This is a genomic window from Duganella radicis (genome assembly GCF_009720825.1).
Taxonomy (GTDB): domain Bacteria; phylum Pseudomonadota; class Gammaproteobacteria; order Burkholderiales; family Burkholderiaceae_D; genus Rugamonas; species Rugamonas radicis.
Genome location: NZ_WNKY01000009.1, coordinates 115,344 through 169,639 on the forward strand (window position 1 = coordinate 115,344; position 54,296 = coordinate 169,639).

The 54,296-nt window shown below is 63.9% G+C and carries 54 protein-coding genes and 1 pseudogene (1 of these 55 only partly in view); 32 read left to right on the forward strand and 23 right to left on the reverse strand.

Features of this window, described 5'->3' with window-relative positions:
* Positions 1–903, reverse strand: partial view of a glutamine--tRNA ligase/YqeY domain fusion protein gene (locus tag GM676_RS11065; protein ID WP_155463610.1) — the 5' portion only. The gene continues 867 nt to the left of window position 1, outside the view; the window shows 903 of its 1,770 coding nt (coding positions 1–903); its start codon is at positions 901–903; its stop codon lies beyond the left edge, outside the window.
* Positions 904–1,035: 132 nt separating this feature from the next.
* Here GM676_RS11065 and GM676_RS11070 point away from each other — a divergent pair, with 132 nt between their 5' ends.
* The 4 genes from GM676_RS11070 to GM676_RS11085 are packed head-to-tail and all read left to right on the forward strand — an operon-like array spanning position 1,036 to position 3,513.
* Positions 1,036–1,329, forward strand: a complete 294-nt coding sequence (locus GM676_RS11070) for a DnaJ domain-containing protein (protein WP_155463611.1) — start codon at positions 1,036–1,038, stop codon at positions 1,327–1,329.
* A gap of 23 nt (positions 1,330–1,352) precedes the next feature.
* Positions 1,353–1,853, forward strand: coding sequence for a hypothetical protein (locus GM676_RS11075; RefSeq protein ID WP_155463612.1), 501 nt, complete (start codon positions 1,353–1,355; stop codon positions 1,851–1,853).
* Positions 1,854–1,855: 2 nt separating this feature from the next.
* Complete coding sequence (locus GM676_RS11080) at positions 1,856–2,626, forward strand: hypothetical protein (protein WP_155463613.1); 771 nt, start codon at positions 1,856–1,858, stop codon at positions 2,624–2,626.
* A 14-nt stretch (positions 2,627–2,640) separates the two neighbouring features.
* Positions 2,641–3,513, forward strand: coding sequence for a hypothetical protein (locus GM676_RS11085; protein ID WP_155463614.1), 873 nt, complete (start codon positions 2,641–2,643; stop codon positions 3,511–3,513).
* Positions 3,514–3,515: 2 nt separating this feature from the next.
* Here the strand turns inward: GM676_RS11085 and GM676_RS11090 are convergent, their stop codons facing one another.
* The gene (locus GM676_RS11090; protein WP_155463615.1) at positions 3,516–4,409 is read right to left on the reverse strand and encodes a LysR substrate-binding domain-containing protein; all 894 of its coding nucleotides are present in this window, start codon (positions 4,407–4,409) and stop codon (positions 3,516–3,518) included.
* A 99-nt stretch (positions 4,410–4,508) separates the two neighbouring features.
* On the opposite strand from GM676_RS11090, the gene GM676_RS32165 reads away from it, so the two are divergent.
* Complete coding sequence (locus tag GM676_RS32165) at positions 4,509–5,723, forward strand: MFS transporter (RefSeq protein ID WP_155463616.1); 1,215 nt, start codon at positions 4,509–4,511, stop codon at positions 5,721–5,723.
* A gap of 37 nt (positions 5,724–5,760) precedes the next feature.
* On the opposite strand, the pseudogene GM676_RS11100 reads toward GM676_RS32165, so the two are convergent.
* Both GM676_RS11100 and GM676_RS11105 read right to left on the reverse strand, forming a co-directional pair.
* Positions 5,761–8,148: pseudogene (locus GM676_RS11100) on the reverse strand (putative bifunctional diguanylate cyclase/phosphodiesterase); the annotation flags it as partial.
* A gap of 111 nt (positions 8,149–8,259) precedes the next feature.
* Positions 8,260–9,318 carry an NAD(P)-dependent alcohol dehydrogenase gene (locus GM676_RS11105; RefSeq protein WP_155463618.1) on the reverse strand — a complete coding sequence of 353 codons (1,059 nt, stop codon included), beginning with the start codon at positions 9,316–9,318 and terminating at the stop codon, positions 8,260–8,262.
* A 104-nt stretch (positions 9,319–9,422) separates the two neighbouring features.
* Here GM676_RS11105 and GM676_RS11110 point away from each other — a divergent pair, with 104 nt between their 5' ends.
* The 4 genes from GM676_RS11110 to GM676_RS31555 all read left to right on the forward strand — a co-directional run bounded on the left by GM676_RS11110 (position 9,423) and on the right by GM676_RS31555 (position 11,147).
* Positions 9,423–10,307 carry a LysR family transcriptional regulator gene (locus GM676_RS11110; RefSeq protein WP_155463619.1) on the forward strand — a complete coding sequence of 295 codons (885 nt, stop codon included), beginning with the start codon at positions 9,423–9,425 and terminating at the stop codon, positions 10,305–10,307.
* Positions 10,308–10,386: 79 nt separating this feature from the next.
* Positions 10,387–10,716: a hypothetical protein gene (locus GM676_RS11115; protein ID WP_155463620.1), complete on the forward strand. Its 330-nt coding sequence runs from the start codon at positions 10,387–10,389 to the stop codon at positions 10,714–10,716.
* A 15-nt stretch (positions 10,717–10,731) separates the two neighbouring features.
* Positions 10,732–10,983: a hypothetical protein gene (locus GM676_RS11120; protein WP_155463621.1), complete on the forward strand. Its 252-nt coding sequence runs from the start codon at positions 10,732–10,734 to the stop codon at positions 10,981–10,983.
* Positions 10,980–11,147 carry a hypothetical protein gene (locus tag GM676_RS31555; protein WP_170304277.1) on the forward strand — a complete coding sequence of 56 codons (168 nt, stop codon included), beginning with the start codon at positions 10,980–10,982 and terminating at the stop codon, positions 11,145–11,147. The genes GM676_RS11120 and GM676_RS31555 overlap by 4 nt, the downstream gene beginning before the upstream one ends.
* 3 nt (positions 11,148–11,150) lie before the next feature.
* On the opposite strand, the gene GM676_RS11125 is transcribed toward GM676_RS31555, so the two are convergent.
* Both GM676_RS11125 and GM676_RS11130 read right to left on the reverse strand, forming a co-directional pair.
* Positions 11,151–12,380, reverse strand: a complete 1,230-nt coding sequence (locus GM676_RS11125) for a CaiB/BaiF CoA transferase family protein (RefSeq protein ID WP_155463622.1) — start codon at positions 12,378–12,380, stop codon at positions 11,151–11,153.
* A 45-nt stretch (positions 12,381–12,425) separates the two neighbouring features.
* The gene (locus GM676_RS11130; protein WP_170304278.1) at positions 12,426–13,139 is read right to left on the reverse strand and encodes a M48 family metalloprotease; all 714 of its coding nucleotides are present in this window, start codon (positions 13,137–13,139) and stop codon (positions 12,426–12,428) included.
* On the opposite strand from GM676_RS11130, the gene ugpQ reads away from it, so the two are divergent.
* From ugpQ to GM676_RS11175, 9 genes are all read left to right on the forward strand, one after another.
* Positions 13,138–13,887 carry a glycerophosphodiester phosphodiesterase gene (gene ugpQ, locus GM676_RS11135; protein ID WP_155463624.1) on the forward strand — a complete coding sequence of 250 codons (750 nt, stop codon included), beginning with the start codon at positions 13,138–13,140 and terminating at the stop codon, positions 13,885–13,887. The two genes, GM676_RS11130 and ugpQ, sit on opposite strands and share 2 nt — an antisense overlap.
* An 80-nt stretch (positions 13,888–13,967) precedes the next feature.
* On the forward strand, positions 13,968–14,600 hold the full coding sequence (locus tag GM676_RS11140; RefSeq protein WP_155463625.1) for a helix-turn-helix transcriptional regulator: 633 nt from the start codon (positions 13,968–13,970) through the stop codon (positions 14,598–14,600).
* Between the two features lie 82 nt (positions 14,601–14,682).
* Positions 14,683–15,108 carry a hypothetical protein gene (locus GM676_RS11145; RefSeq protein ID WP_155463626.1) on the forward strand — a complete coding sequence of 142 codons (426 nt, stop codon included), beginning with the start codon at positions 14,683–14,685 and terminating at the stop codon, positions 15,106–15,108.
* Between the two features lie 79 nt (positions 15,109–15,187).
* Positions 15,188–17,797, forward strand: coding sequence for an alanine--tRNA ligase (alaS, locus tag GM676_RS11150; protein WP_155463627.1), 2,610 nt, complete (start codon positions 15,188–15,190; stop codon positions 17,795–17,797).
* Positions 17,798–18,011: 214 nt separating this feature from the next.
* Positions 18,012–18,269: a sulfurtransferase TusA family protein gene (locus GM676_RS11155; protein WP_155463666.1), complete on the forward strand. Its 258-nt coding sequence runs from the start codon at positions 18,012–18,014 to the stop codon at positions 18,267–18,269.
* A gap of 175 nt (positions 18,270–18,444) precedes the next feature.
* Positions 18,445–19,194 (forward strand): electron transfer flavoprotein subunit beta/FixA family protein, encoded by a 750-nt coding sequence (locus GM676_RS11160; RefSeq protein ID WP_155463628.1) that lies wholly within the window; start codon positions 18,445–18,447, stop codon positions 19,192–19,194.
* 12 nt (positions 19,195–19,206) lie between these two features.
* A complete protein-coding gene (locus GM676_RS11165) occupies positions 19,207–20,139 on the forward strand; it encodes an electron transfer flavoprotein subunit alpha/FixB family protein (protein ID WP_155463629.1) in 933 nt (310 codons plus the stop codon).
* Between the two features lie 76 nt (positions 20,140–20,215).
* On the forward strand, positions 20,216–22,006 hold the full coding sequence (locus tag GM676_RS11170) for an acyl-CoA dehydrogenase (protein ID WP_155463630.1): 1,791 nt from the start codon (positions 20,216–20,218) through the stop codon (positions 22,004–22,006).
* Positions 22,007–22,106: 100 nt separating this feature from the next.
* Complete coding sequence (locus tag GM676_RS11175; RefSeq protein WP_155463631.1) at positions 22,107–22,850, forward strand: metallophosphoesterase family protein; 744 nt, start codon at positions 22,107–22,109, stop codon at positions 22,848–22,850.
* Here GM676_RS11175 and GM676_RS11180 read toward each other — a convergent pair.
* From GM676_RS11180 to GM676_RS11190, 3 genes are read right to left on the reverse strand one after another with little or no spacing between them, the layout of a single operon-like run.
* Entirely contained in the window at positions 22,831–23,796 is a 966-nt protein-coding gene (locus tag GM676_RS11180; protein WP_155463632.1) for a proline dehydrogenase family protein, read from the reverse strand. The two genes, GM676_RS11175 and GM676_RS11180, sit on opposite strands and share 20 nt — an antisense overlap.
* Positions 23,793–24,383 (reverse strand): outer membrane lipoprotein, encoded by a 591-nt coding sequence (locus GM676_RS11185; RefSeq protein ID WP_155463633.1) that lies wholly within the window; start codon positions 24,381–24,383, stop codon positions 23,793–23,795. Before GM676_RS11185 ends, GM676_RS11180 begins: the two co-directional genes overlap by 4 nt.
* 22 nt (positions 24,384–24,405) lie before the next feature.
* Positions 24,406–24,834, reverse strand: coding sequence for an NINE protein (locus GM676_RS11190; protein WP_155463634.1), 429 nt, complete (start codon positions 24,832–24,834; stop codon positions 24,406–24,408).
* Between the two features lie 219 nt (positions 24,835–25,053).
* Between GM676_RS11190 and rpsP the strand changes: the two genes are divergently transcribed.
* From rpsP to GM676_RS11230, 8 genes are all read left to right on the forward strand, one after another.
* Entirely contained in the window at positions 25,054–25,302 is a 249-nt protein-coding gene (gene rpsP, locus GM676_RS11195) for a 30S ribosomal protein S16 (RefSeq protein ID WP_155463635.1), read from the forward strand.
* A gap of 14 nt (positions 25,303–25,316) precedes the next feature.
* Positions 25,317–25,856, forward strand: coding sequence for a ribosome maturation factor RimM (gene rimM / locus GM676_RS11200; protein WP_155463636.1), 540 nt, complete (start codon positions 25,317–25,319; stop codon positions 25,854–25,856).
* 26 nt (positions 25,857–25,882) lie between these two features.
* Positions 25,883–26,629: a tRNA (guanosine(37)-N1)-methyltransferase TrmD gene (gene trmD / locus GM676_RS11205; protein ID WP_155463637.1), complete on the forward strand. Its 747-nt coding sequence runs from the start codon at positions 25,883–25,885 to the stop codon at positions 26,627–26,629.
* Between the two features lie 77 nt (positions 26,630–26,706).
* Entirely contained in the window at positions 26,707–27,090 is a 384-nt protein-coding gene (gene rplS, locus GM676_RS11210; RefSeq protein ID WP_155463638.1) for a 50S ribosomal protein L19, read from the forward strand.
* Between the two features lie 80 nt (positions 27,091–27,170).
* Positions 27,171–27,842, forward strand: a complete 672-nt coding sequence (locus tag GM676_RS11215) for a CoA pyrophosphatase (RefSeq protein WP_155463639.1) — start codon at positions 27,171–27,173, stop codon at positions 27,840–27,842.
* 61 nt (positions 27,843–27,903) lie between these two features.
* Entirely contained in the window at positions 27,904–28,869 is a 966-nt protein-coding gene (locus GM676_RS11220) for a CobD/CbiB family protein (RefSeq protein ID WP_155463640.1), read from the forward strand.
* Positions 28,870–29,035: 166 nt separating this feature from the next.
* The gene (locus tag GM676_RS11225; protein WP_155463641.1) at positions 29,036–29,365 is read left to right on the forward strand and encodes a DUF3579 domain-containing protein; all 330 of its coding nucleotides are present in this window, start codon (positions 29,036–29,038) and stop codon (positions 29,363–29,365) included.
* Positions 29,366–29,439: 74 nt separating this feature from the next.
* Complete coding sequence (locus GM676_RS11230) at positions 29,440–32,208, forward strand: M16 family metallopeptidase (protein ID WP_155463642.1); 2,769 nt, start codon at positions 29,440–29,442, stop codon at positions 32,206–32,208.
* On the opposite strand, the gene GM676_RS11235 is transcribed toward GM676_RS11230, so the two are convergent.
* Both GM676_RS11235 and GM676_RS11240 read right to left on the reverse strand, forming a co-directional pair.
* Complete coding sequence (locus GM676_RS11235; RefSeq protein ID WP_155463643.1) at positions 32,205–33,125, reverse strand: glycosyl hydrolase; 921 nt, start codon at positions 33,123–33,125, stop codon at positions 32,205–32,207. The genes GM676_RS11230 and GM676_RS11235 overlap by 4 nt on opposite strands.
* Positions 33,126–33,220: 95 nt before the next feature.
* The gene (locus GM676_RS11240) at positions 33,221–33,958 is read right to left on the reverse strand and encodes a GntR family transcriptional regulator (RefSeq protein WP_155463644.1); all 738 of its coding nucleotides are present in this window, start codon (positions 33,956–33,958) and stop codon (positions 33,221–33,223) included.
* Positions 33,959–34,297: 339 nt separating this feature from the next.
* Here GM676_RS11240 and GM676_RS11245 point away from each other — a divergent pair, with 339 nt between their 5' ends.
* The 3 genes from GM676_RS11245 (at position 34,298) to GM676_RS11255 (ending at position 39,102) form a co-directional block, all read left to right on the forward strand.
* Positions 34,298–36,985 (forward strand): TonB-dependent receptor, encoded by a 2,688-nt coding sequence (locus GM676_RS11245; RefSeq protein ID WP_155463645.1) that lies wholly within the window; start codon positions 34,298–34,300, stop codon positions 36,983–36,985.
* 75 nt (positions 36,986–37,060) lie between these two features.
* On the forward strand, positions 37,061–38,014 hold the full coding sequence (locus GM676_RS11250; RefSeq protein ID WP_155463646.1) for a glycoside hydrolase family 18 protein: 954 nt from the start codon (positions 37,061–37,063) through the stop codon (positions 38,012–38,014).
* Positions 38,011–39,102 (forward strand): acyltransferase family protein, encoded by a 1,092-nt coding sequence (locus GM676_RS11255; protein ID WP_371866194.1) that lies wholly within the window; start codon positions 38,011–38,013, stop codon positions 39,100–39,102. The genes GM676_RS11250 and GM676_RS11255 overlap by 4 nt, the downstream gene beginning before the upstream one ends.
* 32 nt (positions 39,103–39,134) lie before the next feature.
* Here the strand turns inward: GM676_RS11255 and GM676_RS11260 are convergent, their stop codons facing one another.
* The 12 genes from GM676_RS11260 to GM676_RS11315 form a co-directional block, all read right to left on the reverse strand.
* Positions 39,135–40,439 carry a tetratricopeptide repeat protein gene (locus GM676_RS11260; RefSeq protein WP_155463648.1) on the reverse strand — a complete coding sequence of 435 codons (1,305 nt, stop codon included), beginning with the start codon at positions 40,437–40,439 and terminating at the stop codon, positions 39,135–39,137.
* Between the two features lie 74 nt (positions 40,440–40,513).
* Positions 40,514–41,611 carry an ABC transporter ATP-binding protein gene (locus GM676_RS11265; protein ID WP_155463649.1) on the reverse strand — a complete coding sequence of 366 codons (1,098 nt, stop codon included), beginning with the start codon at positions 41,609–41,611 and terminating at the stop codon, positions 40,514–40,516.
* 3 nt (positions 41,612–41,614) lie between these two features.
* Positions 41,615–42,916 (reverse strand): MFS transporter, encoded by a 1,302-nt coding sequence (locus GM676_RS11270; RefSeq protein WP_155463650.1) that lies wholly within the window; start codon positions 42,914–42,916, stop codon positions 41,615–41,617.
* 22 nt (positions 42,917–42,938) lie between these two features.
* On the reverse strand, positions 42,939–44,468 hold the full coding sequence (gene nagZ / locus GM676_RS11275) for a beta-N-acetylhexosaminidase (protein ID WP_155463651.1): 1,530 nt from the start codon (positions 44,466–44,468) through the stop codon (positions 42,939–42,941).
* On the reverse strand, positions 44,465–45,268 hold the full coding sequence (locus GM676_RS11280) for a carbohydrate ABC transporter permease (protein ID WP_155463652.1): 804 nt from the start codon (positions 45,266–45,268) through the stop codon (positions 44,465–44,467). The genes nagZ and GM676_RS11280 overlap by 4 nt, the downstream gene beginning before the upstream one ends.
* Entirely contained in the window at positions 45,265–46,203 is a 939-nt protein-coding gene (locus tag GM676_RS11285; RefSeq protein WP_229262632.1) for a carbohydrate ABC transporter permease, read from the reverse strand. Before GM676_RS11285 ends, GM676_RS11280 begins: the two co-directional genes overlap by 4 nt.
* The gene (locus tag GM676_RS11290) at positions 46,203–47,456 is read right to left on the reverse strand and encodes an ABC transporter substrate-binding protein (RefSeq protein ID WP_229262633.1); all 1,254 of its coding nucleotides are present in this window, start codon (positions 47,454–47,456) and stop codon (positions 46,203–46,205) included. Before GM676_RS11290 ends, GM676_RS11285 begins: the two co-directional genes overlap by 1 nt.
* A gap of 1 nt (position 47,457) precedes the next feature.
* On the reverse strand, positions 47,458–48,471 hold the full coding sequence (locus GM676_RS11295) for an SIS domain-containing protein (RefSeq protein WP_155463669.1): 1,014 nt from the start codon (positions 48,469–48,471) through the stop codon (positions 47,458–47,460).
* 5 nt (positions 48,472–48,476) lie between these two features.
* On the reverse strand, positions 48,477–49,574 hold the full coding sequence (nagA, locus tag GM676_RS11300; protein ID WP_155463653.1) for an N-acetylglucosamine-6-phosphate deacetylase: 1,098 nt from the start codon (positions 49,572–49,574) through the stop codon (positions 48,477–48,479).
* Positions 49,571–50,248, reverse strand: a complete 678-nt coding sequence (locus tag GM676_RS11305; protein WP_155463670.1) for a GntR family transcriptional regulator — start codon at positions 50,246–50,248, stop codon at positions 49,571–49,573. The genes nagA and GM676_RS11305 overlap by 4 nt, the downstream gene beginning before the upstream one ends.
* 61 nt (positions 50,249–50,309) lie before the next feature.
* Entirely contained in the window at positions 50,310–51,179 is an 870-nt protein-coding gene (locus tag GM676_RS11310; RefSeq protein WP_155463654.1) for a glucosamine kinase nucleotide-binding domain-containing protein, read from the reverse strand.
* 211 nt (positions 51,180–51,390) lie between these two features.
* Positions 51,391–52,482 carry a GIN domain-containing protein gene (locus GM676_RS11315; RefSeq protein WP_155463655.1) on the reverse strand — a complete coding sequence of 364 codons (1,092 nt, stop codon included), beginning with the start codon at positions 52,480–52,482 and terminating at the stop codon, positions 51,391–51,393.
* A 186-nt stretch (positions 52,483–52,668) separates the two neighbouring features.
* On the opposite strand from GM676_RS11315, the gene GM676_RS11320 reads away from it, so the two are divergent.
* From GM676_RS11320 to GM676_RS11330, 3 genes are all read left to right on the forward strand, one after another.
* Positions 52,669–52,854, forward strand: coding sequence for a hypothetical protein (locus tag GM676_RS11320; protein WP_092278329.1), 186 nt, complete (start codon positions 52,669–52,671; stop codon positions 52,852–52,854).
* Positions 52,854–53,357: a hypothetical protein gene (locus GM676_RS11325; protein WP_155463656.1), complete on the forward strand. Its 504-nt coding sequence runs from the start codon at positions 52,854–52,856 to the stop codon at positions 53,355–53,357. Before GM676_RS11320 ends, GM676_RS11325 begins: the two co-directional genes overlap by 1 nt.
* Positions 53,358–53,382: 25 nt before the next feature.
* The coding region (locus GM676_RS11330) for an ExeA family protein (RefSeq protein ID WP_155463657.1) at positions 53,383–54,296 on the forward strand (914 nt) is incomplete at its 3' end.

Genomic DNA, 54,296 nt, shown 5'->3' on the forward strand with positions numbered 1-54,296 from the left:
CAGCTTGCGCTTGGAGGTCACCACGTAGGTCAGGTTCAGGCGCGAGAATTCGTACTGGCGCGGCACCGGCAACTGGAAGAAGCCGCCTTTCGACAGGGTTTCCAGCAGCCAGTCGTAGAACGGGCGGTGGTCCTGGAATTCCAGCGTGCAGATCGAGTGGGTGATGTTTTCCAGCGCGTCCGAAATCGGGTGCGTGTAGTCGTACATCGGGTAGATGCACCAGGCGTCGCCGGTGCGCACGTGGTGCGCGTGGCGGATGCGGTAGATGGCCGGGTCGCGCATATTCATGTTCGGCGACGACATGGCGTCTTCGCTGATCCTGGCGCGCAGGATGTGTTCGCCGTCGGCGTATTTGCCGGCCTTCATGTCGCGGAAGATTTGCAGCGATTCGGCGGCCGGACGGTTGCGGAACGGCGAGTTGGTGCCCGGCGTGCTGAAGTTGCCGCGGTTGGCCGCCATGTCTTCGGCCGACTGGCTGTCGACGTAGGCATGGCCTTGCCCGATCAGCCATTCGGCCATCTGGTACAGCTGCTCGAAGTAGTCCGAGGCATAGTGCAGGTGGTGCTCGACCGAGCCGTCTTTCTGTGGGTAGTCGTAGTCAAAGCCCAGCCATTTCACGCTGTCGATGATGGTGTCGACGTATTCCTGCTCTTCCTTGGCCGGGTTGGTGTCGTCGAAACGCAGGTTGCAGCGGCCTTGATAATCGCGCGCCAGCCCAAAATTCAGGCAGATGGACTTGGCGTGGCCGACGTGCAGGTAGCCGTTCGGCTCGGGCGGGAAGCGGGTGATGACGCTGGGCATGCCGTCGCGGACGTGGGTACCGGCCGCGAGATCGTGTTCGACGATGGCGCGCAGGAAATTGGATGGGAGTGCTGGCGCTGGGCTGTTTTTATCGTTGCTCATCTGAAAGTTGGCTGTGCAAAAGTTCTCTATTGCTGCATTTTACCGTATTGCCAGTGGGGATATGGCGGCACGGTATAATGATCGATTCATTTGCGTTTTATTTGCACCGCACCACGACCCGGAGTTTCCAAAATGGAAAATTATTACAACACACTGGGTATTGCGCCTAACGCCACGGAAGATGAGATCAAAAAGGTCTATCGTTCGCTGGCCATGCGGTTCCACCCGGACCGCAATCCCGAACCCGGCGCCGACGCGCGCTTCAAGGCGGTGACCAAGGCCTACGAGATCCTGTCGGACCCGGTCAAGCGCGAGGAATACAACCAGAGCCTCAACCACCGCATCATCATCGATGCCGAAGCCGAGGCTTACCAGCTGTGGCGTTCGCTGTTCGCGCTGCACGGCACCACGCTGCCGGCGGCCTGACACCTGTTATAAGAAAGTAAGCAATGAGAAAAGTACACCCGGAGTTCGCCTATCAGTCGCGCGAACTGGAAGGCCAGATCGAGGGCATCCTCGGCGATCCGCCGGATCGCAAGAACTACCAGCGCATGGTTGACGCGCTGGTGGGCGAATACGCCGACGGCGGCGGCATCGAGGACGTGAACATGCTGGCCTTCGCGCTGGTCGACCACATCGAGTTCAACAATCCGAAAGGCCTGCTGGCCGAAGCGGAAGATTACGAGTTCGGCGACGCCGCGCGCGTGTTCGCCATGGCCTCGTGCAAGGGCGAGGAAGCGTCGCGCATGTACCAGGCGATTGCCGAGAGCATGCCGGACCTGGCGCGCCAGGCCATCATTACCGCCTTCCTGCACAAGCATCCGCGCAAGTGGGATGATGACGATCAGTCGCTGGAGCAGCTGTCGGCCAACGACGATGGCGACGATATCGAGGATGAAGACGCGGCCAGCGACGACTTCGCGCAAATGTTCGATCAGGATGGAGATTAAGCATGTCGGAAAAATCTAATCTGCCGGCGCTGAGCAAGCAAGTGACGGAACTGGTGCTGGCCGGCTCGTTGAGCCACGCCGAGGAAGCCTTCGCCGAAGCGGCCGACCAGTTCGGCGATCTGGCGGTGGTGGAAGTGCTGAACAACATCCCGCCGCAAGTGACCGCGCTGCACATGGCCGGTTTCGACGGCGGCAAGATGTCGCTGACCACCTTGCTGGTGCCGCCCAAGGCATGGGCCGACAGCCTGGCCTTCATCGCCGCCACCTGGCCGGACGACCAGATCGAGGACGATCCCGAGCGCATCGCCGAATCGCTGTTCGCCCACGTGCACGGCGTGGCGTTCGCCACCGACGACGAAGAGCGCCGCAACGAACTGCTGGCGGCCGCCTCGGCCACCGACCACGGCTCGACCATCTTCGCCATCCTGTTCTCGCTGGCGCCGAAGGAGATTCTGGAGGTGGCCGGCGAAGTGATTTCCAAAGGCCCGTACCTGACCGGCCAGACCTCGTCCGACAGCGACATCGTGCCGGTGGCGATCGCGCTGGCGCAGGCCTCGGAAGACGGCTGGGACCGCGCGCTGTTCGAGCTGTTCCCGGAATTCCGCCACAGCGCCGATCTCGCCGATGCCGAGTACGAGGACGATCCGGACGCCGAGCCGACCATCCTGCAACGCTCGACCAAGGAGTTGCTGTACCGTCTGCGCAAGCAAGTCCCGTCCACGCGCGCCGCGAAGACCTCGCGCCGCTCGGTCGGCACCAACATCTTCTCGTGATGGGTGGCCGATAGATGCTGCCAGCAATCGTAGTAGAAACCCTGCCGCGCCTGACCCGCGCGATCCAGCAGTTCGCCCGGCACCCGGACGATGACGCCGCCTACACGCTGGCCGATGAACTGACCGGCATCACCGCCATGGTGGCCGAGAAGTTCACCAACGACCGCACCGCCGAAGGCATCCAGAAGGCCTTGCAGCTGACGGTCGGCTGCGTGTCGCTGGGGCTGGAACACGCGTTGCCGGACGAGGACGACCTGGCCGCGCTCGACCTGCTGATCGACGAGGGCGCGGAGCACGCGTTCCAGATCGGCTTCCGCATGATCAAGGAACTGTCGGGCATGCCGGAAGACGCGCTGGTCGGCGAGTACGACAACGATCCGGTGTACGCGGCGCGCCGCCTGCGCGACAAGTTCATCGACATTTGCCAGACCGATCCGAACCAGAACTGGGACGGCCCGGCGCGCTATGCGGTGCAGTTCAAGCAGCGCAGGGAAGTGCAGGCGGTGGTGCGGCTGGCCAACTGGCTGCGCCGCCACAACACCGAAGGCCCGGTCAGCGACGCCGATCTGAATGCGGAAGGCGTGATCGCGCTGGCCATCATCTTTGCGGTGGAGGGCGGCGGCATGATCGTGGCGCGTACCGGCCAGAAGGAGTTCGAGCGCTTTGTGAAAGCGGTGCGCAAGAACAAGCCGGATTACGAGGCGGGCTGGGCGGAACTGGTGGCCAAGGTGCCGGCGCAGCATCATCCGGTGCTGCTGGATCGCATCGCCAGCTACCGCCAGACCTGCACCGTGCTGCAAAACATCAAGGGCCGCACGGCCATGAAGACCTTGTTCGCGGAACTGGAGAATTACGCCGGTTCCGAGCTGGACGCGGACTACTCCTGATGTCAGGCTGAGGCGGCCTCCGTTGCCACCGCAACGAAGGCCGCCACCAAAGGCGATATGGCGTCCTTGCGTTTCGCCAGATACAGCGCGGTGGTGGCCGTGGCGTCCGCCATCGGCCGGTAGCACACCTCGCGCATGCGGATGATGTCGAAGGAACTGGGCAGCACCGACACGCCGCAGCCGGCCGCCACCAGGCCGATGATGGTGGAGGCTTCCCCGGCCTCCATCGCGATGGTCGGCTTGAAGCCGGCTTCCCGGCACAGCCGGTTGATCTGCGGGTGGATGCCGGTGCCCGCGCTTTCCGGATACATCACCAGCGGCTCGCCCTTCAAATCCTGCACCGCGATGCTGCGCTTGCGCGCCAGCGGGTGCGCCACCGGCAGCACCATCACCAGCGGATCGCGCCGCAAGATCGTCAACGCCACCGATTCCGGCAGCGTGAGCTCGGGCGGCCGCACCAGACCCAGATCCAGTTCGCGCGCCGCCAGCGCCTCGATCTGGCCCACGGTCGACATTTCCTGCAAAGTCAGCTGCACGCCCGGATAGCGCTGGCGGTAGCGGTTGATCACCGTCGCGAACAGCGGCGTCAACGGCGTGGAAAAGGTGAAGCCCACGCGCAGCTCGCCGGCCTCGCCGCGTTCCGCACGGCGCGCCGTCCGCATGGCTTGCTCGGACAAGGCCAGCACCCGCCGCGCGTCGTCGAGGAACAGCTTGCCCGCCTCCGTCAGCCGCACCCAGCGCTTGCTGCGCTCCAGCAGCTGGGCGCCCACTTCCGCTTCCAGTTGCTGAATCTGATGGCTCAAAGGCGGCTGGCCGATGTGCAGCCGTTCGGCCGCGCGGGTAAAGCTTAACTCCTCGGCAACGGCGACGAAGTAGCGCAGATGGCGTAATTCCATTATCTTTTAAAAGTATGACTGACGGTTTAAATATATATTGGACAGCTTATTGTGGCAATCCTAAGATGAACTCATCGTACCTCGCAGGAAACCGCCACCATGTTAGTCGCCGCCGCACCCCGCATCGCCCTCGGCAGTCCGGAATTCAAGCGCAGCAACCGCGCCATGTTCTTTGGCGGCTTTTCCGCCTTCGCGCTGCTGTACTGCGTGCAGCCGTTGATGCCGCTGCTATCGCATGAATTCACCCTGAGCGCGGCGCAGAGCAGCATGGTGCTGTCGATTTCCACCGGCGCACTGGCCTTGTCGTTGCTGGCCTCCAGCGCCGTCTCCGAGCGGCTGGGCCGCAAGCCTTTGATGGTGGCGGCGATGGCGATTGCCGCCGTCATGACGCTGCTGTGCGCCTTCGCCCACAACTACCCGCAACTGCTGGCCATGCGCGCCTTGCTGGGCGTGGCGCTGGGCGGCATGCCGGCCATCGCCATGGCCTACCTGGGCGAGGAAATCGAACCGCGATCGCTGGGCCTGTCGATGGGCTTGTACATCAGCGGCAGCGCCTTTGGCGGCATGGCGGGGCGCGTGATCACTTCGGTGCTGAGCGACCATTTCTCGTGGCGGCTGGCGCTGGCCATGGTCGGCGTGGCGGGGATCGGGGCGGCCATCGAGTTCTGGCGCAGCCTGCCGGAATCGCGCCACTTCGCGCCGGCCCATGGCGGCTGGCGCGCGCTGCCGGCCGGCTTCAGGCTGCATCTGTCGGACGCCGGCCTGCCCTGGTTGTTCGTGCTGGCCTTCCTGCTGATGGGCGCGTTTGTCAGCCTGTACAACTACATCGCTTACCGCCTGCTGGGCGGGCCGTTCAGCCTGAGCCAGAGCGTGGTGGGCGCGGTGTCCTTCTTCTACCTGCTGGGCATCTACAGCTCGGTATGGGCCGGCAAGCTGGCCGACCGCTACGGCCGCCGCAACGTGCTGTGGCTGATGGCGCTGATCATGCTCGGCGGCCTGCTGCTGACCTTGTCGAACTGGCTGCCGTTGATCCTGGCCGGCGTAGCGGTGTTCACCTACGGCTTCTTCGCCACCCACTCGGTGGCCAGCAGCTGGGTGGGGCGGCGCGCGCTGAGCAACAAGGCCCTGGCCTCGGCCCTGTACCTGTTCTTCTACTACCTCGGTTCCAGCGTGATCGGCTCGGCCACCGGCATCATGTGGGGCCGTGCCGCCTGGCCGGGCGTGGTGGCGGTGCTGGCGTGTGCGCTGGGGCTGGCGCTGCTGGTCGCGCTGCGCCTGCGGACGCTGGCGCCGCTGGGGCAGGCCGAGAAATAAACGCCGCAAACGCCTCCGCCGTCAGCGGCCGGCTGTAGTAATAGCCCTGCATTTCGTCGCACTGGTGCAGGCGCAGGTAATGCAGTTCCTCGCCAGTCTCCACGCCTTCCGCGATCACTTTGAAGCCCAGGATGTGGCCCAACGCGATCACCGAGCGCACGATGGCCGCCACCTTGGGCTCGGTCAGCATCTCGCGCGTGAAGGATTGGTCGATCTTGAGATAGTCGACCGGGAACTGCTTGAGGTAGGCCAGGCTGGAGTAGCCGGTGCCGAAGTCGTCGATCGATAGCGCCACGCCCAGTTGCTTGAGGCTTTCGATCACCGTCACCACTTCCTCGACGTTGTGCATCATCAGGCTTTCGGTCAGCTCCAGTTCCAGATACCGCGCATCCAGTCCGCTGTCCTCCAGCGCGGCGCGCACCTCGCTCAGCAGCACACGGTCGCGGAACTGGCGCGCCGACAGATTGACCGCCACCCGCAGCGGCGGCAGGCCGGCCTGCTGCCAGGCCTTGTTCTGCGCGCAGGCGGTGCGCAGCACCCAGCGGCCGATGGCGACAATCAGGCCGGTTTCCTCGGCCACGCCGATGAAGCGCGCCGGCGACACCGCGCCCAGCCCCGGATGCTGCCAGCGGATCAGCGCCTCCATGCCGGTGACGGCGCCGCTGTGCAGGTCCACCTTGGGCTGGTACACCAGGCTTAACTGATCGCGCGCCAGCGCGTGCCGCAATTCCGATTCGATCAGCGCGCGCTCGGCCACGCGCGCGTGCATGTTCTCCTCGAAGAACTGCACCTGGTTGCGCCCGGCTTCCTTGGCGCGGTACATGGCGATGTCCGCGTGCCGCAGCAACTGCTCCGGATCGACGCCGTCGGCCGGGAACACGCTGATGCCGATGCTGCAGGTAACGGTCAGCACCTGCTGTTCCACCGCCACCGGCGCCGCCACCGCCTCCTGCACCAGCTGCAAGATACTGGCCATGGGCCGCTGATTGGCGATCGGCAGCAGCAGCACGAATTCATCGCCGCCCAGCCGCGCCACGGTGTCGCCATCGTTGGCGCAGGCGCGCAGGCGGTTGGCGATGGCGCACAGCAGCTGGTCGCCCAGCTGGTGGCCGAGGTGGTCGTTGATGAGCTTGAAGTTATCGAGGTCGATATACACCAGCCACAGGCTGTGCTTGAAGCGCTGCGAAAAGGTGACCGCCTGCGCCATGCGGTCCTTGAGCAGCACACGGTTGGGCAGGCCGGTCAGGGCGTCATGATTGGCCTGGTGTTCCAGCTGTTCCTGGTATTCCATGATGGCGGTCATGTCGGTCAGCACGCAGACATGGTGGCCGATGGCGTTGTCGCCGGCCAGCACCGGCGCCACGTGCAACTGGGTCCACAGCAGCGCGCCGTCGCGATGGCGCGGGCGCAGCATCAGCGTTTCCTCGTGGTGCGACTGCATCGCCGCTTGCAGCGCCTGATACTGCTCGTCGTGCGGCGGCAGGTCCAGCAGGGTTTCCAGCCGCCGTCCCAGCACGCTCTTGGGCGTATGGTCGAACAGGCGGACGAAGGCCGGATTGGCGTATTCGATCAGCTCGCCCTCGGAGGTGTGGGTGGTGATGGCGATGGCGTTGATGCTGGCCTCCAGCGCGCGGCTGCGCAGTTGCAGCGCCAGTTTCAGCTGCTCGCGTTCGGTGATGTCGTGGGCGAACACCAGCCGCGCCGGGCGGCCGGACAAGGTCACCGAGTGCGACGACACGTCCACCTGCATGCGGCTGCCGTCGCGCCGCATATGAGTCCAGATGCCGGATTGCTCGGCGCCCTTGGCCGGCGCCGCCGCCAGATTGCGCGTCAGGCGCTCCTGCTGTTCCGGCGGGCGGATGTCGCGGATGGTCATTTGCAGGAATTCCGCTTCGGTGTGGCCGTACTGCGCCACGGCCGCCGCGTTCACCACCAGGAAGCGCAGCGTCTCCAGGTCGTACACCCACATCGGATGCGGGTGGGCTTCGAACAGGTACTTGAAGCGCAGGCGCGACTCGTAGACATCGTAGTCGTCCAGCGGATAGCCCAGGCACAGGAAGGTGTGGTCGCGCCACTCGATGGTCTGGGTGACCGGATGGCTGCCGCCGTCCTGCGCCACCAGCTCCACCTCGCCGCGCCAGTAACCGCGCATGCGGGCGGCGGGCAGGGCTTCGTTTTGCAGCATCGGCAACACCCAGGCCGCATACAGCTTGCTGGCCGGCGTGTGTGGCGCAAGCGGCCCCAGCACAGCGGCGGTGTGCTGGTTAAACGCCGTCAATTTGCCCGCCTCATCGATGGCGAAGGCGAAATAGGGACTGCTCCCGAACAGCTGGTCAAAGGCCGGGCCGGATTGCCTGCTGCTGCCGCGCTGGGGACGTCGGCGCGCGGGAGCACGGCTGTATGCTGGCTGCGGGAGAGTGTCCATCTGGTGTCGCCCGGGTAAAGATGATGTCGCTTGATACTAGCCAAGATGGTAAAAACTTGTCGCACGGCTAGCCCGTGCGCGCGCCCCCCGGGCGGGACGCGCCGTTGCGGCTCAGGACGGTTCTTTCAGCGTGGCCATGTCGATCACGAAGCGGTACTTGACGTCGTTCTTGACGAGGCGCTCGTAAGCCTGGTTGATGTCCTGAATGGCAATCATTTCCACGTCGCTGACGATGTTGTGCTCGGCACAGAAGTCCATCATCTCTTGCGTTTCCTTCAGTCCGCCGATGGCCGAGCCCGCCACAGACTTGCGGCCGAGGATGAGGTTGACGCCGGCCGGCGGCGGATCGAGCTCGGTCAGCACGCCCACCATGGCCATGGTGCGGTCGCGGCGCAGCAGTGTCAGATAGGGATTGATATCGTGCGGCACCGGGATGGTGTTGAGCAGGAAATCGAAGCTGTTGGCGTGGGCCCGCATGGCGGCCGGATCGGTGGACAGCAGCACGTCATCGGCGCCGAGGCGCTGGGCGTCCTTGCCCTTGTCCGGCGAGGTGGTGATCATCACCACTTTGGCGCCCATGGCCTTGGCGAACTTCACGCCCATGTGGCCGAGGCCGCCGAGGCCGATCACGCCCACCTTCTGGCCCGGGCCGACCTGCCAGTGGCGCAGCGGCGAGTAGGTGGTGATGCCGGCGCACAGCAGCGGCGCCACGGCTTTCAGATCCAGCTGGTCGGATACCTTGACCACGAAATGCTCGTCGACCACGATCAGGTCGGAGTAGCCGCCGTAGGTGGGGGCGCCGCTGTCGCGTTCGCGGCCGTTGTAGGTGACGGTCATGCCATTCTCGCAGTACTGTTCGAGATCTTCCTCGCAGGCCGGGCAGTGGCGGCAGGAATCGACCAGGCAGCCGACGCCGGCCAGGTCGCCGACCTTGAACTTGTGCACGCCGCTGCCGACCTGCGTCACGCGGCCGATGATTTCGTGGCCCGGCACCATGGGGTAGATCGAGCCGCCCCAGTCGTCGCGCGCCTGGTGCAGGTCGGAGTGGCAGACCCCGGAGTAGAGGATTTCAATCACCACGTCGCTGGCCTTCGGCGCGCGGCGCTCGAAACTGAACGGGACGAGGTGGGAATGTTTGTCGTGGGCGGCATAGCCGTGCGCCTGGAACATGGAGAACTCCTTCGATTGTTATCAGTTGTTGCACTATAATTGTTGGCCTATGCAGCAAACAAGCGCGTTCATCTGCATGGTTTAAACAGGGAATTTGCACAATCATGCAACTCGATAATCTCTCGCACCTGGCGGTGTTCGCCGCGGTGGCGCGGCATGGCAGCTTCCGCAAGGCGGCGGCGGAACTGGCCTTGTCGGCGTCGGCGGTCAGCTATGCGGTGCGCACGCTGGAGGACCGGCTGGGTGTGGGCCTGTTCAACCGCACCACGCGCAGCGTGGCCCTGACCGAGGCCGGCAAGCACTTGCTGGAGCGCCTGCAACCGGCGCTGGGCGGCGTCAATCTGGCGCTGGAGGAGATGAATATGTTCCGCGCCTCGCCGGCCGGCACCTTGCGCATCAACAGCTCGCGCGATGCGGCGGTGATGGTGATCGGGCCGTTGATCCGGCGCTATCTGGATGCGTATCCGGACATCTCGCTGGATATCGTCAGCGATGACGGTTTGATCGATATTGTCGAACGCGGTTTTGATCTCGGCATCCGCTACGAGGAGCATGTGCCGGAGGACATGATCGCGGTGCCGGTGTGGCCGGCGCAGCGTTTTGTGGTGGTCGGTTCGCCCGAGTATTTCGAGCGGCATGGCGTGCCCCGGCATCCGGACGATCTGGCGCGCCACAACTGTGTGCGCTACCGCTTCCCGCGCGGGAATTACTACAAATGGGAGCTGGGCAAGGGCGACATCAAGCTGGAGGTGGGCGTGCCGGGACGGCTGTCGGTGGGCGATTCGCAACTGGCCTTGCGGGCGGCGCTGGATGGCGTGGCGATCACGTTTTTGCCGGAGTTCCGTCTGCTGCCGTTCATCGCCTCGGGCCAGCTGGTGTGCGTGCTGGAGGACTGGTGTCCGCCGACCACCGGGCTGATGATGTACTACCCGCGCCAGCGGCGCATGTCATCGGCCTTGCGCGCCTTCATCGACATGGCGCGCGCTTGATCTGCGTCAGTGCCGGGCCCGATTGCTGCAACTGCTGAGGCGCCTGGCGGTCGAATCCAGATTCATGGAGGAGGCCATCATGTTGCATACCAACGAAATCCAGCATCGCTTTTATTTTGTCGAACGCGCGGTAAGGCTGGCGGCGCAGGCCGCCTCCGCCGAACCGGCCTTGCCGCGCGAGTTGCGCGACTGTCTTGAACGCCTGGACAAGCACGCCGACGCCGCGCGCGAGATCCTGCCCACCAATGACGAACTGCGCATCCGCAAACTGGTGCGCGACATGGAAGTGCTGGCGGACCGCGCCAAGCGCATCTGCAACTACATCCCCACACTTTCCGGTCAGATCAAAGGCGCCGTCACGCACCTGCACAGCCAGATGCAGGAACTAAAGCGCGACATGAGTGTCTGACGGAGGCAGAAGATCATGGACCACAAAAAGAGCATGCGGAATCAATTGATCCGTTTGGCGTATAGCCTTGTTTTCTTTATCGCCTTTACCGCCGTTGCTGTTCTGGCGGATCTATTGTCGGAAGGAATTCGGCAATTAGGTGTTGCTGACTTTACTTATTATTTGGTCGCGTTGACCGCGCGCTTGATGCTTGTCGTCGACGTGCTTCTATTTTGTTATGCCGCGCTGTTTTCAGCTTGGGATTTTCTGAAAGGACAAACGGAATGAATGACGATCCACGTGGTAAGGAAGAAAATTACGCAAAGCGTATGTTTAAGGAAAGCTTGCGCTTTTATTTTGCCCCTCTCATTGGCGCGGTCCGAGGCGCGGTCCGCGCTGTGAAAGCTGAAATGAGGCGCGCCGACCGCGAGCGCGAGCGGCTGCGACGTTGATCGCTACAAAACGCCCTTCGCGCGCAGGGCGGCGATGTCTTCGTCGCTGCGGCCCAGCAGCTCGCGCAGCACGGAGTCGGTGTGCTGGCCCAGCAGTGGCGGGGCGACGGCGTGGTCGGTCGGCGTGGCCGACATGCGCATCGGGCTGCGCACCAGTTTGGTGGTGCCGGCGGTCGGATGCGGCACGTCCATCACGATGCCGCGCGCTTGCACTTGCGGGTTCCGGTACACCTCGTCGAGGTTGTTGATCGGGCCGCAGGGGACGCCGACTTCCTCCAGCCTGCCGATCCAGAAATCGCGCGGCTGTTGCAGCACCATCCCGGCCAGGATGGGCACCAGTTCGTCGCGGTTCTTCACGCGCAGCGGGTTGGTGGCGTAGCGTTCATGGAAGGCGAGGTCGGCGCGGCCGCCGGCCTCGACAAATTTCTGGTACTGCCCGTCGTTGCCGGTGGCGACGATGATGTAGCCGTCCGAACACTGGAAGGTTTGATACGGCACGATGTTCGGATGCGCGTTGCCCCAGCGCTTGGGCGGCTTGCCGCTGTTCAGATAGTTGCTGCCGGCGTTGGCCAGCATGGCCACCTGCACATCCAGCAAGGCCATGTCGATGTACTGGCCTTCGCCGCTGCGGTCGCGGTGCGTCAGCGCGGCCAGGATGGCGATGGTGGCGTACATGCCGGTCATCAGGTCGGTCAGCGCCACGCCGGCTTTTTGCGGACCGCCGCCCGGCAAATCGTCGCGCTCGCCGGTCACCGACATCAGGCCACCCATGCCCTGGATCAGGAAGTCATAGCCGGCGCGGTGCGCGTACGGGCCGTCCTGGCCGAAGCCGGTCACCGAGCAGTAGACCAGGTCCGGCTTGATGGCTTTCAATGACTCATAGTCGAGGCCGTAGCGCTTGAGCTGGCCGACCTTGTAATTCTCCAGCACCACATCGCTTTGCGCCGCCAGCTCGCGCAGCAGTTGCTGGCCTTCGGCACTGGCGATGTCCACCGTGACGGAGCGTTTGCCGCGATTGGCGGACAGGTAGTAGGCCGCTTCGGTGGTGTCCCTGCCATCGGCGTCGCGCGCATACGGCGGCCCCCAGGCGCGCGTATCGTCGCCGTTGCCGGGACGTTCGATCTTGATCACGTCGGCGCCGAGATCGGCCAGATTCTGCGAGCACCACGGTCCCGCCAGTACGCGGCTCAGGTCGAGCACGCGGATATGGCCCAGCGCTTTTTGAGCTGTCATGAGGTTTACCTTTTGAGTAATTCAGGCCGCTAGTGTGGCGGGGCGTCATTTTTTTTGCAAGTCGGCCGCCACCGCCTGCGCGGCCCGCCAGCGCAGCGCCGGCGAGGGATAATCGGCCTTGCTCAGGCGCGGCCAGTCGCTGGCGCGCATCATCTTGCGGAAATAGCCGGCCAGGCGCTCGGCCGGCCAGCCGGCGCGCCACGCCAGCCGCAGGCCCTCGCGGTCGGCCTCCTCTTCCTGCGCGTAGTTGAGCGCGGCCAGCTTGCCCATCAAGCCGCGGTCGTGGTCGACCGCGTGTTCCAGCTCGATGAAGGGGCGCTGCTCCCACGCCGGTTCCAGCCGCAGCGCCGCCTCGTACTCTTTCAGGTTGTGATGCAAGGCCGCGTGCTCGATCTCGTGCGCCAGCAGCATCGCCAGTTCCGCGTCGTTCAGTCCGAGACGGTCGACATAGGGTTTGCTGACCAGGATTTTGCCGCCCGCCATGCAGTCGGCGCTTTGCTCGCTGTCGTCGGTGGTGTGGATTTCCCATGCCCAGTTCGCCGTCTCGGGATAGTCGCGCCGCGCCTGCGCGATCAGCACCCCGGCGATGGTGCGCACGCGGGCGGTGAATTGCGCGTCGCGGTCGATCACATGCTCGGCCATGCGCCCGCCGTACAGAATGGCGGCGCGCGCCATCACCTCGTCCTGCGTGGGCGTGGCGGCATGGGCCAGTTGGGCGGCTAGCAGCAGGGCGTAGATTTGTGATAACGTTGCTCTCATGTGGCCATACCCCAAAATTGTTGCGCATCGCGGCGGCGGCACGCTGGCGCCGGAAAACACCATCGCCGGCTTGCGCGCCGGTCTCGCCTACGGTTTCCGCGCCGTCGAGTTCGACGTCATGCTGTCACGCGACGGCATCGGCATGGTGGTGCACGACCCGGACTTCGGCCGCACCGTGGCCGGGCAGGGCAGCGTGGCGCAGACCGACGCCGCCGCGCTGGCCGGCATGGACGCCGGCAGCTGGTTCGGCGAGGCATTCCGTAACGAGCCTGTACCGTTCTACACCCAGTTCATCGATTATTGCAAGGCGCAGCGCATCTGGATGAATGTGGAGATCAAGCCTGCCGATGGTTTCGAGGCCGCCACCGGCGCCTGGGTGGCGAAAGTGACGCGCGACAGCTACAGCGCCGAACTGGCGGCCGGCGATCCGGCCCGGTATCCGCTGCTCTCGTCCTTCAGTTTTGACGCGCTGGCCGCCGCCCGCGACACCGCCCCCGAGCTGCCGCGCGGCTACCTGCTGGACAAGATTCCGGCCGACTGGCAGCAACAGGCCGAACAGCTGGGCGCGGTCGCCATCCACACCAATCACAAGCACCTGACGCCGCAACTGGCGGCGCGGATCAAGGCCGCCGGCTATGGCCTGTTCTGCTACACCGTCAACGATCCCGCGCGCGGCAGCGAGATTCTGGCCTGGGGCGTGGACGGTTTCTGCACCGACCGCATCGACCTGATCGGCCCAGACTTCTGACCCGGCGATTTTCATAAAAATTTTTTTTGCTCCCCGCGTCCTTTCGGAGTATATATTTCGAAGGAAAAGAGGAGGGGAGCATGCAGCCAGCGCTTACGTCCTACGCGGTCGCCACTTACCTGGACGCCGCCCTGAATCACATGGACATCGCCATCTTTGTGGTCGATGTGGAACTGCATCTGCTGCATGCGAACGCCGCCGCGACCGAACTGCTGCAACGTGATACGGCTTTGCGCCTGCATGGCGACAAGCTGCTGCAGGACGCGGTCAGCGGCGAGCGCTCGCTGGCGCAACTGGTCGCCGCCGTGCTCGATCCTGCAAGCGATACAGATAATCCGCATGCCTTCAGCCTGCCGCGTCATAACCGCCAGCCGCTGCTGTTGACCGCCGTGCCCCATGTGCCATCGCGGGAGCTGCCGTCGCTGCCGCCGTGCGCCATCGTCATGGCCAGCGATCCCGAAACCCACCGCCTGCCGCGCCAGCTGTTGATGGAACTGTTCGACCTCACCCCGGCCGAAGCCGGCGTGGCGCAGGCACTGGCGCATGGCGCGGCGCTGGAAGATATCGCCGCCGCGCTCGACATCAGCCTGCACACCGTCAAGACCCATTTGCAGAAGCTGTTCCGCAAGACCGGCACGCGCCGCCAGGGCGAGCTGGTGTCCATCCTGCACGGCATGCCGGCCGCCTCGGTGCATGCTCAATCGTTTGAGTGATGCCTTGCCGCGCCCCGCTGCCTAGACTTGTTGAAGCGCCACCCGCGCGTGGCGCGCTCTCATCCAAAACTAGGAGCACATCATGAAAAACAAATGGCTATTGGCCATCGCGCTGTGTGCAGCCGCGATGGGCGCGCAGGCGCAGCAGGGAGATGACAGCGTCACCATTCCTGCGCCGCGCCTGAAAATCGAACTGCCGGCGCAGCGCTACCACATGCCGGCGGCCGACCTGAAGGAATTCCGCGGCGCCTACGAGCTGTCCAACGGACAGATCCTGCGGCTGCGCGGCGTCGGCACCGTCCTGTACGGCGAAATCGACGATCAGGGCGAACACCGCATGATCGCCGCCAACCGCAACACCTTCGTGGCGCTGGACCGCAAGCTGCAAGTGCGCATCGACCGCGAACAATATGGCGAGCCCGGCGGCGAAGTGCTGATGGCGGTGCCGGTGCGGGTCGCCGAAACCGGGGAGATCGGCGAACATGTGGTGAGATTGGCAACGCGTTAGTGGGGCGTGAGGGCGGAAAACCGCGCTGGCTGTGGCATAATCAATCTTTTGCACCAGCCAGCTTTCTACCCCTAACGACATGAAATCATCTGAAATCCGCGAGAAGTTCCTCAAGTTCTTCGAATCCAAGGGTCACACTATCGTCCGTTCCAGCTCCCTGGTGCCTGGCAATGACCCGACCCTGCTGCTGACCAACAGCGGCATGGTGCAGTTCAAGGATGTGTTCACCGGCGTCGACAGCCGCCCGTACAGCCGCGCCACCTCGGTGCAGCGCTGCGTGCGCGCCGGCGGCAAGCACAACGATCTGGAAAACGTCGGCTACACCGCGCGTCACCATACGTTCTTCGAGATGCTGGGCAACTTCAGCTTCGGCGATTACTTCAAGCGCGACGCCATCAACTTCGCCTGGGAGCTGCTGACCAAGGTTTACCAGCTGCCGGCCGAGAAGCTGACCGTGACCGTCTATCAGGAAGACGATGAGGCCTACGATATCTGGGCCAACGAAGTCGGCGTGCCGAAAGAGCGCATCATCCGCATCGGCGACAACAAGGGCGCGCGCTACGCCTCGGACAACTTCTGGCAGATGGCCGACACCGGCCCATGCGGCCCGTGCACCGAGATCTTCTACGACCACGGCCCGGACATCTGGGGCGGCCCACCGGGCTCGCCTGAGGAAGACGGCGACCGCTTCATCGAAATCTGGAACCTGGTGTTCATGCAGTTCAACCGCGACGAGCAGGGCGTGCTGCACAAGCTGCCGAAGCAGTCGGTCGACACCGGCATGGGCATGGAGCGCCTGGCCGCCGTGCTGCAACACGTGCACTCGAACTACGAGATCGACCTGTTCCAGAACCTGATCAAGGCCGCCGCGCGCGAAACCGGCGCGACCGACCTGGAAAACAAATCGCTGCGCGTGATCGCCGACCACATCCGTTCGGCCGCCTTCATGATCGTTGACGGCGTGATTCCGGGCAGCGAAGGCCGCGCCTACGTCCTGCGCCGCATCATCCGCCGCGCGCTGCGTCACGGCCACAAACTGGGCCAGACCAAGCCATTCTTCTACAAGCTGGTGGCCGACCTGGCGATCGAAATGGGCGCCGCCTATCCGGAGCTGGAAGAAGCCAAGGACAACGTCGCCAAGATGCTGAAAGCGGAAGAAGAGCGCTTCGGCGAAACGCTGGAAACCGGCATGAAAGTGCTGGAAGCCCAACTGGCCAAGGACGGCAGCCGAATCGACGGCGCCACCGCCTTCACCCTGTACGAAACCTACGGCTTCCCGCCGGACCTGACCGCCGACATCTGCCGCGAGCGCAATATCGGCTTCGATCAGGAAGGCTATGACGCCGCCCTGAAAGAAAGTCAGGAGCTGTCGCGCAAGGGCGGCAAGTCGGTCAAGGACGCCAAAGTCGAGTACAGCGGCGAGAAGAACAAGTTTGTCGGCTACGACAGCCTGGCGCACAGCAGCAAAGTGATCGCGCTGTATGCGGCCGGTTCGCCGGTGCAGGAACTGGCCGCCGGCCAGAATGGCATCGTGGTGCTGGACACCACTCCGTTCTACGCTGAATCGGGCGGCCAGGTCGGCGACCAAGGCGTGATCGCCGCCGCCGGCGCGCAGTTCGATGTCAGCGATACGCTGAAAATCCAGGCCGACGTGTTCGGACACCACGGCGTGCTGGCCTCCGGCGTGCTGAAAGTGGGCGACAGCGTCAACGCCACGGTCGATCAGGCCAAGCGCGGCCGCACCATCCGCAACCACTCGGCCACCCACCTGATGCACAAAGCCCTGCGCGAAGTGCTGGGTTCGCACGTGGCGCAGAAAGGCTCGCTGGTCGATCCGGACAAGGCCCGTTTCGACTTCAGCCACAACGCGCCAATGACCGCGGCGGAAATCGCGCAAGTGGAAGCCATCGTCAACAAAGAGATTCTGGAAAACCACCCGACCCAGTCGCACCACATGTCGTTCGACGACGCCGTCAAGCATGGCGCGATGGCGCTGTTTGGCGAGAAGTACGGCGATGAAGTGCGCGTGATGGACATCGGTTCGTCGAAAGAGCTGTGCGGCGGCGTGCACGTCACCCGCACCGGCGACATCGGCCTGTTCAAGATCGTTTCGGAAGGCGGCGTGGCGGCCGGCATCCGCCGCGTCGAGGCCGTGACCGGCGAGGGCGCGCTGGCGCTGGTGCAAGGCATGGCCCGCAAGCTGAACGAAGCGGCCGCCGCGCTGAAATCCAATCCGGAAGAGCTGACCGTCAAGATCGTCGCGGTGCAGGACCAGGTGAAATCGCTGGAGAAGGAGCTGGCGGCGCTGAAATCCAAGCTGGCCGCCGGGCAGGGCGACGAGCTGGCGTCGCAAGCCATCGACGTCAAGGGCATCAAGGTGCTGGCAGCAACGCTGGACGGCGCCGACGTGGCCGGCCTGCGCGAAACCATGGACAAGCTGAAGGACAAGCTGAAAACCGCCGCCATCGTGCTGGCCTCGGTCAATGACGGCAAGGTCAGCCTGATCGCCGGCGTCACCGCCGACACCACCGGCAAGGTCAAGGCGGGCGAGCTGGTCAACTTCGTCGCACAACAAGTGGGCGGCAAAGGCGGCGGACGCCCCGATATGGCGCAAGCCGGCGGCACCGATGCCAGCGGTCTGGCGGGCGCGCTGGCAGGCGTTTCGGCCTGGGTGGGCGAGCGCGTATAAACCGGGCAAACCCGCTGTAAAGCTGTGTTAATGCGGCCTGCGCGGGGTCTGAGGACCCTGCGCAGGCCGTTGTCGTCTGAGAAGCTCTGTTGTATACTTTCCAGTTCCCGTTGCAAACTTGCAACGTACAACGAACTATTTTGGTGCGGCGCGTCATCAGCCCGGAAAAGGAGTAGTATGACGACACCTCCCCCACAAACGAGCGGGTTTCTTGATGAGCGAAACGATACTTGAAAACGATACCATCGAATTCCACAAGGAATTGGATGCACGTGGCCTGAACTGCCCATTGCCTATCCTCAAGGCCAAGAAGGCGTTGGCAGAGTTGCAAAGCGGCGAAGTCCTGCGCATCATGGCAACCGATCCGGGTTCCGTGCGCGATTTCCAGGCTTTTTGCAAACAAACCGGCAACGCCCTGTTGTCGCACGTCCAGATCGGCCGTGAGTTTGTCTTTTTGATGCAGCGCAAATAATAGCCGCTGTATTTTTCCTTCAAGAAATTCGTCCGAAAGATTTATTTTTTAGACGATTTCCACTAGCTAAAAAACGCACGATCGTGCTTAAATTTCTTGTGCGGGCAGGATTTCTCATATAATCTAGCCCACATTATCAGTCCCGAATTCTTATTTTTCCCACAAAGGCACAGCTATGAAAGTCTTGGTACCCGTCAAACGTGTGGTCGACTACAACGTCAAGGTGCGTGTGAAGTCGGACGGCACCGGTGTTGATATCGCCAACGTCAAAATGTCGATGAACCCGTTCGACGAAATCGCGGTGGAAGAAGCGACCCGCCTGAAAGAAGCTGGCAAAGTAACCGAAGTGGTGGCCGTGTCCGCCGGTGTGACCCAGTGCCAGGAAACCCTGCGCACCGCCATGGCGATCGGCGCCGACCGCGGCATCCTGGTGGAAACCGCCACCGAACTGGAACCGCTGGCCGTGGCCAAGCTGCTGAAGGCGCTGGCCGACAAGGAACAGCCGCAACTGATCATCCTGGGCAAGCAAGCCATCGACGACGACTCCAACCAGACCGGCCAGATGCTGGCTGCGCTGCTGGGCTGGCCGCAAGCGACCTTCGCCTCGAAAGTGGTGCTGGAAGACGGCAAAGCCACCGTGACCCGCGAAGTGGACGGCGGCCTGGAGACCCTGGCGCTGACCCTGCCGGCCATCGTCACCACCGACCTGCGCCTGAACGAGCCGCGCTATGTGACCCTGCCGAACATCATGAAGGCCAAGAAAAAGCCGCTGGATGTGACCAAGCCGGAAGACCTGGGTGTGGACGTCACCCCGCGCCTGAAAACCGTGAAGGTTGCCGAGCCAGCCAAGCGCTCGGCCGGCATCATCGTTCCGGACGCCACCACCCTGGTCGCAAAACTGCGTACCGAAGCTAAAGTCATCTAAAGGAATCTGAACATGGTCGCATTAGTTATCGCAGAACACGACAACGCCAGCCTGAAGGCCAGCACCCTGCACACCGTTACCGCTGCCGCGCAAGCGGGCGGTGAAGTGCACGTGCTGGTGGCCGGCTCGAACGCGGGCGCCGCCGCCGCCGCCGCCGCCGCCATCGCCGGCGTGTCGAAAGTCATTCACGCCGACGCCGCTCACTTCGCTGACGGCCTGGCGGAAAACGTCGCCGAGCAGGCGCTGGCCGTGGCTGGTTCGTACAGCCACATCCTGGCCCCGGCCACCGCCTACGGCAAGAACATCCTGCCGCGCGTGGCGGCCAAGCTGGACGTGGCGCAGATTTCGGAAATCACCAAAGTGGATGCGCCGGACACCTTCGAGCGTCCTATCTACGCCGGTAACGCCATCGCCACCGTGCAGTCGAGCGACAAAGTGAAAGTCATCACCGTGCGCGCCACCGGCTTCGACGCCGCTGCCGCCAGCGGCGGTTCGGCCGCGGTGGAAACCGTGGCAGCGGTTGCCGACTCGGGCAAATCGGCCTTCGTCGGCCGCGAAGTGGCCAAGTCGGACCGTCCGGAACTGACCGCCGCCAAGATCATCGTGTCCGGTGGCCGCGGCATGGGTTCGGGCGAAGCCTTCAAGATCCTGGAACCGCTGGCGGACAAGCTGGGCGCCGCCATGGGCGCGTCGCGCGCCGCCGTGGACGCGGGCTACGTGCCGAACGACTGGCAGGTTGGCCAGACCGGCAAGATCGTTGCGCCTAACCTGTACATCGCGGTCGGCATCTCCGGCGCGATCCAGCACCTGGCCGGCATGAAGGATTCGAAGACCATCGTCGCCATCAACAAAGATCCGGAAGCGCCGATCTTCTCCGTGGCCGACTACGGCATCGTCGGCGACCTGTTCGAAGTCGTGCCACAACTGGTTGCTGAACTGGGCTAAAAACCGCGTAAAGCACATCCGAGGCCACGCCGATCCGGAACGCCGGGTCCCGTGGCCTTTTTCTTGGAGACATAAGATGCCATATCAAGCACCCATCAAAGACATGCTGTTCGTGATGAACGAACTGGCCAACCTGCAAGCCGTGAGCGAACTGCCGGGCTGCGAGGACGCCACCCCTGAAACCGCCGAGGCCGTGCTGGAAGAAAGCGCGAAATTCGTCGCCGGCGAAATCGCGCCGCTGAACCACGAGGGCGACAAGGAGCCGAGCTACTGGACCAAGGACGGGGTGATCACCGCCAAGGGCTTCAAGGAAGCGTTCCGCCAGTTCGCCGACGCCGGCTGGCAAGGCCTGCAACACCCGACCGATTTCGGTGGCCAGGGCTTGCCGAAACTGATCGGCACCCCATGCGTGGAGATGCTGCACGGCGCCAACCTGTCGTTCGCGCTGTGCCCGTTGCTGTCGGATGGCGCCATCGAGGCGCTGCTGATGGCCGGCAGCGAGGAGCAGAAGAGCACCTATCTGGAAGCGCTGGTGACCGGCAAGTGGACCGGCACCATGAACCTGACCGAGCCGCAAGCCGGCTCCGACCTGGCCGCCGTGCGCACCCGCGCCGAGCCGCAGGCCGATGGCACGTACAAGATTTTCGGCACCAAGATCTTCATCACCTACGGTGACCACGACATGACCGAGAACATCGTCCACCTGGTGCTGGCGCGCACGCCGGATGCGCCACCGGGCGTGAAGGGCATCTCGCTGTTCATCGTGCCGAAGTTCCTGGTGAATGCCGATGGCTCGCTGGGCGCGCGCAACGATGCGCATTGCGTGTCGATCGAGCACAAGCTGGGCATCAAGGCCTCGCCGACCGCCGTGCTGCAATTTGGCGACAACGGCGGCGCCATCGGCACGCTGGTGGGCGAAGAGAACCGCGGCCTGGAATACATGTTCATCATGATGAACGCGGCGCGCTTTGGCGTGGGCATGCAGGGCATCGGCCTGTCGGAGCACGCGTACCAGCACGCGCTGGCGTACGCCAGGGACCGCGTGCAATCGCGCGACCTGAATGGCTCGCCGGCGGGCGTGGCCATCATCAACCATCCGGACGTGCGCCGCCTGCTGATGAATATGCGCTCGCAGACCGAAGCCGCGCGTGCGCTGGCCTACGTTGGCGCTTCGCTGTACGACCAGGCCCACCACAGCGCCGATGCCGACGAGCGCGCGCAAAGCCAGGCAGTGTATGAGTATCTAGTGCCTATCATCAAAGGCTGGTCGACCGAACTGTCGCAAGACGTGACGCGCGACGGCGTGCAGATCCACGGCGGCATGGGCTTCATCGAAGAAACCGGCGCGGCGCAGCACTACCGCGACGCCAAGATCCTGACCATCTACGAAGGCACGACCGCGATCCAGGCGAACGACCTGATCGGCCGCAAGACCGTGCGCGACGCCGGCAAGGTGGCCAAGGGCCTGATCGCGCAAGTGCGCGCCACCGAAGCCGAGCTGGCCAAGCTGGAAGGCGCCGACTTCGCGGCGATCCGCAAGCATCTGGCGCAGGGCGCGGCCGATCTGGACGCGGTGGTGGACTACGTGGTGGGCAACATCAAGGCCGACATCAAGGGCGTGTTCTCGGGTAGCGTGCCTTACCTGAAGCTGGCCGGCATCGTGCTGGGCGGCTGGCAGATGGCGCGCGCGGCGCTGATCTCGCAGCGGAAACTGGACGCCGGCAGCGGCGACGCCAGCTTCTACAAAGCCAAGATCGCCACCACGCGCTTCTTTGCCGACCACTTCCTGACCCAGTCGTCCGGCATCCGCACCTCGATCGTCGAAGGCAGCGCCGGCGTGCTGGCGCTGGATAGCGAGCAGTTCTAACCAATCCGGGGTCAGGTCCTCCATTTCTACACGACCTCGGCGCTGGCGACCGTTAGCGCAGAGGCCGTGTAGAATTGGAGGACCTGACCCCGGAGTTTTTATGCGTATTGCCATCGTTTCTGATATCCACGGCAACCTGCCGGCGCTGGAGGCGGTGGTGCGCGATATCGCCCGGCGCGGCGTGGACAGGGTCGTCAATCTGGGCGACAGTTTGTCCGGGCCGCTGCTGGCGCTGGAGACGGCGCGCTTTCTGATGGCGCAGGATTGGGTGCAGCTGGCCGGCAATCACGAGCGCCAGCTCCTGCATCCGCACCTGCACACCGGCTCCGACCGCCATGCCCACGCGCAATTGGGGCCGGCCGAGCTGGCCTGGGTGGCGACCTTGCCGCCCAGCTTGCGGTTGCATCCCGAAGTGCTGCTGTGTCACGGCACGCCGCGCAGCGATCACGAAAATTTCCTGGAGACGGTGGAGGAGGGCGGTGTGCGCATGGCCACGTCGGCGGAGATCGAAGAGCGCATGGCCGGCGTCGAGGCGGCGCTGATCGCTTGCGGCCACACCCATGTGCCGCGCGCGCTGCGCACCGCGGCCGGCTGTCTGATCGTCAATCCCGGCAGCGTCGGCTTGCAGGCTTATGATGACGATCATCTTCACTATCACGTCATGCAAAACGGCGCCACCGACGCGCGCTACGCCATCGTCGAGCGCGGCGCCGACGGCTGGCTGGCCGCGCTGATGGCTGTGCCTTACGATTGGAAACCGATGGCCGCGCTGGCCGAACGCAATGGCCGCCCGGACTGGGCGCACGCCATTGCCACCGGCTACGCTATGCCATCACGTCGATGATCGCCTGATAGACGCGCACCGGTTCTTCGGCGATGCGGTTCAGCACGTAAAGGAAGTGTTCCTGCCCGAACACCGCGTATTCGCGGGTCGGGAAGCCGCGCGCCTGCAAGGCATCGATCTGCTCGGTGCCGAGGCCGATCAGGGATTCAAATTCAAACCAGCGCGGGTCGATCCGCTCCTGCAAAATCAGGTCGCTGATATTGGCCTGGATGCCGCGGTCGTGGGTGGCGATCGAACATTTGTGGCCGCTCAGCAGCAGTTCCTGCGCGTAGCGCCGGTAGGCCGTTGCCAGCTCGGGGCTGTTGCGGGCGTAGGCCACGTCTTCCTGTTCCTGGAACGCGCCCTTCACCAGCCGGATGCGTCCCGGCAGCTTCATCAGCGCCGGCAAGTCCTGCGCCGTGCGGTGGCGCTTGGCCGGCACGGTGATGCCGACGTTGCGCAGGTCGTCTTCCCGGTGCAGCCGGGTGTAGATGGCGTAGATGGCGTCGGCGCGCTCGATGGCTTCCATTGAAATCATCACCTCGCGGTTGATTTCGGCGGCGGCCAGCGCGATGCGGCGCGCGTTGTGGTAGCCCAGCTCGCTGTCCACCAGCGAGCCGACGTGCGACAGGTCGAACGACACCGAGCAATTCAGGTTGCGCTGGCCGATGGCGCGTACCAGTTCCATGAACACTTCGGTTTCGGCCATGGCGAACGCTTCGTCGCGCACGCTTTCGCCCATGTACTCGGCCGAGGCCGCATGGCCGCGCGCGATGATCCGCTCCACCCGCCGCAAGGCGTCGTCGACGGTCTGGCCGGCCACGTAGCGCTGCGACACCTTGTGCATGTAGGGCCGCAGCAGCGGGTCGTTGCAGAACCTTTCCTTGGCCGTCTCGTCCAGCGCCAGCGCGCGCAGGGCGCTGGCGGCCTGGTCGACCAGCGGTTGCCATTCGGCCGGGAAGTTCATCGGCGGATGATGCTGCCGTTGGCGTTCTGGACCCGGTCGCCGGTCAGCATTTGCGGATCGTGGTCGAAGTGGAAGCTGGCCTGGCGGCCGTCGTCGTATTGCACGTGCACGGTCCACTGTTTGGTGGACTTGGCTTTCTCTTCGATTTTCTTGCCGGCGTAGGCGCCGCCGGCGGCGCCCGCCACGGTGGCCAGTTGACGGCCGTGGCCGCTGCCGACCTGGTTGCCCAGCAGGGCGCCGGCCACGCCGCCGGCGATCACGCCCAGCGCGCTGCCTTCGCCGGCTTTTTCGCCGAGCACCACTTGCGTGACCTTGCCGCAGTCGCGGCACTCGCCTGGCTTGGCCGGGCTGGCTTTGTACTGGGCCTTGGCCAGCGCCATGGATTTATCGTATTCGGTCTTGGCGTCGCGCAGGCATTGCATGCGCTGGCCGGAATCCTGCTCGTCGGCGCACAGTTTCTTGTCTTCGGCGTAGCGGGTGGCGAGGCGCCTGGTCTCGGCGTTGTACTGGTCTTTCGGGCTTTGCGCCTGTGCCGCGCTGGCCAGGCTGGCCAGCAGCACGGCGGCCATGATGGAACGGTTGGACATCGTTGTTCTCCTTCTTGTTAACTTAACCATAAGCCCCGCCAGTGTACAGCAAGTCAAACAGGCGGGAGATGGTGGCGATCAGGCTGCCGCAACCGATCATCATGGTGGCCACCAGCACCACCGCCACCGGCCAGCGGGTGTCGGACTGGCGGCCGGAGCCGGGGTTGTGGCGCGCGTCCCATTTGTCGTCCGGCGTCAGGCCCAGCACCAGCGCTTGCAGGAAGCCGGCCAGGCCGGAGACGATGATGGGCAGCAGCTGGTAGAAGCCATTGGCGTCCGGCGCGGCCAGCGACAGCAGCAGCGCGGCCGGCAGGCAGCTCAGGTGCAGCCACAGGCCGCGGTCGCGCCAGCCGCCCAGGTAGAGCCGGTGCAGGCCGAGGCCGCCGAGCAGGAAGGCGAGGAGGGCGGCGAGGGTCTTGTTTTTGTGGCGCGTCTGCTGCAAAACTGTCATGGTTGTTCCGCAAAATAGTCGGTAAACCATCAGTATCAGGCATAATACGGCCCCCGGCACGCCTTTTTTGCGGGCAAGCCTATTGCTCCTGACGCCGGAACGAGGGATAATCTTCGATTACCCAATCTGCCCGATTATTTCGTTATTGCTTGCTGCTTCGCGGCAAAGCGCGCTATAATTTGCGGCTTTTTCCGTCTTAGCACACTTTTTGGAAATATTATGGTCGTTATTCGTTTAGCTCGTGGTGGTGCCAAAAAGCGCCCTTTCTTCAACATCGTTGCAACCGATTCGCGTAACCGTCGCGATGGTCGCTTCATCGAGCGCATTGGTTTCTACAACCCAATGGCTTCGGGCGCTGAAGTAGGTCTGCGCATCACCGAAGATCGTCTGGCTCACTGGCAATCCGTTGGCGCGCAACTGTCGCCTACCGTTGCTCGTCTGGTCGCCCAGAACAAAAAAGCAGCCTAAGTCTGGTTACTGGTTTGACCGACAAGATGGCATCCGGGGTGAAAATCCCCGACGATCTGGCACAGGTGGGCTTTGTCTTCGGTGCCTATGGCGTAGCAGGCTGGGTCAGGATACGTCCTTTCTCGGAAGATGCGGATGCTCTCCTCAAGGTCAAAACCTGGTGGCTCGATAGGCCGGTGTTGCGCGACGTGGATGTCCAGCAGGTCAAACTGCATGGCGGCGATGTCGTGGCGCGCCTGGTTGGCGTGACTGACCGGAACGTGGCCGAAGCGCTCAAGGGCGCCGCTGTCTACATTCCGCAAAGCCGCTTCCCGGCACTGTCCGAGGATGAGTTTTACTGGGCCGAGCTGATCGGTCTGGAAGTAGAGAATCTGCAAGGTGAGTCCCTGGGTAAGGTGGCTGACATGATGAGCAACGGTCCGCAGTCGATCTTGCGCGTCATCCCGGCAGAAGATGAGGCGCAGGAGCGCCTGATCCCGTTTGTGGACGCGTACATCAACAAGGTGGACAAGGACGCAGGCAAGATCATCGTCGACTGGGGCCTTGATTACTAAGCGCAATACATTGAGGGCGGTTCGCCATGCAATTTGATGTCGTGACCCTGTTCCCGGAAATGTTTGCCGCGATTACGCAGTCGGGTGTCACCCGGCGCGCGTTTGAACAGAATAAATGTGGCCTGTCGCTGTGGAATCCGCGGGATTTCACCACCGACAATCACCGCACCGTGGATGACCGCCCGTATGGCGGCGGCCCCGGCATGGTGATGTTGGCCAAGCCGCTGGAGCTGACCATCAACGCCGCCAGGCAGCGCCAGACCGATGCCGGTCTGCCGGCGCCGCGCGTGTTGTTCATGTCGCCCCAGGGCAAGCAGTTGACGCATGAACGCGTGATGCGGCTGAGGCAGGAACCCGGCGTGGTGATCCTGTGCGGCCGCTACGAAGCGGTGGACCAGCGTTTGCTGGACCGCGTGGTCGATGAAGAAATCAGCCTTGGCGATTTCGTGCTGTCCGGCGGCGAGCTGCCGGCCATGGCCCTGATGGATGCGGTGATCCGCCTGATTCCCGGCGTGCTGAACACCGACGCCTCGGCCATCGAGGACAGCTTCTTCAACGGCCTGCTGGATTCGCCGCATTACACGCGGCCGGAAACGTATGAAGGGGTGGGCGTGCCGCCGGTGCTGATGGGGGGCAACCACGCCGAGATTGAAAAATGGCGCCGCCAGCGCATGCTGGAGGCGACCGCGCGCAAGCGACCGGATTTGCTTGTCAAAGCGCGTGAGGCAGGACTGCTCACCAAGCGCGACGAGCAATTTTTGGCAGGCCTCTGAGCCTGTCTGTTATAACCCCATCCTCTACTGGGCATCTTTACAGCGCGCCAGCACGATGGTTTTTGGAGTCATTAAAAATGAACCTGATTCAACAACTCGAGCAAGAAGAAATCGCTCGCCTGGGCAAAAACATCCCTGAGTTTGCTCCTGGCGATACCGTGGTGGTCAACGTGAACGTAGTCGAAGGCACCCGCAAGCGCGCCCAGGCTTACGAAGGCGTGGTCATCTCCCGTCGTAACCGCGGCCTGAACTCGAACTTCATCGTTCGCAAGATCTCGTCCGGCGAAGGCGTTGAGCGTACCTTCCAGCTGTACTCGCCGCTGATCGCTTCGATCGAAGTGAAACGCCGCGGTGACGTACGTCGCGCCAAGCTGTACTACCTGCGTGATCGTTCCGGTAAATCGGCACGTATCAAGGAAAAACTGCCAAACCGTCGCCCAGCGGCGAAAGCAGCCGAGTAATATCGGTTGTGTTTGGAGAGGGCGCTTCGCAGGCGCCCACAAAGGGCGCCTCGGGCGCCCTTTTGTTTAAGGAGCCCGTCATGGTCAAGCCCTTGTTCGATCCCCAGCAACTGCCCATCGAAGCCATCGCCGGCGAGCCCGCCGTCGCCGCGCAGCGCCTGACGCCTGCCTGGCTGCGCAGCCGCTTCGCCGCGCCGCCCGCCGCCTGGACGCCGGAGCCGCGCGAACGCGTGATACCGGGCCGCGCCGGGCGCGCGCCGACGCCGGCTTCGGTCCTGATTCCGCTGGTGCTACGTCCCGCCGGCCTGACCGTGCTGCTGACCCAGCGCACCGCCCACCTGACCGATCACGCCGGCCAGATCAGCTTTCCCGGCGGCCGCGCCGAAGACTACGACCAGGACGCCGTCGACACCGCGCTGCGCGAGTCGGAGGAAGAGATCGGCCTGGCGCGCCGCCACGTCGAAGTGCTGGGTGCGCTGCCTGACTATCTGACCGGCACCGGTTATTGCGTTACGCCAGTGGTGGGGCTGGTGCGGCCGCCGTTTGAAGTCACCGCCGATCCCGACGAAGTGGCGGCCATCTTCGAGGTGCCGCTGGCCTTCCTGATGGACGGCGCCAACCACCAGCGCCTGTCGGCCGAGCTGCCCGGCGGGCGCCGCAGCTTCTACGCCATGCCGTACGAGGGCTATTACATCTGGGGCGCCACCGCCGGCATGCTGCGCAATCTGTTCCATTTCTTGCGCGCGGAGTGAGAACTAGGCTATCGTAACGTCCATTAAGGGCAGTACGACCACCAGTACGATAAGGACATACATGACTTTTCTTTCCATCTTATGCGCGCTGCTGATCGAGCAAATGAAGCCGCTGCGCGCAGACAATCCGATTTACGCCGAAATCAAGAGCCTGGCGTTGCGGATGGAGACCTGGTTTAACGCCGGCCACTCGACCCACGGCCGCATGGGCTGGTTCCTGATGATGGCCATCCTGATGATACCGACCGCCGCCATCTACTGGGTGCTGCGCCACTACAACTGGTTCCTGGCCGCCTTTGCCTGGAATGTGCTGATCGTCTACCTGACGCTGGGCTTCCGCCATTACAGCCACTACTTCACCTCGATCCAGCTGGCCCTGAACGCCGGCGACGAGGCCGCCGCGCGCGCCTTGCTGGCCGAGTGGACCAGGCAGGATACGGTGGGCATGGAAGTGTCCGAGATCACCCGCATCGCCGTCGAGAAATCGCTGATCACCACCCACCGCAATGTGTTCGGCGTGTTCTTCTGGTTCCTCATGCCGCTCGGCCCGGCCGGTGCCGTGATGTACCGCGTGGCCGAGCATCTGGCGCGCGCCTGGAACGAACCTGAGCACATGCGCAACGAAGCCTTTGGCCAGTTCGCCGCCCGCGCCTTCTACTGGATCGACTGGATTCCGGTGCGCCTGACCGCCGTGGCGTTTGCCGTGGTCGGCAACTTCGAGGATGCGATCTACGCCTGGCGCAACTTCGCCCACCGCTGGTCGAACGAGGCCATCGGCATCATCCTGTCGGCCGGCGGCGGCGCCATGGGCGTGCGCCTCGGCACGCCGGCGGAAAACGCCGTCAAGGCGCAATTCATCGACGCCACCACGGTGGACGTGGAGGTCGAGCCGGACGTGATGCCGGGCGACGAACCGAATATCCGCGCGCTACAAAGCACCGTCGGCCTGGTGTGGCGCGCGCTGTTGTTGTGGATGATGTTGTTGCTGCTGCTGTCGAGCGCGGTTTGGCTCGGGGGATCGCCGTAAGCAGGGTACAATAGCGCATTGCCTTGGTGCAGGAGGCCGTTTTCCTGCACCAAATTAGGATTTTCCTTGAAAAAGATGTTCTATATCAAGGGCTTACTTATTTAGGTCTTCTATAAGATATAATACGTAAGATTCCTTCCTCCTCTACGCAGAAGCAGCCGCGCCTATGTCAGTCCAAAAACCGGCAGAACAGCAAGATTCGTTCTTCATCCTTGGCCAAACCAGCAATGGCAGGCAGTTCCGTCCCAGCGACTGGGCTGAACGCCTGTGCGGCGTGATGGCCTGCTTCAAGCCGGAAGGCTCCGGCGGCGGCCGCGACTCCCACTTGCAGTTCTCGCCCTACGTGACCCCGACCGTGGTCAACGGCGTGAAGTCGGTGGTGGTCAACGGCAAGCTGCGCGCGCTGGAGCCGATGGCCTATCACTTCGTGCTGTCGTTCGCCAAGGACAATGACCTGCAAGTGGTCGACGCCTGCCTCGTTCCCGAAAAGAATTAATTTTTCCTTAAGTATCTTTCCACCGTGGCGCGGTGGGCGTATGCTGCGTGTTCTTATCTTTTTTGCGAGAGACTATGAACAACCGCCGTCTGAAACACGCCGCCGCCGCCAGCCTGCTGCTGTGCGGAATGTCCTTCGTTGCCACCGGAACCGCCTGGGCTGCCGCGGCAGCCGCGCCGGCGCTGCCGGCCGGCGTGGTCAAGGGGCCCTCGGTTGAGGGCATCACCGAGTATCGCTTGCCGAATGGCCTGAAAGTGCTGCTGTTCCCGGACGCCTCCAAGCCGACCGTCACCGTCAACGTCACCTATCTGGTCGGCTCGCGCCACGAGAACTATGGCGAGACCGGCATGGCGCACCTGCTGGAGCACATGCTGTTCAAAGGCTCGCCGAAAAATAAAGCCATTCCCAAGGAATTCGCCGATCGCGGCATGGAGTTCAACGGCACCACCTCCAACGACCGCACCAACTACTACGAAGTGTTCCAGGCCAGCCCGGAGAACCTGAAATGGGCGCTGGAGATGGAAGCCGACCGCATGGTCCACTCCTTCGTCGCGCGCAAGGATCTGGACTCGGAAATGACGGTGGTGCGCAACGAGTACGAAGCCGGCGAGAACAGCCCGTTCGGCGTGCTGCTCAAGCGCATGCAGAGCATCGCCTACGACTGGCATTCGTATGGCCGCTCGACCATCGGCAACCGCAGCGACATCGAGAACGTCAAGATCGAGAACCTGCAAGCGTTCTACAAGACTTACTATCAGCCGGATAACGCCGTGCTGCTGGTGGCCGGCAAATTCGATCCGGCGCAGACGCTGTCGTGGATCACCAGTAGCTTCGGCAAGATCCCGAAACCGAAGCGCGTGCTGCCGCCATTCTGGACCGTCGAGCCTACGCAGGATGGTGAGCGCAGCTTCACCGTACGCCGCAAGGGCGACGTGCAGATCGTCGCGCTGGGCTACAAGATTCCAAGCTCGCTGCAAGCCGACAGCGATGCGATCAGCTTCATGTCGCAAATCCTCGGCGACGAGCCGACCGGCCGCCTGCACAAGCAGCTGGTGGAAAGCGGCAAGGCCGCGCAGGTGTTCAGCTTTGGCATGACCGGCTTCGCGCCGGGCCTGCAAATCATCGGCGCGGTGGTCAAATCGGGCGAGCCGCTGGAGCCGGTGCGCCAGGCGCTGACCGAGGCTGTCGAGAGCTTCGCCAAGACGCCGCCCACCGAAGAGGAAATGGAGCGCACGCGCCGCAACTTCTCCAACTACATCGAGAAGTCGCTGAATGATCCGCAGCGCGTGGGCGTGACCTTGTCGGAAGAAGTGGCGCTGGGCGACTGGCGCCTGCTGTTCGCCGGCCGCGACAAGCTGCCGAACATCACCTCGCAACAGGTGGCCGAGGTGGCGGCGCGTTATCTCAAGCGCGACAACCGTGTGGTGGGCGAGTTCATCCCGGAGGACAATCCGCAGCGCGTCGACATTCCCGCCGCGCCGCCGGTGGCCGAGGTGATGAAGGACTTCAAGGGCAAGGACAGCGTGCTGACCTCGGAAGTGTTCGATCCGAGCCAGGACAACATCAACGCCCGCACCGAGATCAAGAAAATCGGTGGCCTGAAGGTGGCGCTGCTGCCGAAGAAGAATCGCGGCGAGACCGTGGCCGTGAATCTGGCCCTGCACTGGGGCGATGAAAAGAACCTGGTCAACACTTCCATCGCCGGCGCCTTCGCCAACGAGATGCTGTCGCGCGGCACCAGCAAGTACACGCGCGAGCAACTGGCCGATGCCTTCTCCAAGCTGAAGATCACCGGCTCGCCGTACAACTTCGAAACCACCGGTCCGAATCTGGACGCGGCGCTGCGCCTGGTCGCGCACGTGCTGAAAGAGGCCAGCTTCCCGCAGGCCGAATTCGAGCAACTGCGCCAGCAGTGGATCGTCGGCCTGGAATACTCGCGCGGCGAGCCGCAGGTGCTGGCCAACGAAGCCATCGAGCAGCACTTCAATCACTTCCCGAAAGGCGATATCCGCAACGCCCTGACCACGGCCGAGAAGCTGGAAGCCGTGAAGGCCCTGAAGCTGGAGGACGTGATCGCCTACCACCGCAACTTCTACGGCGCCAATCACGGCGAGCTGGCGATTGTGGGCGACTTCGACAAGGCCGCCATCAGCAAGACCATCGCCGAAAGCTTCGATGGCTGGAACAGCAAGGCATCGTATGCGCCTGTCCTGAACACCAATGTGGACAAGGCGCCGTTGCACGTCTCGCTGAACGCGCCGGACAAGGAGAATGGCTCCTACACCGCGCGCCAGTCGCTCGACCTGAGCGTCAACGATCCTGAGTATCCGCTGCTGGACCTGGCCAACTACATGTTCGGCGGCGGTGCGCTGAAATCGCGCATGATGGACCGCATCCGCCAGAAGGATGGCTTGTCCTACGGCGGCGGCAGCGGCGTGCATGCGGGCGATGAAGACCGTGCCGGCGCCTTCGGCATGGGCGCCATCGCCGCGCCGCAGAATCTGAAGAAGCTGGAAGTGGCGATCCGCGAAGAACTGGACCGCGCGCTGAAAGACGGCTTCACCCAGGCGGAGCTGGATGGCGCCAAATCGGGCCTGCTGCAACAGCGTTTGCAGAACCGTGCCAAGGACAACGTGGTGGCCTCGGGCTGGACCCGCAATCTGTACCTGGGCCGCACCTACACCTGGAGCAAGGACTACGAGACCAAGCTGAAAGCGGCCACGCTGACGCAAGTGAACGCGGCCTTCCGCAAGTACATCGATCCGAACAAGCTGTCGGTGGCGGTGGCGGGCGATGAGGCCAAGGCCAAGGCCGCCGCGGCAGCGGCGCCGAAGCAGCCTTAGAACTTCGGCAGGCGATCCAGCGTGATGACGTTTGGATCGCCGTAGATCTTGCGCTTGTGGGCGTTGGTGTTGTGGTATTCGCCGGTCCAGAAATTATCCGGACTGGTGACGCCCGCCGGACCGGCGCCATCGTTCCACACCAGGAACCACAGCCAGCGCTGGCCGTCCACCGGGTCGGGGATGTGACCTGTCTCGGACAGCGCCACCGGCTTGCCGTGTTGCGCGGTCTTGCGCCAGGCTTCGGCGTAGTTGTTTTCGTAGACGTCGTAGCCGGTGATGTCCACCACATCGTCGCCCGGATACCAGGCCGGGTCTTGTCCATTCCATACCCAGATCAGGTTGTGCAGACCGTGTGTGTGCGTCAGGCGCTCATGCATATGGCGCCACAACTTGATGTGCTCCTCGCGCGATGTACCCCACCAGAACCAGCCGCCGGCCGCTTCGTGCAGCGGACGCCATAGCACCGGCACGTTCGCGTCCTGCAAGCGCTTGAGTTCCACCGCGATGCGGTCGATGTCCTGGTCGATCTGGCGATAGTCGCTGACCGGCAGGCGGTAAGGCGTCTCTTTCGTATAGAACTTGCCATTGCCGATGCGCCAGTGCCAGTGGAAGGACACCAGCCCGCCGCGCGCGCTCCAGGCGATGGCTTCCTCGGTCTGATGGCGGCCCTCGCCCCCGGTGGCGTCGACGTAGTTCATGAAGTCATAACCCATCAGCGCCGGATATTTGCCGGTGTCGTCATGCACGCGCTGCGCCATGTCGACGCTGTCGCGCCACGTCAGGTCGGCCTGGCCGGCCAGGGTTTGCTTGCCCCAGATGCCGAGCAGGTAATCGTAGACCGCCTGTGTTTTCGCATCACGCGGCGCCGCGCTGGCCAGCGGCAGGACAAGAGCCAGAAGGAGGGGAAGGTATCGCATGCCAACAATGTAGCTCCCCGGCGTGTGCCGCACAATGGCTTTGCCGGTTTGCGCGCATGTTTAGCGCGTTGCGCGCGCGTTGCGTGGCTCGTGAATCAGCCGTTCAGTTCCGCCACGAAGTCATACATATCGCCGCGGAAGTAGGAGCGGCAGAATTCGATGGCGCGGCCGTCGCGGTGGAAGCCCAGCCGTTCCACCGACAGTCCCGCCGAGCCTTCCTCGGCTTGCAGCAACTCGGCGTGCTCGCCGTTGAGCAGCAGGGCGCTCAGCCGCTGCAAGGCGCGCACCGGACGGTTGCCGGCCGCCTCCAGCGCCTCGTACATGGACATTTTCACCGCATCGATCGACGGCAGGAAGCCGGCCGCGATGGTCGCATATTCGATGCACATCGGGATGTCGTCGGCATAGCGGATGCGGTTGAAGCGGTACACCGGCGAGCCTGGACTGAGCCGCAGGCGCAGCGCTTCCTCCGGTGTCACCGTGCCGGTCGAGCGTTTCAGCCAGACGCTGCGCGGCGTGCGTCCGCGCGCCCGCATGTCTTCTGAAAAGGATGTCAGTTTGGCGAAGTTCTTTTCTATGCGGGTGTTGATGAAATTGCCCGAGCCGGGACGCCGCACCAGCAGCCCCTCCGACACCAGGCCATCGATCGCCTTGCGCACCGTGATGCGCGACAGGTTGAGTTCCGCCGCCAGCAGGCGCTCGGCCGGCAGCGCCGCTTCCGGACCATACAGGCGTTTATCGATCGCTTCGCGCAGCGCCCGTTGCAATTGCTGATACAGAGGCAGGTTGCTGCCTTGCCCCACGGTTTCCATGATCTTTACCAACGAGCTCATGCAGCCATCCTGGTGAGTGATTAGGTCGACTGATAATACCAAAAAGAACCGGCGTGTTGGTATTGCACTGGTCTTCTGGTGGTTCGCATGATGCTGTGGGGCGTGAGTGTGGCTGCGGTACCACGCTTATTTAAAGTGGTATGTGTCCGGCTCACAACATGTGAAAAAAATATGGAAATTGGTAGTGTTCTGGTATTGGAGTGGAGTATATTTGAATAAGTGGTTTTGAAGTGGTTGCAAAAAAAGGGATCTGCGGGGAAGGTTGCGGCGGCAACCGCCCGGCGTGAGGGTCTACGTTAAAACTGACGGCTGAGAAGCCAGCAAATCAAGGGAGAGCATATGAAGGGGAATTCCACGGTAGCGGTCCACGCCAGGGCAACTGGCCGCATGACGCCGATCGCCGCAGCGGTTGCGGTACTGGCCATGGGCATGGCCATGTCGGCACAGGCGCAAGAGGCCGACAAGCCTGAGAATGTGGTGACGGTGACGGGTATGCGCGCATCCCTGCAACAATCGCTGAACCAGAAAAAGAACGCCGACTCGGTGGTGGAAGTGATCACCGCCGAAGACATCGGCAAGATGCCAGACAAGAACGTGGCCGACTCGCTGTCCCGCGTGGCCGGCGTGACCACCACCAGCGCCGGTTCGGCCGAAGGCTCGTTCGGCGAGAACGAGCACGTGCAGCTGCGCGGCATGCTGTCGCAACTGACCCTGACCACCCTGAACGGCCACACCGTGTCGAGCGGCGACTGGTACGGTCCGAACATCGCCGCCGGCGGCCGCAGCGTGTCGTACACCCTGCTGCCATCGGACCTGGTGGGCCGCATCGTGGTGCACAAATCGTCGCAGGCCGACCTGACCGAAGGCGGCGCCGCCGGTACCGTGGATATCCAGACCCGTCGTCCGCTCGAATTCAAGGAGCGCCTGACCACTTCGGCCTCGATCGAGGCGGCTTACTCCAGCGCCGCCAAGTCGACCGACCCGTCGGTGTCGGCCCTGGTGAACTGGAAGAACGACGACAACACCTTCGGCGTGCTGGCGCAAGTGTTCTCGCAAACCCGCAAGCTGCAACGCGCCGGTTCCGAAGGCGTGTGGTGGGACAAGACCGGCGCCACCTATCCGGACGCCTCGCTGGCCGGCAAGAACATCAGCCTGCTGAGCGGCGCGGTGCTGTTCGAGCAGGAGCGCAAGCGCCAGGGCGGCTACGTGGAAGCGCAATGGAAACCGCAAAGCAATGTGACCCTGGACCTGTCGGGCTTCCTGTCGACGGTCGACGCCAAGAACTACAACACCAACTACATGGCTGACCTGATCAACCCGGTCAACGGTCCGGGCTGGAACGGCGTGGCCGTCAAGCCGACCGGTTCGGCCACGGTGTCGGGCAACACCATCACCTCCATCTTCTACGACAAGAATGTCTTCGGCCCAAGCTCGGCCGGCGCGTTCTCGGTGGTGGAAGACGTGGCGGCGCGTCCCGACGCCAAAACCGATTCCAAGTTCGTCAACCTGGACGCCAAGTGGGTGGTCAATCCCGACCTGACCCTGAACGGCAAACTGGGCCACACCAGCGGCTCCGGCAAGACCAAGGACGTCGGCTTTGAAGTGCTGAGCGGCTGGAACCAGGGCGCGGGCTACTCGTTGACCTCGGACGGCATCTTCGTGCTGAACGTGCCGGGCGGCGACAAATTCGTCAAGGCCGGCGGCGGCATCGGCGGCTGGGGCAGCTACAGCGAGTCGGACGACAAGGAAACCTACGGCCAGATCGACGCCGACCTGAAACTGGAATCGGCCCTGGTGCCATCGCTGAAATTCGGCGCGCGCTACGCCAAGCATGAACGCCAGCTGACCAAGCTGGCCATGACCCTGGGCGCCGGCGCCACCGACGAGGCGCAGATCCCGGACAGCGCCGTCGGCAACTACGACGCCAACTGGTACGGCAATCTGCCGGTCAATCCGACCCCGGGCTTCCGTCCGTTCAAGATCAGCAACGACTACGTCGCATCGTGGGTGGCCAAATACGCCAACTTCAATACCCACGCCTACCAGCAGGAGTTCGACATCAAGGAAGACGCGGCAGCGGCCTACCTGATGGCCAACTTGCAGCCGACCGAAACCATCAGCGGCAACGCCGGCGTGCGCGTGGTGCGCACCAAGATGGAGATCGCCGCTTACCTGCCGGGCGGTGCGCCGACCTACTCGCAAAGCTTCACCGACGTGCTGCCTAGCCTAAACCTGCGCGCCGATATCAACAAGGATCTGGTGGGCCGCTTCGCCCTCAACCGCGGCATGTCGCGTCCGGAGTTCGGCCAGCTGGCCGGCAACGACCTGCAAGACTTGCAGCACACCGGCGTCGGCAGCAATCCGTACCTGAAACCGATCCGCAGCAATAACGTGGACCTGAGCCTGGAGTGGTACTTCGCGCCGAAGGCCTTGCTGTCGCTGGGCTTCTTCCACAGCAAGCTGGATGGCATCATCGCCTACGGCCACAGCATCCTGCCATACGCCGATGCATCCAAAGCGGGCGTGATCGCCAACTACGACATCTCGGCGCCGATCAACACCGACGGCCGCCTGAACGGCTTCGCTGCGGCGTATGAGCAGAACATCTGGGGCGGTTTCGGTCTGACCGGTAACTACACCTACGCCGACGGCAAGCAAACCAGCAAGCTGGCGACCGGCACCTGCAACGGCAGCGCCTCCGAGGATTGCTCGCTGTACGGCACCTCGAAGAACTCGTACAACGCCGGCGCGTATTATGAGGACGACCGTTTCAGCGCGCGTGTCAGCTACAGCCACCGTTCCACCTACAAGCTGGGCAACCGCGGCGGCGCCGACTACTTCCAGAGCGCCAATGGCTCGCTGAACCTGTCCTTGAATTACACTATCAACAAGAACATCATGTTGACGGTGGAAGCGCAGAACCTGAACGATCCGCTGCTGACCGTGTACAAAACGGACACCACCCAGATCGCCGGCGTCTACAAGAACGGCAAGACCATCTACGGCGGCCTGCGCATCAAGTATTGAGCTTCATTGTGTAGCTAGTCTTCAGGCTGCCGGCAACGGCAGCCTTTTTTTTATCGAAACGAGAGGAGCATGGTTGTGCACCGTTTTCTGAAATTCTTGCCGGCGTTGCTGGCCTGCCTGTGCGGCGGCGTGCAGGCCGCGCCGCAGGTGCTGTACAGCCCTTACAAGCATCTGGCGATCGACAGCGGCGTGCCGGCGCCGTACGTGAAGGGCGGGGCGCTGACCTGGGCCTTCGCCAGCGGCGAATGCGGCAGCGAGGTGTGGGGCGCGCAAAGCGCGCAGCAGGTGGCCGACGGCCATGTCGCCGCCTTCGTCCAGGCCGGCGTCGACTATGTGGTTTCCACCGGCGGCCAGGGCGCGGTGTTCACCTGCGCCACCGACGAGGGGATGGAGCGCTTCATCGCGCGCTACCAGTCGCCGCGCATGATCGGCATCGACTTCGACATCGAGGAAGGCCAGAGCGAACAGCAGATTGCATCGCTGGCCGAACGGGCGGCGGCCGCGCAACAGCGCCATCCGGGCTTGCGCTTCAGCTTTACCATCGCTACCCATGCCGCCGCCGATGGCAGCCAACTGAGTCTTAACGCCACCGGCGAGATGGTGCTGAAGGCGGCGCGCGCCAGCGGCCTGCGCGACTATGCGCTGAACCTGATGGTGATGGATTATGGCGCGGCCAGCCCGGCCAACTGCGTGGTGCGCAAGGGCCGTTGCGACATGGGCCGCTCGGCCATCCAGGCGGCACGCAATGTGCACGCCAAATACGGCGTGCCGCTGGAACAGATCGAGCTGACGGTGATGATTGGCGTGAACGATGTGCTGGAAAATGTCTTCACGCTGGAGGACGCGCGCACGCTGACGGCGGCGGTGCGCGGCATGAAGCTGGCCGGCCTGCATTTCTGGTCGCTGGACCGCGACCGGCCATGCAGCGCGGAGAGTGGCGCCACCGGCACCGCCGACGCCCGCTGCAACGGCATGAAGAACGTGGCGGCCGGCGCTTACGCGCGCGCGCTGTCGGGAGCCCGGCGGTGAGCGCGCGGATCAAGGCGCCGCGCTACCTGTCGCTGGACGTGCTGCGCGGGCTGACGGTGGCGCTGATGATCGTGGTGAACACGCCCGGCGACTGGAACCACGCCTACGCCCAGTTGCTGCACGCCGCGTGGAACGGCTTCACCCTGACCGACTGGGTGTTTCCGACCTTCCTGTTCGCGGTGGGGAACGCGCTGGCCTTCGTCCTGCCCGGCTATGCGGCCAAGGGACGCGGCGCGGTATTGGCGCGCATCGGCAAGCGCAGCGGCCTGATTTTCCTGCTGGGCTTTCTGCTGTACTGGTTCCCGTTCATGTCGCCGCTGTCCGAAACCCGTATTCCCGGCGTGCTGCAAAGGATAGGGCTGTGCTTTGGCCTGGCTTCGCTGCTGCTTTACTTCTGGGGCCAGCGCGGCGGCCTGTGGTTCTGCGTGGCGGCCCTGCTGGGCTACTGGGCGCTGATGACGGGCTACGGCGATTACACCCTGGCCGGCAACGCCGGACGCCAGCTGGACCTGTGGCTGCTGGGCGAGCATCACCTGTATCGCGGCGAAGGCATCGCCTTCGATCCGGAAGGCTTGCTGGGCACCTTGCCGGCAACAGTGAATGTCATCGCCGGCTATTTCGCCGGGCACTTGCTGGTCACGCGCGGACATGGGCGCGATACCCTGGTCCGGCTGCTGGCGGCGGGCTCCGTGTGTATTGTGCTGGCGCTGTGCTGGAACGGTGTTTTCCCGATCAATAAGAAGCTGTGGACCAGTTCCTACGTGCTGCTGACGGTGGGTCTGGACCTGTGGCTGCTGTCGCTGCTGGTATGGCTGATCGAGGTGCGCGGGATTCGGCGCGGCACTTACTTCTTCGAGGTGCTGGGCAAGAACACGCTGTTCATTTATCTGCTGTCCGAGCTGGCGGTGATACTGCTGCAACGGCTCACGGTCGGCGGCAAGGATGGCTATAGCTGGCTGTACGCCACGCTGTTCCAGGGCTGGGGCTCGCCACAAGCCAGCTCGCTGCTGTTTGCGGTGGCGTTCATGCTGATGTGCTGGACGGTCGGCTGGCTCATGGACCGGCGCGGCATCTACGTGAAGGTGTAAAAAAAAAGCCAGCTGGAAGCTGGCTTTCAATTTTATTTAGCTTCGGCGGCGCCGATTTTCGGGCCGGTCTGGTACATGATCCAGTAGCGGGCCAGATCGGCGCGCGGGTCGGTGCCGGCCGCCAGCGGCTTCAGCACTTCCACCGACTCATCCTTCTTGCCGGCCATGGCCAGGGCGTAGCCCAGGCGCAGCTTGGCGTCGTCAGGATTCTTGGACACGCCTTTGGCGATACCTTGCTTCATCAGGTCGATGCCTTTGTCGAACTGGCCCAGGGTCACGTAGTTGTAGCCCAGGTTGACCAGGCCGACGCCGTCTTTCGACTTCTGTGCCGCCGGGATGCCGCTGTCGATGTTCTTGGCATCGTCAGCCGCGCCCTTGGTGGCGCTGGTCTTGATTTTTTCCAGTGCGGCTTTGTCCTTGCCGGCAGGGATGCCGTTCGGGTAGCCCTTGTCCATGGCGATCTTGGCTTCGGTGAAGAAGCCGCCCAGCACGGCCAGTTCGGCCTGTTCGGCGTAATCCTCAGGCTCCATCTTCGTTGGCACGGTGACGGCTTTCAGGCGCACCAGGTCCAGGTCCAGACGGTTGTTGTAGGTCTTCTTGCCGCGGGTGCGGTTCAGCAGATCGTTCCAGTAGTCTTCGGTCGGGTAGTAGCGTGCCAGTTCTTCCACGGCTTGCAGATACAGCTCGTTGTCCTTGGTCTTGATGCCGACGTTGCCCAGCAGGTTCAGGGTGTCCTTCGGCGGCACGGCGCCGGATTGCTTGGCTTCGGCGATATCCTTCAGCACTTCGGTCTTGGTGGTGGCGAAGTCGTTCTTCAGGAAGTAGGAACGGATGATGAACTGGCGCTGTTTCTTGGTGTCGCCCGACTCGGTGCCATAACGCTCGAACCATTTGATGGCGTTGTCGAAGTCTTTCAGGCCGCTGTAGTAGATGGTGGCGATGGCGTCGATGAAGCGCAGTTTGTTTTCAGGCGTCAGGCGGCCGGAATCGATCATCGCGGTCAGGCCGGCGATGGTCATCTGCTGGTTGCCCGAGGCCTGGCCCAGTTGCACGCGCATCTGGTTCAGCACGAAGGTTTCGTACGGGGTCAGGTTAGGCATGGCCGCAGCCTGGTCGATACGGCTCTGGAATTCGGTGTAGTTTTTCGCGTCCAGCAGCGGCTTGGTTTGCGCCGGGTCGATCAGTTTGAAGATTTCCGGGCGGACGGCGTCTTTAGGCGGTTCCGGTTTCTTTTCTTCCGCTGCCTGGACCGGGGCCATGCCCACGATGGCTGGAACGGCATTCAGGCCGATGGCGGCCAGCAGCAGGCTGATACGAGCAAGACGAGTATGGGACATGGTTATCCTTCAATCAAACATATTAGGGATGTAAACCCGCGTATTGTTACACAAAACCGGTTCGAATTACGAATTCAAGCGTGTTGCAGTGCATAGCCCCCGGCGTCGAACAGCAGGCAGCGCGACGGCGGCAGGTGAACGCGCGTCTGGCAGCCGGCTTGCAGCGGCGCCGCTTCGGCGCTTTGCTTCACCGCGATCATGCCGGGCAGGCCAGCCAGCGTGGTATACACGATGGACTGGTCGCCCAGATACTCAACGTGGCCGACCGCCAACTGGATGACATTTTCTTCATGCTGCGGTGCAGCGACGAAAAGATGCTCGGCGCGGATGCCCAGCGTGACCTGGGCGCCCGGCACCGCACCCGCTGCGCCGTCGACATGCACAATGGCGCCGCCGGGCAGCCGCACCGAGGCGCGCGCGCCGCCCACCGCGACCACCTGGCCGGGAATGAAGTTCATCTTCGGCGTGCCAAGGAAGCCGGCCACGAACAGGTTGGCCGGCGCGTTATACAGTTTGTGCGGCGTGCCCACCTGCTCGATACGGCCGCCGTTGAAGACCACGATGCGCTGGCCCAGCGTCATCGCCTCCACCTGATCGTGGGTGACGTAGATCATGGTGGTTTTCAGTTCGCCGTGCAGGCGGCTCAGTTCCACCCGCATCTGCACGCGCAGGCTGGCGTCGAGATTGGACAGCGGCTCGTCGAACAGGAACACTTCCGGCTTGCGCACGATGGCGCGGCCGATGGCCACGCGCTGTCGCTGGCCGCCGGACAGTTCCTTCGGTTTGCGCTTGAGCAGCGGGGCGATTTGCAGGATGGCGGCCGCACGCTCCACCGCCGCTTGCACCTCGGCCGCCTTGTGGCCCGCCAGCTTGAGGGCGAAGGCCATGTTCTCGTACACCGTCATATGCGGGTACAGCGCATAGGACTGGAACACCATGGCCAGTTTGCGCTGCGCCGGCGCGACGTGGTTGGCCAGTGTGCCACCGATGTGCAGCGCGCCGTCGCTGATGGTTTCCAGCCCCGCGATCATGCGCAGCAGGGTGGATTTGCCGCAGCCCGAAGGACCGACGAAGACCATGAATTCGCCATCGGCGATATCAAGGTCGATGCCGTGAATGACGGGCGTTTTGTCGTAATGCTTGACGATGTTTTTGAGGCTGACGCTGGCCATGCGTTACACCACTTGCTCGATCGAAGCGGCCCGTTTTTCTTCCTGCGGCTGAGGGCGCGCGGTCATCGGGATGATCTGCGACAGGATGGCGACAGGAATCGCCGACAGCATCACCCAGATGAAGAAGTGCTGGTAGCCCAGCGCGATCTGGATGTCGCCGCTGAACAGTTTGAACAGCACAAAGCCCAGTTGCATGATGCCGGTGGCGAATGCGTAGTGCGCGGTCTGGTATTTGCCCGGCGCGACCACCTGCATCATGTACAGGATCAGGCCAACGAAGCCGAAGCCGTAGCCGAACATTTCCGCGCTCAGCGCGGTGGCGATGATGGACAGGTCGGTCGGCTGGAAGTAGGACAGCAGGTAGAAGGCGACGTTCGGCAGGTTGACCGCGAGGATCAGCCACAGGATGGCGCGCTTGAGGCTCAGCCACGAGGTGAAGTAGCCGCCGGCGATGGAGCCGACCAGGAAGGCCACCGTGCCCACCGTGCCATACACCGCGCCCACTTCGGCGGTGGTCAGGCCAAGGCCGCCGAGATGGCGCACCTCGCGCAGGAACAGCGGGCCAATCGACTGCACCTGCGCCTCGCCGGCGCGGAACAGGATGATGAACACGATCGACACCCAGATGCCGGGTTTCTTGAAGAATTCCACGATCACTTCGCGCAGGGTGCGGGCGATGGCGGCGGCGTTGGTGTCGGCGCTGACGGTGTTCTTCGCCAGCGGCAGCGACCAGCCGTTGTACAGGCCCAGGCCCACCATCATGGCGCCGAGGATGCAGAAGCAGATGGTCCATGCCGGCACCACGCCCAGCGTTTTTTCGAAATGACCGGCCAGCAGCAGCAGGGCGCCGGTGGTGAAGAACTTGGCGGCGTTGAAGAAGGTACCGGTCCAGCCGGCGTACTTGGCCTGTTCCTTTTCATCGAGGCTGGTGATGTACAAGCCATCGCACGCGATGTCATGGGTGGCGGAGGCGATGCCGACCAGCGCGAGCATCACCATGCAGGCCGCGAACCAGAACGGTGCTTGCAGCGCCAGCGCCACGCCGCCCAGGCACAAACCGCCGAACACCTGGAAGAAGGTCACCACCAGCTTCTTGCTGCTGGCCAGTTCCAGGAAGGGACTCCACAATGGCTTGAACACCCAGGCAAAGCCGATCAAGCCGGTCCAGTGATTCAGCTCGTCGTTCGGTACGCCCATGCTCTTCAACATCTGGTTGGCGACGATGGCGACCGCGAAGAAGGGCAGGCCCTGTGCCAGGTACAGGCTGGGCACCCAGAGCTTGGGATTGCGGATGAAGGTTTTCATGTGGAGTCTCCCCGTGTTTTATTTATTTGAAGCCTGGTACCGGTGCGTTGCCGGTGGCTTGCAGCTGGCCGGACAGCCAGCCGTTGATGGCGTCCAGCGCCGGCTGGGCGAAGCCGTAGGTCATCAGCGCTGGGGCATTGATGTCCAGCGCCTGGTACGGATTCCACAACGCCAGGTGCAGGTCGGGACGCCAGGTGGCGCGCGCGTGGGCGCCGTAGCGCAGGCGGGAGGTGGAGGCCAGCATGGTGAAGCGGCCGTCCTGCGGCAGGGCGTTCCAGTCGAAGGTGTCGGCGTCGGCGAAGGTGACCAGTTCGACGTCGTACAGTTTGCGCAGCGAGCCGGCCACCACGGCCGCCGGCACGCCGGCTTCGGAGACGCCGTCGCTCACCACGTCGGCGCGCGCCACCAGGCGCACTTTGGCGCCTGGCGCGGGGCGCTGCGGTGCGTTCGACGCGTTCGACGCTGCGCCCGCCGCCGCTGCGGGGCTGTACGCGGTCAGGCTGCGGCGCCAGCCTTCGGCCATGATTTCGCGGTCGGCCGCGTCTTCCTTGTAGGAGCGCGGCTTGCACGGATAGGCTTTGGCCAACGACGACAGGCGCGCCAGGCGCATGTCGATGGCGGCTTGCGACAGCTCGCCCGAGGCGATGGCGGCGGCGATGGCGTCCAGCGTTTCGTTCTGCGTTTCGGTGGTGCCCAGCGCCATCACCATGTCGGCGCCGGCGGTCAGCGCGCGCACGGCGGCGTTGCCCACGCCATAGCGGCCGGCGATGGCGTGCATGTCCATGCCGTCGGTGATGATGATGCCCTGGTACTGCCATTCCTCGCGCAGCAGGTCGTTGAGGATGCGGCGCGACATGGTGGCCGGATGTTCCGGGTCCAAGGTCGGGTAGACGATGTGCGCGGTCATCATGGCTGGCGCCGCGCCAGAGGCGATGCGGAACGGCGCCAGCTCCAGCCGGTTGAGTTCCGCCACCGGCTTGTTCACGGTTGGCAGGTCGCGGTGCGAGTCGACGTTGGTGTCGCCGTGGCCGGGGAAGTGCTTGACGCAGCAGGCAACGCCTTCGGCATGGCTGCCGGCCATCCACGACATGGCCAGTTCGGCGGCGCGTTGCGGCTCGGCGCCGAAGGAGCGTTCGGCGATGACCGGGTTGTGCGGGTTGTTGTTCAGGTCCAGCACCGGCGCGAAGTTCCAGTTGAAGCCCAGCGCCTTGACCGCGCGCGCCACGGCGGCGCCGGTGCGGTAGGCGAGGTCGGTGTCGTCGGCCGCGCCCAGGCCCATGGCGGCCGGCGGCGCCGGCACCCAGGTCGAGCGCACCACGGCGCCGCCTTCCTGGTCGATGGCGATCAGCGATTCAGGGCCCATCACGGCGCGCAGGTCGGCGGTCAGTCTGGCCAGTTGTTCGGAGTCGCTCATGTTTCCGCGGAACAGGCAGACGGCGCGGATGCTGTTCGCTTGCAGGAAGTCGGCGGTGGCGGCATCGAGCACGGTGCCGGGGAAGCGGATCATAATCAGTTGACCGGCGATTTTGCGTAATTCGTTTTGAGTTGTCATTTCACTGCTCCGTCCATGCCGCGCATGAAGAATCGTTGAGTAAATAAGAAGGCTGCCAGCGTCGGCAGAATGGTCAGCACGGTCCCGGCGGCGATCACGCGTGTGCTGCTGCCGAAGGTGCCGCGCAAATACAGCACGCCCACCGACAGTGGGAATTCGTCCGGCTTGCTCATGACGATGGAGGGCCAGATGTATTCGTTCCATGCTTCCACCGCCGTCAGGATGCCGACCGTGGCCAGCCACGGCGCGATCAGCGGCAGCATGATGCGGCTGAAGATGATCCACTCGGATGCGCCGTCCACGCGGGCGGCGTCGATCAGGTCTTGCGGGATTTCTTCGAACGCTTGTTTGAGCAGCAGGATGGCGACGGCGTTGACCACGTTGGGCAGGATCACGCCGGCGTAGGTGTCGACCAGGCTCAACTTCGTCACGGTGATGAAGTTGACCAGGAAGTTGACTTCGGACGGCAGCACCAGCGTGGCGAGGATCAAGCCGAATATCAGCTTGCGGCCCTTGAACTGCATGCGCGCCAGCGGATATGCGGCGGCGGAACACAGCAGCAGTTTCCAGAACACGGTGCAAGCGGCGATGAACACAGAGTTGCGGAAGAAGGCCCACATCGGCAGGGTGTTGAACACTTCGGCGAAGTTGGCCAGCGACGGCGCCTTTGGCCAGAATGTGGGGGGATAGGCGAAGATATTCCCTTCGGTGGACAGCGCGGTCACCAGCGTCCACCAGAACGGGAACACGCAGACCACGGCGATGGCGCACAGCAGCAGGTAGTGGGCGATGGTCTTCATCGGTGTTTGGGCTTGATCCAGCGCAGGCATAGCAGGGCGATGCCGATGCAGAAGATGGAGACGACAAAACTCGCGGCCAGTGCGCGCGGCAGCTTGAGGTGTTTCAGGCCCTGGTCGTAGGCGTAGTACAAACCGGTGAAGGTGGAGTTCATCGGGCCGCCTTGCGTGAGGACGTCGACTTCCTGATAGGCTTTCAGCGCGGCCAGCACGGACAGGATGGAGCAGACCATGATGGTCGGGCGCAGCATCGGTACGGTGATTTTCCAGAATCGCTGCCAGCGGTTGGCGCCATCGAGGATGGCGGCTTCCTGCATGTCGGCGGGGACGGCTTGCAGGGCGGCGAGGTACATCACCATGTACCAGCCAAGTCCGCGCCACAGCGTGACGAACATGATCGCGAACAGGGCGATGGTGTCGTTGGACAGCCAGCCTATCGGTGCGTTGATCAGCTGGAGGGTTTGCAGCACGTAGTTCAGCGTGCCCTGTTCGTGGAACATGAAGCCCCACATGATGCCGACCACCGATACGGTGGTTACGACAGGCACGTAGAAGGCGGCGCGGAAGTAGCGGATGCCGGGCAGTTTGTTGTTGACCAAAACGGCGAGGCCCAGCGCGCCGATTTGCACGAAGGGGACCATCAGCAGGAACAGCAGGGAGTTTTTCAGGCCGGTGACGAACATCTCGTTGTCGAAGATGGTGCGGAAGTTGTCCAAGCCGACCCAGTGCGTTTCGCGTATCAGGCTGTAGTCGGTGAAGGCCAGCAGGGAGCCGAAGGCCACGGGCCAGAAGGAGAACACGGCCAGCAGCGCCAGCGCGGGGGCGAGGAACAGCCACGCCGTCAGTCCCGCGCGCGGGCTGGCCGATGGCGCGCGGCCAGCCTGCACGGCGGCGGGCGTGGCGGCGCGAGCGGTGGTGGCGGTGCGGTCGTCGCGCATCAGTGGCTCCTCTGCGCGGCGAGTTTTTTGTTCCAGATGGCGACTGCCTGATCCAACGCCTGCTGGATGTCCTGCTTGCCGGTGACGCCGGCTTCCACGGCCTTCACGAGGTAGCGGCGCAATTCGTCGTAGTCGGGGATGCCTGCCACGTACAGCGTGTGCGAATGCGGCATCGATACCGCGCCCGCGGCGACGGCCTTCTCGGCGGCGCGGGCTTTTGGCGGCACGGTGGTGAAGAAGGGATCGTTTGCCGCCTGCGCCATCGCCGGGTACACGCTGGCCTGTCTGGCGAAAGCCAGCTGATTGGCGTCGTTGGTGAGGTAGCGCGCGAACTTGCCGACTGCCGGCAGCAATTTGGCGTCCACATTTTTCGGCACGCCGAAGTGAATCAGCCAGCCGCCATCGGCAATCCCGGTCGGTCCCAGCGGCGCCGGCGCGACGTCGGTGATGGCGTAGATGTCCTTGGCGTCGCTCTCGATGCGCTTGACCGCTGTCGGCGGCGCCAGCAGCATGCCGAGGCGGCCGCCCTTGTAGGCGTCGATCGCGGCGGGGAAGTTATCTTCGGCGAACAGCGCGTCTTTCAACAGGCCGCCGGCCTTGTAGGTCTCGGCCAGCTTGCGGATCAATGCCACGTGGCCGGGCGAATTGAAGACCGCTTTGCCGTTGGCGATGACGGCCAGGCCTTGCTGCATCATCAGGCCATCGATCTTGGACAGCGCTGGGCACAGGCCTGCCTTGCCGGTGCGCGCGGCGATCTGGCGCGCGAACAGCAGTTGTTCATCCAGATCGCGCGGCGCGTGCGGGATGGCGGCGGCCTTGAAAATCTGCGTGTTGTAGGCGATCACCGCGACGTTGCTGTACATCGGGAAGCCGTAGGTCTTGCCGTTGAAGGTGAGGTCTTCCAGCGTGCTGGCGAGGTAGCGCGGACGGGCGTCGGCCAGCATGGCGTCGACCGGCATCAGCAGGCCGTCGCGGGCGAATTCGTCGGCCCATGGCACGTTGAGGTTGACCAGCGCCGGCGGCTTGCCGGCCACGATGCGCGTGACAAGCTTGGTCTGGATGATATCCCACGGGAAGTCCACCCATTCCACCTTCACGCCAGGATTCGCGGCTTCGTAGTTTTTCACCAGCGTTTCGTAGTAGGGCGTGAACTTGGGCTTCATGCTGAAGGTCCAGAACTCGATCTTGTCGGCGGCGGCGGCGCTGGCTGCAAGCAGCAGCGCCGTCATCCCCGCGCAGGCGGCGGTGCGCATCTTAGTTGGTCTTGGTGACTTTGCTCAGGTGGCGTGGCTGGTCCGGGTCCATGCCGCGCGCGGCCGCTAGTTCGGCTGCCATCTTGTAGAACGTCTGGATCGCGACGATAGGGTCGAGATCCGGCGTTGCCGCCACCGGCAAGGTCAGGTCGCGCTCCGCCACGTCGGCCGGCGCCGCCAGCAGCACGCGCGCGCCACGGCCGCGCATCTCGGCGGCCAGTGCCAGCAGGCTTGCTTGCGTCGGGCCGCGGGTGGCGAAGATCACCAGCGGGTAGCCCTCTTCGATCAGCGCCATCGGACCGTGCTTGATCTCCGCGCCGCTGAACGCTTCCGCTTGCAGCGCCGAGGTTTCCTTGAATTTCAGCGACGCTTCCAGCGCCACCGGGAAGCTGATGCCGCGTCCCACCACCATGATGTTACGCGCTGGCGTCAGCACGTCAATCGCTTTCGACCAGTCTTCGGTGGTTGCCGCGCGCAGCGATTCCGGCAGGGCCTCCAGGCCGGCCAGCAGTTCCGGATCGTTCTGCCATGCGGCCACCAGGCGTGCACTGGCCACCAGGCTGGTGATGAAGCTCTTGGTGGCGGCCACGCTTTGTTCCTTGCCCGCGCGCAGCGGCATGGCGAATTCCGCCGCCTGCGCCAGCGGCGAGTCGATATCGTTGACCAGCGCGATGGTGGTGGCGCCGCCGTCACGGAAGTAGCGGATCGGTTCCACCACGTCCGGGCTCTGGCCCGATTGCGAGATCGAGATGGCCAGCGTGTCGCGCGTGATCAGCGGCGATTTGTTCAGTGTCACCAGCGACATCGGCAGCGAGGCCACCACGCGCCCCAGGCGCGCCATGATCAGGTAGGCCGCATACGCGCAGGCGTGATCCGAGCTGCCGCGCGCGATGGTCAGGGCGGTCGAGAAGGAGGTGCTCCTCAATTTGCGGCCCAGTTCCGCGTAACGGTCGCCGTCGTTGGCCAGTTGCAGGGCGACGCAATCGGCGGCGGACAGGGCTTCTTTCAACATCATTGAGGTCACAACAATTCTCCTTCGATATAGACGGCTTTGAGGTTCAGGTCACGGTCGAGCACCACGAAGTCGGCAAACGCGCCGGGAGCCAGGCGGCCCCGCTCTGAGAGGCCGAGATAGTCGGCCGCATACGTTGAGACCCGTGCCGAGGCATCCGCCAGATCGAGGCCGAGTCCGACCAGGTTACGCAAAGCCTGGTCCATGGTGAGGGTGCTGCCGGCCAGCGTGCCGTCGGGCAGGCGCACGCCGCCCATGCATTTCATGACGGTGTGGCGGCCCAGCATATACTCGCCGTCCGGCATGCCGGTGGCGGAAGTCGAATCGGTGACGCAGTACAGATGTGGAATGCAGCGCAGCGCGGTCTTGATGGCGCCGGGATGCACGTGCAGCAGATCGGGAATGAATTCGGCATAGCGCGCATGGGCCAGCGCGGCGCCGACCATGCCGGGCTCGCGGTGATGCAGGCCGGTCATGGCGTTGAACAAATGGGTAAAGCCGTGCGCGCCGTGCTCCAGCGCGGCCACGCCGTCTTCGTAGGTGCCGAGCGTGTGGCCGATCTGCACGCGCATGCCGGCGTCCGACAATTCCTTCACCAGTTCCAGATGGCCTTCGATTTCCGGCGCCACGGTGATCAGCTTGAGCGGCGCCAGTTGTTCCAGTTTGCGCACGTCGGCCAGCTTGGCGGAGCGCGCGTAGGGCGGCTGCGCACCGAGCTTGCCGGAGTTGATGTAGGGACCTTCGAGGTGCGCGCCCAGCACCCGCGCTTCGCCTTTGCGGCGCTGGGCCGCCGCCGCGCCGATGCCTGTCAGCGCGAGGTCGATGTCTTCCGGCGGCGCGGTCATGGTGGTGGCCAGCATGCTGGTGGTGCCGTGTTTGGCGTGGACGGCGGCGATGGTGCGCACGGCGTCGCCGCCTTCCATCACGTCCTTGCCGCCGCCGCCGTGCACGTGCAGGTCGATAAAGCCAGGCAGGATATAGATTGCCTCATTCAGCGCCGGGTCGGCGCTGGCGCCAGTGATGGCGGCAATGCGTTCGTTGAAAGTGATCTCACCGTGGACCCAGCCAGCCGGTGTCAGGATATTGCCTTTGATTGCATCGCTCATCTGCGCGACTCCGCTACGAATTCATAATAATCACTACGGCAGAACGAGTGGGTCAGTTCCACCGCCGCGCCGTTGTCGAGATAACTTACGCGGGTGATGTGCAGCATGGCCGCCCCCGCGGGAATATTGGCCAGGCGCGCTTGCTCCTCGCTGGCGTTGACGGCGCGGATATGCTGCAACGCGCGCATCGGGATGGTGCCGTTGGTCTCCAGGTAGCCGTACAGCGACTCGTTGACGCTGTGCGGGTTCGGCATGTACTGCGCCGGGATGGTGCTGGTTTCTATCGCCATCACCACATCGTCGGCGGTGCGCAGGCGCTTGAGGCGCGCCACCGGCATATTGGGCGACAGGCCCAGCGACAGCAGCTCCACCGGCGAGGCGATGCCGATGTCGCGTTGCAGCCAGCGCGAGCCGGCCGTGAAGCCGCGCTCGCGCAGCTCTTCGGAAAAGCTGGTCAGGCGCGACAAGGGTTGTTCGAGTTTCGGCGTGATGTAGGTGCCGGAGCCGCGCTTGCGGGTCAGCATGCCGCGCTCGCACAACATGTCGATGGCTTTGCGCGCTGTCACGCGCGAGATGTTGAGCATGTCCGACAGCACGCGTTCGGACGGCAGGGCATCGTTGGCGCGCCAGTCGCCGCCGGCGATGCTGTCCGACAGCTTGTTCGCCAGCTGCATGTACAGCGGGGTATCGCTATCAGGATCGGGCGTGAAGTTGCTCAACTGGCTTAGCACAGGCTTACTCCTTGAAGCGTGATCGAATCAGTTGCAGCCCGCCGGCCGCCGAATCGCCGTGCGCCGGCACCAGGCGTGGCAGCAGCGCGGCCGGCAGGTAAGGGCGCAGCGGCGTGGCCAGGCCGCCGCACAGGGCGATCGGCAGCGTGCCGCCGGCGTCCAGCGCATTGGCCATCAATTCCACTTCGCGGCCGGCATCCAGAAGAATGGCGCGCGCGCTGTCGTTGCTCTCGCCGTGTTGCAGGACGATGCGCGCCAGTTGGGCATATTTGGTTTGGGTGGCTTGCGCCAGCCAGTTCTGGATTTCGTTACGTTCACCGCCGCAGGCGTTGGCCACCTCGGTGGCGAAGGCGTTGGCTGGCTTGCGGCCGTCCAGCACTTGCTGCACGTGGTTGATGGCGCGCAGGCCCATCCACGCGCCGCTGGCTTCGTCGCCGGCCGGAAAGCCCCAGCCGCTGACTTCCACGTGGCGGCCGTCGGCCAGCTTGACTTCGCCCACGCTGCCGGTGCCCAGCGCGATGATGGCGCCTGGCCGGCCCTGGTGCGCGCCGAGCACGGTGGTGTGGCCGTCGCTTTCCAGTTCCACTTGCGCGTAGCCGGGATTGGCGGCGACGAACTCGGCCGCCCATTGCTTGTTGTGTACGCCCGCCAGGCCGAGGCCGATGGCGATGCGCGATCGGTGGGGGATGTCGAGGCCGGCGGCGCGGAAGGCTTGCGCGGCGGCGTCTTCGACGGCGGCCCAGGCCTTGGCGATGCCGTGCATCAGGCCGGATGGGCCGCCGGCGCCTTCGGCGATTTGCGTGCCGTCGGCGCGCGCCAGGCGCACCCGGGTGCCACTGCCGCCGCCGTCAACGCCGATGAAAAAGTCGATCATGTTTACCTGAGAAAGCTAATGCCGGGATGCCCGCGATGAAGGGCACTATAGGGGTTGGCAAACCAGCTTGTCAACAGGTATTTAACTGGTATTAGAAAATATTAAAGTGGACTGGCGTTGTCGTCTTTGAATCGTTCCTTAAGTAATTGTTTTAAATGGATTAATTGAAATTTTGTTCGATTGTATTCAATGTGGCATTTGCATGCCACTTTCAGCGGTGGTAGGTGACCAGATGGGTGCGGGTGGCGTCCATTTTGTCGGCCACCGCGACCACGGCGTTGCCCGGGCCGTGGACCGTGACGTCGGTCTGGCGGGTGCACAACTGGCGCGCGTCGAGGTCGCCGGAGCCGCTGACCTGGGCGCTCAGCACGGTGGCGTTGCCGGATAAAACCATGTTGCCGGGACCGCTCAGACGGGCGCGCACGCTTTGTGCCTCCAGGCCGCGCACGGTGAGGTCGCCCGAGCCGTGCACTTCGGCGTCCAGCTTCTTGATGTGACCGGCGATGCAGGCCTCGCCGGGGCCGTGCAGCGAGGCGCTGGCCGCTTCCGCGCTCAGGCTGCATGCCGACAGGTCGCCCGAGCCGTGCACCTCGGCGCGGATTTCCCTGGTGGTGCCGCGCAGTTCCACCGAGCCGGGGCCGTGCAGGGCGGCGTTGACGCGGTTGACGTGCAGGTTGCCGATGTCGAGGTCGCCCGAGCCGCTGACCACCAGGTTGAGGTCCTGGCTGACATTGCTGGCGCTGACGTCGCCCGGCCCGCTCATCTGCACGTTCAGGCTGCCGGCCGACATGGCGCGCAGGTCGAGATCGCCGCTGCCGTTGGCGGTGACGCTCAGTTCGCTCACATTGCCGCTGGCGGTGATGTCGCCGGGGCCGTCCGACACCAGCGTCAGCTGCTTGCCCTGGAATTGCTGGAGTTCGACGTCGCCGCTGCCGGCGTTGCGCAGGTTTTTCAGGGTGGCGGCGCTGATGCGGATGGTCATTGGCGGTTTGCTGTCCTTGCCCCAGCTGAGGTTGAAGGTCCAGCCTTTTTGCTTGCGCGGCTGGCGCACGGTGAGGGTGTCGCCGTTGACCGAGGTTTCAATTTCGGCAAACTGGCGGCGCAGGCCGGACAGTTCCACCGCGTTGGCCGCGGCCGGGGTCACGATCACGCGGAACGGGCCGATCAGGTTGAGGTTGGTGAACGCGGCCACGGTGCGGGTTTCGCTGCCGTAGCTGTCGTCCTGTTTGTCGGCAGCGCCGGCCGCGCCGACTGCCAGCAGCAGGGTGGTGGCCAAGGCTGCGTGTTTGATCGTCTGCTTCATGTTGGTCTCGGTATGGGAAGTGGCGAGGACTGGACGATATGACAAAAGCGCGGCGCCGTCGCGGGCCATGGGACGGACGCGCGGAAGTGTGGGATCAACTGCAAAAAAGCGGGGTTGAGCCGCATTCAACTTCCCGTGCGAACAGCCGTTACTGTTTATAATGGATGTAGCCGGAAAGGAGGGCACATGATCAAGTATATGGGAACCAAAAGTACCAGCGACGGTGGTGTGCTGTATGTCTTTTTGATTAACGGCTTGCAGAAGGAAATCAGGGAGCACGCCTTGAAACAGTACCCGGGCTGCTACGAAGCACTGCCACCGACGGCCAAGGCGCGCATCAGCGCCAACCGTGCGTGGTTGTCGAAAACGTAATGCGGAGGCGCTTTGCCTTGGCCGGCGCGCTGCTGGCGTTTGCCTGCGGCACGGCGTGCGCGCAGTCGGTGCCCACCACCTTTGGCACCATCATCGGCAACGGCCTGCTGTGCCGCGATCATACCGATAACATTTACTACTACAACTATCTGGTCAGGCACTTCGGCAACTGGTACAAGCACGAGGGCGGGGCGTACTGGTTCCGCACGGCCGGAGCGTCGCTGTGGGGCACCGAGGTGTCGGAGGTGATGGTCAGCGACGATACCAGCCCCTTTATCTTTGTCGGCGCGGTGGCCGAGGCCACGCCGGAGAATCTGGAGCAGGCCATCGTCCGCCAGGTGGGCACGCATTACACGGTGATCGATACCTCGGCCTATCCGGTGCGCGAGGCCAAGCCGGCCAGCCGCATTGTGTATTTCGACACCAAGTCCAAGATTTACTGCGCCAAGTACAAGCCGCTGCCGCCGGTGCAGCCGCCGCCAGTACGACAACAGCTAAAATAGGCGACCGCGCACTCATTGGGTTTTCATGTACACGCAATTTTTCAACCTCAAGCAATCGCCGTTTTCCATCGCGCCTGATCCGCGCTACCTGTTCATGAGCGAGCGCCATCGCGAGGCGCTGGCGCATCTGTTGTACGGCATCGGTTCGGGCGGCGGCTTTGTGCTGCTGACCGGCGAGATCGGGGCCGGCAAGACCACGGTGTGCCGTTGCTTCATGGAGCAGATTCCGGAGAACTGCAAGCTGGGCTATATCTTCAATCCCAAGCTGTCGGTGGAGGAGTTGCTGCTGTCGATTTGCGATGAGTTCGGGATTACGCTGCCGCCGGGCGCGGTCAGCGTGAAGGGCTATGTGGATGCGATCAATGCCTATCTGCTGGCCAGCCACGCGCAGGCGCGCAACAATGTGCTGATTATCGATGAGGCGCAGAATCTGTCGGCCGAGGTGCTGGAGCAGTTGCGCCTGCTGACCAATCTGGAGACCAGCGAGCGCAAGCTGTTGCAGATTATTCTGATCGGCCAGCCGGAGCTGCGCGACATGCTGGCGCGGCCGGAGCTGGAGCAGCTGGCGCAGCGGGTGATTGCGCGCTATCACCTGGGTTCCTTGTCGGAGCCGGAGACGGGGACGTATATCGAACATCGTCTGGCAGTGGCGGGGGCGACGGCGATTGCGCCGTTCCCGCGCCCGATGATGGGCCTGGTGCACAAGCTGACCAAGGGCGTGCCGCGCCGGATCAATCTGCTGTGCGACCGCGCGCTGCTGGGGGCGTATGTGGAGAATCAGCCGCAGGTGTCGCGCAAGATTTTGCAGCGCGCGGCGGCGGAGGTGTTTGCCGGACAGGATGCGGCAGGGCAGGGCGCGCGGCTTGGCGGCGTGGGCGTCGTTGGTGGCGCCGTCGCCGCGGCGCGCTGGCCGCTGGTGGCGGCGGGCGTGCTGGGCGG

What these genes read in the sequence shown, in the direction of transcription:
- GM676_RS11070 (WP_155463611.1), top strand. Translation starts at nt 1,036, where the DNA reads ATGGAAAATTATTACAACACACTGGGTATTGCGCCTAACGCCACGGAA.
- GM676_RS11075 (WP_155463612.1), top strand. Translation starts at nt 1,353, where the DNA reads ATGAGAAAAGTACACCCGGAGTTCGCCTATCAGTCGCGCGAACTGGAA.
- GM676_RS11080 (WP_155463613.1), top strand. Translation starts at nt 1,856, where the DNA reads ATGTCGGAAAAATCTAATCTGCCGGCGCTGAGCAAGCAAGTGACGGAA.
- GM676_RS11085 (WP_155463614.1), top strand. Translation starts at nt 2,641, where the DNA reads ATGCTGCCAGCAATCGTAGTAGAAACCCTGCCGCGCCTGACCCGCGCG.
- GM676_RS11090 (WP_155463615.1), bottom strand. Translation starts at nt 4,409, where the DNA reads ATGGAATTACGCCATCTGCGCTACTTCGTCGCCGTTGCCGAGGAGTTA.
- GM676_RS32165 (WP_155463616.1), top strand. Translation starts at nt 4,509, where the DNA reads ATGTTAGTCGCCGCCGCACCCCGCATCGCCCTCGGCAGTCCGGAATTC.
- GM676_RS11105 (WP_155463618.1), bottom strand. Translation starts at nt 9,318, where the DNA reads ATGTTCCAGGCGCACGGCTATGCCGCCCACGACAAACATTCCCACCTC.
- GM676_RS11110 (WP_155463619.1), top strand. Translation starts at nt 9,423, where the DNA reads ATGCAACTCGATAATCTCTCGCACCTGGCGGTGTTCGCCGCGGTGGCG.
- GM676_RS11115 (WP_155463620.1), top strand. Translation starts at nt 10,387, where the DNA reads ATGTTGCATACCAACGAAATCCAGCATCGCTTTTATTTTGTCGAACGC.
- GM676_RS11120 (WP_155463621.1), top strand. Translation starts at nt 10,732, where the DNA reads ATGGACCACAAAAAGAGCATGCGGAATCAATTGATCCGTTTGGCGTAT.
- GM676_RS31555 (WP_170304277.1), top strand. Translation starts at nt 10,980, where the DNA reads ATGAATGACGATCCACGTGGTAAGGAAGAAAATTACGCAAAGCGTATG.
- GM676_RS11125 (WP_155463622.1), bottom strand. Translation starts at nt 12,380, where the DNA reads ATGACAGCTCAAAAAGCGCTGGGCCATATCCGCGTGCTCGACCTGAGC.
- ugpQ (WP_155463624.1), top strand. Translation starts at nt 13,138, where the DNA reads ATGTGGCCATACCCCAAAATTGTTGCGCATCGCGGCGGCGGCACGCTG.
- GM676_RS11130 (WP_170304278.1), bottom strand. Translation starts at nt 13,139, where the DNA reads ATGAGAGCAACGTTATCACAAATCTACGCCCTGCTGCTAGCCGCCCAA.
- GM676_RS11140 (WP_155463625.1), top strand. Translation starts at nt 13,968, where the DNA reads ATGCAGCCAGCGCTTACGTCCTACGCGGTCGCCACTTACCTGGACGCC.
- GM676_RS11145 (WP_155463626.1), top strand. Translation starts at nt 14,683, where the DNA reads ATGAAAAACAAATGGCTATTGGCCATCGCGCTGTGTGCAGCCGCGATG.
- alaS (WP_155463627.1), top strand. Translation starts at nt 15,188, where the DNA reads ATGAAATCATCTGAAATCCGCGAGAAGTTCCTCAAGTTCTTCGAATCC.
- GM676_RS11155 (WP_155463666.1), top strand. Translation starts at nt 18,012, where the DNA reads ATGAGCGAAACGATACTTGAAAACGATACCATCGAATTCCACAAGGAA.
- GM676_RS11160 (WP_155463628.1), top strand. Translation starts at nt 18,445, where the DNA reads ATGAAAGTCTTGGTACCCGTCAAACGTGTGGTCGACTACAACGTCAAG.
- GM676_RS11165 (WP_155463629.1), top strand. Translation starts at nt 19,207, where the DNA reads ATGGTCGCATTAGTTATCGCAGAACACGACAACGCCAGCCTGAAGGCC.
- GM676_RS11170 (WP_155463630.1), top strand. Translation starts at nt 20,216, where the DNA reads ATGCCATATCAAGCACCCATCAAAGACATGCTGTTCGTGATGAACGAA.
- GM676_RS11175 (WP_155463631.1), top strand. Translation starts at nt 22,107, where the DNA reads ATGCGTATTGCCATCGTTTCTGATATCCACGGCAACCTGCCGGCGCTG.
- GM676_RS11180 (WP_155463632.1), bottom strand. Translation starts at nt 23,796, where the DNA reads ATGAACTTCCCGGCCGAATGGCAACCGCTGGTCGACCAGGCCGCCAGC.
- GM676_RS11185 (WP_155463633.1), bottom strand. Translation starts at nt 24,383, where the DNA reads ATGTCCAACCGTTCCATCATGGCCGCCGTGCTGCTGGCCAGCCTGGCC.
- GM676_RS11190 (WP_155463634.1), bottom strand. Translation starts at nt 24,834, where the DNA reads ATGACAGTTTTGCAGCAGACGCGCCACAAAAACAAGACCCTCGCCGCC.
- rpsP (WP_155463635.1), top strand. Translation starts at nt 25,054, where the DNA reads ATGGTCGTTATTCGTTTAGCTCGTGGTGGTGCCAAAAAGCGCCCTTTC.
- trmD (WP_155463637.1), top strand. Translation starts at nt 25,883, where the DNA reads ATGCAATTTGATGTCGTGACCCTGTTCCCGGAAATGTTTGCCGCGATT.
- rplS (WP_155463638.1), top strand. Translation starts at nt 26,707, where the DNA reads ATGAACCTGATTCAACAACTCGAGCAAGAAGAAATCGCTCGCCTGGGC.
- GM676_RS11215 (WP_155463639.1), top strand. Translation starts at nt 27,171, where the DNA reads ATGGTCAAGCCCTTGTTCGATCCCCAGCAACTGCCCATCGAAGCCATC.
- GM676_RS11220 (WP_155463640.1), top strand. Translation starts at nt 27,904, where the DNA reads ATGACTTTTCTTTCCATCTTATGCGCGCTGCTGATCGAGCAAATGAAG.
- GM676_RS11225 (WP_155463641.1), top strand. Translation starts at nt 29,036, where the DNA reads ATGTCAGTCCAAAAACCGGCAGAACAGCAAGATTCGTTCTTCATCCTT.
- GM676_RS11230 (WP_155463642.1), top strand. Translation starts at nt 29,440, where the DNA reads ATGAACAACCGCCGTCTGAAACACGCCGCCGCCGCCAGCCTGCTGCTG.
- GM676_RS11235 (WP_155463643.1), bottom strand. Translation starts at nt 33,125, where the DNA reads ATGCGATACCTTCCCCTCCTTCTGGCTCTTGTCCTGCCGCTGGCCAGC.
- GM676_RS11240 (WP_155463644.1), bottom strand. Translation starts at nt 33,958, where the DNA reads ATGAGCTCGTTGGTAAAGATCATGGAAACCGTGGGGCAAGGCAGCAAC.
- GM676_RS11245 (WP_155463645.1), top strand. Translation starts at nt 34,298, where the DNA reads ATGAAGGGGAATTCCACGGTAGCGGTCCACGCCAGGGCAACTGGCCGC.
- GM676_RS11260 (WP_155463648.1), bottom strand. Translation starts at nt 40,439, where the DNA reads ATGTCCCATACTCGTCTTGCTCGTATCAGCCTGCTGCTGGCCGCCATC.
- GM676_RS11265 (WP_155463649.1), bottom strand. Translation starts at nt 41,611, where the DNA reads ATGGCCAGCGTCAGCCTCAAAAACATCGTCAAGCATTACGACAAAACG.
- GM676_RS11270 (WP_155463650.1), bottom strand. Translation starts at nt 42,916, where the DNA reads ATGAAAACCTTCATCCGCAATCCCAAGCTCTGGGTGCCCAGCCTGTAC.
- nagZ (WP_155463651.1), bottom strand. Translation starts at nt 44,468, where the DNA reads ATGACAACTCAAAACGAATTACGCAAAATCGCCGGTCAACTGATTATG.
- GM676_RS11280 (WP_155463652.1), bottom strand. Translation starts at nt 45,268, where the DNA reads ATGAAGACCATCGCCCACTACCTGCTGCTGTGCGCCATCGCCGTGGTC.
- GM676_RS11285 (WP_229262632.1), bottom strand. Translation starts at nt 46,203, where the DNA reads ATGCGCGACGACCGCACCGCCACCACCGCTCGCGCCGCCACGCCCGCC.
- GM676_RS11290 (WP_229262633.1), bottom strand. Translation starts at nt 47,456, where the DNA reads ATGCGCACCGCCGCCTGCGCGGGGATGACGGCGCTGCTGCTTGCAGCC.
- GM676_RS11295 (WP_155463669.1), bottom strand. Translation starts at nt 48,471, where the DNA reads ATGATGTTGAAAGAAGCCCTGTCCGCCGCCGATTGCGTCGCCCTGCAA.
- nagA (WP_155463653.1), bottom strand. Translation starts at nt 49,574, where the DNA reads ATGAGCGATGCAATCAAAGGCAATATCCTGACACCGGCTGGCTGGGTC.
- GM676_RS11305 (WP_155463670.1), bottom strand. Translation starts at nt 50,248, where the DNA reads ATGCAGCTGGCGAACAAGCTGTCGGACAGCATCGCCGGCGGCGACTGG.
- GM676_RS11310 (WP_155463654.1), bottom strand. Translation starts at nt 51,179, where the DNA reads ATGATCGACTTTTTCATCGGCGTTGACGGCGGCGGCAGTGGCACCCGG.
- GM676_RS11315 (WP_155463655.1), bottom strand. Translation starts at nt 52,482, where the DNA reads ATGAAGCAGACGATCAAACACGCAGCCTTGGCCACCACCCTGCTGCTG.
- GM676_RS11320 (WP_092278329.1), top strand. Translation starts at nt 52,669, where the DNA reads ATGATCAAGTATATGGGAACCAAAAGTACCAGCGACGGTGGTGTGCTG.
- GM676_RS11325 (WP_155463656.1), top strand. Translation starts at nt 52,854, where the DNA reads ATGCGGAGGCGCTTTGCCTTGGCCGGCGCGCTGCTGGCGTTTGCCTGC.